Consider the following 50,748-nt stretch of genomic DNA (forward strand, 5'->3'; position numbering starts at 1 on the left):
GACTATTCGGTACGCTGTTGAGTTCTCAAGGAGCAGATGCTTCCGGCTCTTGCCCTTCGGCGTTCCCCGGAGCTTCTTTAAGTTACCTGGTGTTTCCCGCCGGTGTCAAATCGCTGTTTTGGCGATTTTTCTTTCGGCGTTTGCCTCATCCGTCTCGGCCTTTCGGCCCCGGCTGTGGCGACTCGGTTAAGTTACCGAGCTTTCCGGCTGGTGTCAAATCGCTGTTTCCTGCGATTCATTCCTTTGCCGGGGTGCCTCATCCGTTTCGGCCTTTCGGCCCCGGCTGTGGCGACTCGGTTAAGTTACCGAGACTTTCAGGTTTGTGTCAAATCGCTCCGGCGTTTACCGGTGACTGCCACTTTCTTAAGCGTACCGCACTGTCTGGGAGCCGCTTGCCTCGGGGGGTCTGTGCCCCCTCGGAGGATCCTGGGCCCGCGGACGTCGGGGCCGTTAAGCCCCGGTTGCTGCGGTGAGACGGAACTATACACGAGCGATCCGGGGGGTGGACGCGCCCCCACCTGACATGCATTCGCGGCCTGACGCAGGCCCGTTGTGCGACGCTCTCGCCCGGTCCGTCGGGGACCCGGACGAGGACAATCCATCCCCGGCTCGCGGGCCCCGCTCGGGTCGGGGCGTTTCCGTCGGCGACCGTGCGGTCGTCCCGAGACCCCGCGTACGGCGGCAGAGCGGCCCGGGTTGAACAAAGCGGACAGCAACGAGGAAGTTCGCAGCTGAGGAAGTACCCGGCTGCGGAGGGCCCGAGGCGGGCGGAGCACCGCGGAGTCGATTCGGATCACAGCGGCCGGCGTCGGTCGCCCGTCAGCTCCGTCCGGTCCGCGGCCCAGCGGGCCCAGGCCGCAAGTGCCTCGTAGAGGCGCGCGCCGCCTTCGATCGCGATGCGCTGCGATCTCTGCTGTGGCGTGTCGGTGGCCTCGGCCCGGTCCGCGGCATCCGCGTACGCCCGGTACCGGCCGGCAGCGGCGGCGAAGAAGTCGGCTTCGCGCATCAGATGGTCGTTGAGGTCCGCTGGCTCCATCAACCAGAAGAAGAAGGACCGGAGGAGGGACTGGAGCCGGGTGGTGTGRTCCACCTCGGACGAGTCCCGCAACCAGCGCCTGATCTCCGTCATGCCTGACTCGGTGATGCGGTAGGCCTTGCGGCCGCGCGGGCCCTCGCTGTCGATCTCGATCAGGCCGTCGCTGGCGAGGCGGCTCAGCTCGCCGTAGATCTGTGGGTGACCGGCGGGCCATACCGCCCCGAGCACCTGCTCGAACCGGCGGGTCAGGTCGTAGCCACTGGCCGGACCTTCGGCCAGCAGGCCCAACAACCCGTGACGCAGTGACACGCAGACACCTCCTGCCGCCGTCCTGTTACGTAGAGTAGCCGAAGTGGGACGGCCGGAACGCCGACGGCCGGGTGTGGGCCTCCTGGTTCGGAGACACCGCACCCGGCCGTCACGCCGTGCGAGGTGGCCGCGGTCGGTTCCGGCGACCAGCACCGGGACCGACGGCGGATCAGCCCGCCTTGTGCTTCTGGATCTCGTCGGTGAGCTGCGGGACGACGTTGAACAGGTCGCCGACGATGCCGTAGTCCGCGAACTCGAAGATCGGGGCCTCGGGGTCCTTGTTGACGGCCACGATGTTCTTCGAGGTCTGCATCCCGGCCCGGTGCTGGATCGCACCGGAGATGCCCACAGCGATGTAGAGCTGCGGCGACACGGTCTTGCCGGTCTGGCCGACCTGGTTCTGGTGCGGGTACCAGCCGGCGTCGGTCGCCGCACGCGACGCGCCGACAGCGGCGCCGAGCGTGTCTGCGAGCTTCTCGACCAGGGCGAAGTGCTCCGCCGCGCCGAGACCACGCCCACCGGAGACGACGACCTGGGCCTCGGTGAGGTCCGGGCGCCCGGACTTGGCCTCCACCACCCTGTCCACGATCTTCGCGCCCTTCGCGGCGTCGGAGATCGTGATGTCGACCGGGGTCTCCGCCGGCGTCGACGGAGCGGCCTCGGGCGCGGTGGAGTTCGGGCGGACGACGACGACCGGGGTGCCCTTGGTCACCTTCGAGCTGACGATCGTCGAACCGCCGAAGATGCCCTGGGTGGCCGTGAGGTCCGCGGTGAGCGCGGTGGCGTCCCAGATCAGGCCCGAGTCCGTCCGGGCCGCGGTGCGCGCCGCGATCTCGCGGGAGTCCGGCGTCGCCGCGGCGAGCACGGCGACCGGCGAGGTGTCGGCCACCAGCTTGGAGAGGACCTCGGCGGCGGGAGCGGCCACGTGGTCGGCGATGTCCTCGGACTCGACCAGGTAGACCTTGGCCGCGCCGTACTGGGCGAGGTAGTCCTTCGCCTTGGCGTAGGTGCCCGGGCCGCCCAGGAAGACCGCCGAGGGCTCGCCCAGAGTGCGGGCCAGGGTCAGCAGCTCGGCCGTGACCTTCTTCGGCTCACCGTCGGTGTGCTCGACGAGAACAAGTACTTCAGCCATCGAACAACCTTCCTAGATGAGCTTCTGGGCAGCGAGGTACGAAGCGACCTTCGCGCCGCCATCGCCCTCGTCCTTGACGATGGTGCCGCTCTGTCGCGGCGGGGCCGGCTGGGCCTCGAGGACGGTGGAGGCGGCGGCGGGCAGGCCGACCGACCCGGCGTCCAGGCCGGCGTCCGCGGCCGAGAGCTTCGTCAGCGGCTTCTTCTTCGCCGCCATGATGCCCTTGAACGAGGGGTAACGCGGCTGGTTGATCTTCTCAACCACGCCGACGACCGCGGGCAGGGACGCCTCGACAAGGGCGTACCCGTTGTCCGCGAGGCGCTCGACCGAGACCTTGCCGGCGCCCGGGTCGACCGTGACCTTGCGGGCCTGGGTGAGCTGCGGGAGACCGAGCCGCTCCGCGAGGAGTGCGCCCATGACGCCACCCCGGGCGTCGGAGGCCTCCGAGGAGGTGATCACGATGTCGGGCGAGAGGGTGGAGATCACCTTCGCGAGGGCGGCGGACGTGGAGAGCGCGTCGGAACCGTGCAGCGACTCATCGCTGAGGTGGACGGCCTTGTCCGCGCCCATCGAGAGCGCCTTGCGGATCGTCTCGACGGCCTTGTCCGGACCCATCGTGACGACCGTCACCTCGCCGCCGTGGGCTTCCTTGATCTTGAGGGCCTCTTCAACCCCGTACTCGTCCATCTCGTTCATGACGTTGTCGACGCTCTTGCGGTCGACCGTCTTGTCCGAGGCGTCGAGCTTCTTCTCCGCCCAGGTATCGGGAACCTGCTTGACGGTAACCACGATGTTCACGCCTTGGGGCCTCCGTAGCCAGCAATATCGATGTCGGTCCTCCCCGCATCGTCGCATCTGACGCGCCGACGTGCCCGATGATCGCGGCCGTGACGCAAGCCGCAATCGGGCTGCTCACCGGTGGCGAGGCCAACGCCAGGACGACATCCGCGGACATCTGCCGAACGGATGGTCAACTACCCGCGCCGCCCGGGGCGGACAGCACGCCGCCCGCCCCGGGACTTCCGTGAGTGCCGTGACGCGCTCCCTACCGCCTGACACCACTCTTCACCTGGGTTCGCCTGTCGGGCGCCTGGGCACGGAACTCACAAGGGTCCCGGGTCCCACCATGGCCGTGCATTGTGGCCTACTACTGCACACCCTCTTCTAAATGCGTGACCAATCGGCTACTTTCTGCCTCGCGGGGCAGTTGCGCACCTGGTAGGGCCGCTGCCGGCCACACGGACCGGACGGGGGACGCATGGTCAACGGGGGACGCATGGTCAACGGGGGACGCACGGTCACAGACGAGTTCCCGGGCGGCGTCCGCCCCCCGGGCCCACCGAGATCCCGATCGGCACCCGCACCGCTCCCGCCGCTCCCATCGATCGCGGTGACGCGGTCGGCGGGCTCGCCGGCATCGCCGCCCCCGACGCCGTCCGCGCCACCGGCGAGAGCCCAGGCCCGCGGCGTCACCCCCGGGCTCTTCGCCCGCCTGCTCGCCGAGGCAGGCGTCTCCGACACCCGCTTCGCCCGCCAGGTCAACAACCGCGCCAAGGTCCAGCGCCGCATCGAGCTCGGCCTCGCCAGAACCACGGTCGGCCACTGGCGGCGCGGGATGAAGCCTCGCGACCCGATGGTCGCGGAACTCGCCGCCGCCGAACTCTCCGCCCTGGTCGGCTACCCGGTGCCGCCGGCCGACCTCGGCTGGCGGGGCGAGTCCTACGAACGTGATGATCTCGGCCTTGCCGTCGCCGACGTCCCGGACGACACCCTGAGGACCCTGGCCGGACTGTCGGGACGGGACATGCGGCGACGTGACGTGCTTCATGACGGTGCGGCCTTCGCCGCGATCGCGTTCGCCGACCCCGTGCTGTCCAGCCTCACCGGCGTGATCCGCCGCATCGCCTCGGATGTCCCGGCGTCTCCGTCCGGCGGCACGATGATCCGGGACATGACGGCGACCTTCCGCCGGCTGGACGCCCGGTTCGGCAGCAGCGAGATCCGGCCCCAGGTCGTCGCCTTCCTGCATGACCGGACGCGGGCCGCGGTCGACGGTCCGGCGGACACCGACACCTTCAGCGCGCTCGCCGAGCTGGCCCAGTTCAGCGGCTGGCTCGCACAGGACACCAGCCGGCAGGCGCTGGCCCAGCGCTACTACATCCAGGCCCTGACGCTCGCCGAGCACGCCGACGACGTGATGATGGCCGGCCGGGTCCTGTCGGCCATGAGCGACCAGGCCGCGGCGCTGGGGCACCCCCGGCACAGCCTCGCGCTCGCCCGGGCGGCCATCGACCGCGCGGCCCGGCAGTCCGCACCCCCCGTTCAGGCGATGCTGCAGGACAGGCTGGCCTGGGCACTGGCCCGCAACGGTGACGAGTCGGGATGCCTGCGTGCGCTGGCGGAGCTGGAGCGGGTGATTACCCGCGAGCCGGGTGACGCGCCGTCCTGGGCCGGGCACTACAACCCCGGTGACGTGGCCGAGTGCCAGGGCCACTGCTTCATGCTGCTGGGCCGGGCGGTCATCGCCGAGCAGCGGCTGCTGGAGGCCCGCGACCTGCAGGGCCCGGCCCGGGCCCGTACCCGGGCCTACGCGGAGGCGGACCTCGCGCTGTCCTACCTGCGGCGGCCGCGGCCCGATCTGGACGCGGCGCTCGAGGCCGGGTACCGGGCGGTCGAGCTCGCCGGTTCGGTGTCGTCCACCCGGATCACGAACAAGCTGACCGAACTGGACGTGGCCATGGCCGGCTTCTCGAAGGTCGTCGCCGCGCGGGAGTGGCGCACACGGGCCACCGGCGTCGTGGCCCGCCCACGGGACCAGGCGGACCCCGCGGCCGTCTGACCCCGACCGCCGTGCACGCTTGTCCGGTGAGCCTCGCAAAGGACGCCGGCCGGCGGTTCGCCCGCCGCGCACCGAGATCTGGCAATGGCGTGCCCGGCAGCAGTGACCCGACCAGCCGCGGCGGGGACCCGACAGGCACGGACGGCCCGCGCGGCGGAGGTGACGCAGCCGGCGGGGGCGGCGGGGGGCCGCACGGCGGGGACGACCGGGCGGGTGGGAGAGGCCCGCGCGGCGGAGGTGACGGGTCAGGCGACCCAGGGGCCCCTGGAGGGGCCGGGCCCGTTCCGGCGCTGCCGCCCGTCGGGTCGTCCGGCCCGTTCGGGCGAGGGGCGGACCGCGCGTGGCCGACCCCCCCGGGCCGGACCCTGCTCGTGCTTGTCGCCTGGATCGCGACAGCCGGTCTCGCGCTTATCGCCGCCGGGCGGCTGGTCCACCTGGACGATGCGGTCGCCTGGCCGGCATCGGCGGCGAACGCCCTCACTCCGCTGCTCTACCTGCCGGTGTACGCGGCGCTGGCGATCGGGTTCGCGCTGCGACGCAGCCGGCTCATGATCCTGTGCGTTCTGGTCGCGGCGGCGCACCTGGTCTGGACGGCGCCCGAGGTGATTCCCGGCGACCCGGACGAGGCCGGGCAGGGCTCGGCCCGGCTGCGGGTGATGACCGCCAACCTGCTGTACCGCAACGCGGAGGCGGGACGTCTGGGCCAGCAGATCCGCCAGGCCAGCCCGGATGTGATCGTCCTGGTCGAGGTCTCACCGCTGACGCTGGCGAAGGTCCGGGAGTCGGGCGCGCTGGAGGGGTACCGCTACTCCGAGGCCCGGCCGGAGGAGGGCGCGTTCGGCGCGGCGGTCTTCTCCCGCTTCCCCCTCTCGGACGCCGCGGCACCCGAGGTCGCCGGATCCATGTCGCTGCGGGCGACGGTGCGGGTGGACGAGCGCAGGTCGTTTGTCATCTACGCGGTGCACACGATCTCACCCACGTCCGGCGACTATGCCCGCCGGTGGCGCGACCAGCTCGACCAGCTGCAGGAGGAGGTCCGGGCGGCCCGGCTGCCGGTGGTGCTCGCCGGGGACTTCAACGCCACCCGGGACCACCGGCCGATGCGCCGGCTGATCTCGGCGGGCGTTCGGGACGCCCATGACGTCGTCGGCGCCGGGTGGACGCCGACCTGGAACGCCGACATGGTCATGTTCCCGCCGGTACTGCGGATCGACCACGTGCTGGCCTCACCGGCGTTCGCAATCACCAGCTACCGGGTGGGCACCGAGTTCGGCAGTGACCACAAGCCCGTGACCGTCGATCTCGCCCTGCGCTGACCGCGGGGAACCGCGGCCCGGGAGCTCTGGCCCCGCCCGCGCGCGGCCAGCCGCTCGGGGCCGGCCGCCCGGGGACGGCTACCGCCCGACGAACTCGGCCTTGCCCGGTCCGCGCTCCACGAACGACTCCATGCCGCGGCGCCGGTCCTCGGTGCCGAACAGGCCGGTGAACAGGGCGCTCTCCAGCCGAAGCGCTTCGGAGATGGCGAGCTCGGAGCCGTCGTCGATCGCCTGCTTCGCCGCGGCGAGTGCCACCGCCGGACCGTTGACGAACGTCCCGGCCAGGCTGAGCGCCGCCGCGTACACCTCCCCCGCGGGCACCACCCTGTCTGCGAGGCCGATCGCCTCCGCCTCGGGCGCGCGCACCTGGCGGCCGGAGAAGACGAGCTCCTTCGCCCTGCTCGGGCCGACGAGCCGGGGCAGGCGCTGGGTGCCGCCGGCGCCGGGGATGACGCCGAGGGTGATCTCGGGCAGGCCGACCTTGGCGTTCTCGGCGAGCACCCGGAAGTCCGCGCACAGCGCGAGCTCCAGGCCGCCGCCGAGGGCGAAGCCGGTGACGGCCGCGACCACCGGCTTGGGGATCCGGGCGATGAGCTCGAAGGTCGAGGTCAGGTCGCGGACCCAGGCGGCGATGCCGGCGATGTCCAGGCCGGCCATCTCCTTGATGTCGGCGCCGGCGGCGAAGACCTTCTCCCCGCCGTAGATGACGAGGGCGCGGATGTCGGTCCGGCTGGTGGCCTCCAGCGCCGCGGCCCGCAGTTCGACGGTGAGTTCGGCGTTGAGGGCGTTCATGGGCGGGCGATCAAGCCTGATCGTCCCGACTCCGTCCGAGACCTCAAGCCGCACGACCGCCATCACAGACCTCCGCATCACCGCGAACGGGTGGGACACCCCCACCCACCAGGCAGTCCCTGGCGGGCCCTCGCCAACCCTAGACGAGCGCACGTGCACGTTCAGGAGTCCGACCCCGGGACCCGGGGCCTTCGACGCCGACCACCCGACCGGAAGTGATGCAGATCACCTGACGGGGCGCAAGAGTCGTTTCCGGGACCGCCGCGCGCCTGAGGGCTAGCGTCGAAGCCATGATCCGCCCCGGTTCGGCCCAGCCACTCGGCGTCCACTGGGACGGCGCCGGGGTCAACATCGCCGTCGCGGCCCCGCACGCCCAGGCCGTGGACTTCTGCCTCTTCGACGCCGCGGGCGGCGGGGGTGCGGCGCCAGGCGAGACGCGCTTCCGGCTCCCCGAACGGGACGGTGGTGTCTGGCACGGATACCTGCCCGGAGTCCGCCCGGGCCAGGTGTACGGGCTGCGAGCCCATGGCCTGTACGCCCCGGAGCGGGGCTACCGGTACAACCCGGCCAAGCTCCTGCTGGACCCCTACGCCCGTCAGGTCACCGGCGGGTTCGTACCCCATCCGGCCGTACACGGATACACCCACGGCGACCCCTACGGGTTGGGCCCCGACGACCGCGACTCGGCGCCGTACGTGCCCCGGGGAGTCGTCACCGGGCCGCCCGCGGGGCCCGATCCGACCCGGAACCGACCGGCGACGCCGTGGACCGACACCGTCGTGTACGAGGCGCACGTCCGCGGTCTCACCCGGCTGCATCCCGCGGTGCCCGAACCGCTGCGTGGGACCTACGCGGGCCTGGCCCACCCGGCGGTCGTCGAGCACCTGTGCCGTCTCGGGGTCACCGCCGTGGAGCTGCTGCCGGTCCACGCGCACATCTCGGAGACGACCCTGCTGGAGCAGGGGCTCACCAACTACTGGGGCTACAACACCCTGGGCTTCTTCGCCCCCCACCCGGGCTACGCGGCCACCGGCGACCCGATCGGGGAGTTCCGCGCGATGGTCAGCGCGCTGCACGACGCCGGGCTGGAGGTGCTGCTCGACGTCGTCTACAACCACACGGCCGAGGGCAGCGAACGCGGGCCGACGCTGAGCCTGCGCGGCCTGGACAACCTGGCGTACTACCGCGTCGAGCCGAACGACCCGCGGCGCTACCGGGATGTGACCGGCTGTGGGAACACGGTCGACGCGACGTCCCCGCACGCGGTGCGTCTCATCTGCGACTCGCTGCGCTACTGGGTGTCCGAGATGGGGGTGGACGGGTTCCGCTTCGACCTCGCCACGGCGCTGGCCCGCGCGCCGGAGGGGTACGACCCGGCGGCACCGCTGCTCACCGCGATCCACGCCGACCCGCACCTGAGCTCCGTGAAGCTGATCGCCGAGCCGTGGGATCTGGGTTGGGGCGGCTACCAGGTCGGCGGCTTCCCGGCACCGTGGGCGGAGTGGAACGGCCGGTTCCGCGACACTCTGCGGGACATCTTCAGCCGCCGGACAGGCAGCGTCGCCGACCTCGGCTACCGGATCACCGGCTCCTCCGACCTCTACCAGCACAGTGGCCGCCGGCCCTGGGCCTCGGTCAACTTCGTCACGGCGCACGACGGATTCCCGCTGGCCGACCTGGTCTCCTACCAGGAGAAGCACAACGAGGCCAACCTGGAGGGCAACCGGGACGGGGAATCGGAGAACCGGTCGTCGAACCACGGTGTGGAGGGCCCCACCGAGGATCCGGAGATCCTCACCGCGCGCCGGCGGTCCCGCCGGGCGCTGGTCGCCACGCTGCTGCTCTCGGCCGGTGTCCCGATGCTGGTCGCCGGCGACGAGCTGGGACGTTCGCAGGGCGGCAACAACAACGCCTACTGCCAGGACAACGCCGTCTCGTGGCTGGCCTGGCCCGCCACCCCGCCAGCGGACGCACCGGCGGCGGACGCACCGGCGGCGGACGCACCGGCGGCGGATCCGGCCGGGCCGGATCCGGCGCTGATCCCGCTGATCGGCGGGCTGAACCGGATGCGGCGGACGTTCCCGGTGCTGCGGCGGGAGCGGTTCCTCCGCGGCGGCGCGGCGACCATGGACGCGCTGCCCGACATCACCTGGTTTCGCGCCGACGGCACGGTGATGTCGCCGGCGGACTGGAACGCGCCGCAGGTGGCGACCCTCGTCGCCCACCTCGCCGGCACCGCGATCGAGTGGACGGACGCGGCGGGCGAGCCGATCCGCGGCGAAAGCCTGCTGATCGTCATCCATCCGGACAGCGCCGACCGGCCGGTCACTCTGCCCGGGCAGCCGTGGGCCGCAGACTACGAGCTGCTGCTCGACACTGCCGAGGACGACCTTGCCGGCTTCCCGGAGACGGTCACCGCTCCCCGGCGGAGGCTGTCCGCCGGGGAGACGCTGCCGGTCCGGGGCCGCGGGGTCGTCGTTCTGCGGGCGGTTCCCTGACCGGATCGGGTCAGGGGTTCGTGACCAGGCCGAGCTCGGCCGAGCTGGCTGTCAGCGGATGGCGCGGCAGGACGCRCACGGTGTAGCCGAACGGGCCGGTGCGCCCCAGGGGAATGGTGCCCTCGAAGCGGTGGCCGTGGCCGCCCTCGCCCTCCCCCACCTCGCTCAGCGAAAGCGTGGCGGACGTGAGGATGCGGTCGGTCTCGTCCACCCGGCCGTAGGAGGCGATCACGTCGACGTCGGCGAGGTCGAGCCCACCGAGGTCGACAGTCGCCCGGACGACCAGCGACTGGCCCACCTGGGGGGTGTCCCCAAGCCCCGCCGAGTCGACGTTGAGCACCCGCACACCGGGCCAGGCGGCCCGCACCCGGTGCTTCCAGGCGGCGAGGTCACGGGCTCCCGCGAGGTCGTCCTCGGTCGCCCGACGCGCCGACACCCCGGCCGGGACGTAGTAGCGCTCGACGTACTCGCGCACCATCCGGGTGGCCAGCACCTGCGGGCCCAGGGTCGACAGCGTGTGCCGGACCATCGCCGTCCACCGGGGCGGGTGCGCCGACGGCTGCGCCCGGTCGTAGAAGTGCGCCGTCACCGTGTTCTCGAGCAGGTCGTACAGGGCGGCGGACTCGATGTCGTCCCGCCGGTCGGGGTCCTCCACGCCATCGGCGGTCGGGATCGCCCAGCCGTTCTGGCCGTCGAACATCTCGTCCCACCAGCCGTCCCGGATGGACAGGTTGAGGCAGCCGTTGAGCGCCGCCTTCATCCCGGACGTGCCGCAGGCCTCCAGGGGGCGCAGCGGGTTGTTCAGCCAGACGTCACARCCGGCGTAGAGGAAACGGGCCATGCCGATGTCGTAGTCGGGCAGGAAGACGATCCGGTGCCGCACGGTCGGGTTGTCGGCGAACTGCACGATCTGCTGGACGAGCAGCTTGCCGCCGTCGTCGGCCGGGTGTGCCTTTCCCGCGATGACCATCTGTACCGGGCGGTCGGCGTGCAGCAGCAGGCGCTTGAGCCGCTCGGAGTCGCGCAGCATAAGCGTCAGCCGCTTGTAGGACGGCACCCGGCGGGCGAAACCGATGGTGAGGACGTCCGGGTCGAAGACCGACTCCACCCAGTCGAGCTCGCCGGGGGCGGCGCCGCGCTGCAGCCAGGAAGCGCGCACCCGGCGCCGGATCTCGGCGACGAGCTGCTCCCGCAGCTCGCGGCGGGTGGCCCAGATGGCTTCCTCGGGCACCCGGTCGAACTGGGCGAAACCGGCGTCGCCGCTGAGCAGCCCCGGCCCGGTCTGGCGGTCCGCGAGCTCGACGATGGACCGGGAGACCCAGGTCGGCGCGTGCACGCCGTTGGTCACCGAGCCGATCGGCACCTCGCTGTGGTCGAACCCGGGCCACAGCGCGGCGAACATCTCCCGGCTGACGATGCCGTGCAGGCCGCTCACGCCGTTGGAGCGCTGCGCGAGGCGCAGGCCCATGTGGGCCATGTTGAAGACGTTCGGGTCCGGCTCGTCGCCGAGTTCGAGCACCCGCTCGACCGGCACACCCGGCCAGCTGTTGTCGCCGCCGAAGTGCCGGGCCACCAGGTCCTTGGGGAACCGGTCGATGCCGGCGGGCACCGGGGTGTGCGTGGTGAAGAGCGTTCCGGCGCGGGCGGCCTCCAGCGCCTCGTCGAAGCTCAGCCCGGTCTCGGTGAGCTCGCGGATGCGCTCCAGGCCGAGGAAGCCGGCGTGCCCCTCGTTGGTGTGGTAGACCTCCGGCGCCGGGTTGCCGGTGACCGTCGCGTAGGCCCGCAGCGCCCGCACCCCGCCGATGCCGAGGAGCATCTCCTGGAGCAGGCGGTGGTCCGTCCCGCCGCCGTAGAGGCGGTCGGTGACGCTGCGCTCGGACGACTGGTTGTCCTCGACGTCGGAGTCGAGCAGCAGCAGCGGAACCCGTCCGACCTGCGCCTTCCAGATCTGCGCGTGCAGGGTACGGCCCTCGGGGAGGCCGACGGCGACCTTCACCGGGGAGCCGTCGGCGTCGGTGAGCTGGGTGAGCGGCAGGCCGTGCGGGTCGATCCCGGGGTAGCGCTCCTGCTGCCACCCGTCCCGCGACAGCGACTGGACGAAGTAGCCCGCCCGGTAGAGCAGACCGACGCCGACGATCGGGACACCCAGGTCGCTCGCGGTCTTCAGGTGGTCGCCGGCCAGGATGCCCAGACCGCCCGAGTACTGCGGAAGCACCTCGGTGATGCCGAACTCCGGCGAGAAGTAGGCGATGGCGCGCGGCGCGTCCCCGATCGCCTGCTTCTGGTACCAGCGGTCGGTGGTCAGGTACTCCTGAAGGTCGTCGGCCGCGTCGGAAAGACGGCGCAGGAACTTCCGGTCCGTCGAGAGCGCCACGAGGCGATCGTGGTCGACCTCGCCGAGCAGGCGGACCGGATCCCCCTTGCAGGCCCGCCACAGCTCCGGATCGACGGACTCGAACAGGTCGAGCGTCTCCGGGTGCCACGACCAGCGGAGGTTCAGAACCAGTTCGCCCAGAGCCGCGAGCTGCTCCGGGAGCTGGGCACGGACAGTGAATCTGCGCAGCGCTCTCACGAGACGGGAAGCCTAAACAGGGCGCATGAACTCGCGGCACCCGGGTTCGGCGCGTCGGTAAAGAAGGAGGAACAACTTCGCCGCAATCCGGCCCGAACGACTACTCGTCCGGAGCTGAGGCCACCTTCGCCGCCAGTGCGGCCATCACCGCGGGGTCGCGCAGCGTCGTGACGTCGCCGAGTTCGCGACCCTCGGCGACATCCCGCAGCAACCTTCGCATGATCTTGCCGGAGCGGGTCTTGGGCAGGTCGTCTGCCCAGATCACCCGGCGGGGCCGGGCCAGCTTGCCGATCCGGTGGGCCACGTGCTCGCGGAGCTGCTCGACCATGGCGTCGTCGCCGGCCTCGCCGGCACGCTCGCCGCGCAGGGTCACGAAGGCCACGATCGCCTGGCCGGTGTCCTCGTCCGCCTGCGCCACCACGGCCGCCTCGGCGACCGCCTCGTGCGAGACGATCGCCGACTCGACCTCCGCGGTCGACAGCCGGTGCCCCGACACGTTGATGACGTCGTCGATCCGGCCGATGATCCAGAAGTAGCCGTCCGCGTCGAGCCGCGCAGCGTCGCCGACCACGTAGGTCCGCGGGCCGAAGCGGGAGAAGTAGGTCTCGACGAAGCGCTCGTCGTCGCGGTACAGCGTGCGCAGCATCGACGGCCACGGGCTGGTGATCACCAGGATGCCGGTGCCCTCGGTCAGCGGCTCGCCGGCCTCCGACACCAGGGCCGGGGTGATCCCGGGCAGCGGCCTGGTCGCTGACCCGGGCTTGGTCGCGGTCACCCCGGGGATCGGCGAGATCATGATCGAACCGGTCTCCGTCTGCCACCAGGTGTCGACGATCGGGCAGCGCCCGCCACCGATCACCCGGTGGTACCACAGCCAGGCCTTCGGGTTGATCGGCTCGCCGACGGAGCCGAGCAGCCGCAGCGACGACAGGTCGTGCCGGCCCGGGTACTCGGCTCCCCACTTGATGCAGGCCCGGATCGCGGTCGGCGCGGTGTAGAAGATCGTCACCTGGTACTCGGCGATCAGCCGCCACCAGACGTCGTGGTCCGGATAGTCCGGAGCGCCCTCGTACATCACGCTGGTCACGCCGTTCGAGAGCGGCCCGTAGACGATGTAGGAGTGCCCGGTGATCCAGCCGACGTCGGCGGAGCACCAGTAGACGTCGGTCGCGGGATCGATGTCGAAGACCGCGCGGTGGGTGTAGGTCGCGCCGAGCAGGTAGCCGCCGGTGGTGTGCAGGATGCCCTTCGGCTTCGCCGTCGACCCCGAGCTGTACAGGATGAACAGCGGGTGCTCGGCGCTGACCGGCAGCGGCGGGCAGTGCGGATCCGCGGCGGCGAGCAGCTCGTGGTACCAGACGTCGCGCCCCGCGGTCATCGCCGTCTCGGCCCCGCCCACCGGGCCCGTGGAGCGGACGACCACGATGTGCTCCAGCTTCGGCAGGTCGCCGAGCTCGGCGTCCACGCCGGCCTTCACCGCCGCCGTGCGCCCCTTGCGGCGGGCCCCGTCGACGGTGATGAGCACCTTGGCGTCGGAGACCTCCATCCGCTCCCGCACCGCCGACGGAGCGAACCCGCCGAAGACCACGTTGTGCACCGCGCCGATCCGGGCGCAGGCCAGCATGGCGACCGCGACCTCGGGGATCATCGGCAGGAAGATCCCCACCACGTCGCCGGGGACCACGCCGAGCGCGCGCAGGCCGTTCGCCAGCTTCTGGGTGTCGGCGAGCAGCTCGGCGTAGGTGACACTGCGGCGCTCGCCCTCCTCACCGTGCCAGTGGTAGGCGACCCGCTCCCCCAACCCGGCCGCGACATGGCGGTCGAGGCAGTTGGCGGAGACGTTGAGCTCCCCGTCGTCGAACCAGCGGTAGAACGGCGGGTTCGTGTCGTCGAGGACACGGGTGAAGGGCTTGTCCCACACCAGCAGCTCGCGGGCCCGCGCCGCCCAGAAGGCCAGCGGGTCGGCCGCCGCGTCGGCGGTGGCGGTCTCGTCCGCCGCCGCCAGCTGGCGCGGGACGAAACCGGCCGGCGGCTCGAAGCGCTCGACGCCCAGCAGGCGCGTCAGCTCAGCCTCCAGCTCCCCGCCCTCGGCGCTGCCGTCGGCGGCACCACCTGTGTTCATGCCGGTCACGGTCACGCGTTCCTCCTGCGGCGGCGAAGGTTCCGAACGGCGGACGGTCCTGCAGCGCGGGTGACCCGAAGCGCATGGTCACCTACGGTTTCACCGGTGTATCACGAAGTACCGACGTCCCCCAGAACCCGCTGGTCCGCGGAGGGGACCGGACAGGGCGGAGCGGCGGCCTGGAACGCCCGCCCCGACCGTCGCCCCTACTGACGCCACCCTGACGACGCCACTCCGACGACGCCACTCCGACTCCGACCGACGACGACTCCGACCGACGACCTCTGGTCGCTCAGGTGCCGGTCGTGGTTGCCGTCGTGGTCGCCCAGGTGTGCAGGAGGTCCAGGAGCTCCTCGGCGGCGAGCAGGCCGGTGGCGGTGGTGACCGTCAGGTGGGGTGCGTGCCAGTCCTGGTCGTGCAGCTCCCCGTGGGCCGGGCGGACGGCGAGGTCCGCGGCGGCGAGCATCGGCACGTCCAGGACGGAGTCACCCGCGGCGAGCACCCGGCCGGCCCCGGCGCGGCGGGCCACCTCGGCCACCGCCGCCTGTTTGGTGAGCGCCGCCGGGACGAGGTACACCTTGCGGCCCTGCGCGGACAGCGACCAGCCCACCTCGGCCACCTCGGCGGCGACGGCGGACAGGTCGGGGATCGCCTCCCGGCTGTGGGCGACCAGGTAGACGAACAGGTCGTCGGCGGTGCGCACCAGCCTGGCCCAGCCGTCGGCGGCGAGCCGGGCGGCGAGTTCCTGCATCTGTGCCAGCGGTGCGCAGGCCCCGGCCAGCCGGGCGGCGACCTGCTCCGCCCACGCCGGGTCGGGTTCGCCGTCGACGAGGAGGTGCCCGCCGTTGGCGGCGACCGCGAACGCCGGACGCACCCTCAGGTCGATCCGCCGGTACTGGGCGAGGGTGCGGGTGGTGACGGGGACGAAGACCGCCGCCTGGTGCAGCCGGGCCAGCACGCCGAGGCCGCGGGTGGTCAGGTAGGCGGACGGGGCGCCGTCGATCAGCTCGACAACGGTGATCGCCGGTTCCGCCGCTCCCACCGGGAGGCGGAACGACGTCCGGGAGAAGATCAGGGTCTGGTCCAGGTCGCAGGCCAGCATGGCCAGCCCGCGCCCCGGCGGGACGGAGCCGCCGGGTGCCGGGGCCATCGCCGAGGTCACGGTGCGACCGGGCGCCAGCGCGCCGCGGGGGTGTGGAACACCGGCGCGCCCTCCGCCTCCGACCGCACCGGCCGGACCAGGCCGACGCAGGAGAACGGCAGACCTTCCATCTCCTCCACCGGCACCCCACGCGCCTCGGCGAGCGCGAGCACGTGCGCGAGCTCGTCGACCCGGTCGGGCGCCACCAGGATCCGCCAGGGCACCCGGCGCAGCAGCACCCGGGTCGCCTCCCCCACCCCGGGCTTGACCATGATCACATCGGGGATGTCGAACCGGGCGGCGATGCGCTCGACGGCGGCCCAGCCCTCCCAGGTCGGGGTGCGGTCGGCGGCCCACAGCCGGGGCCACTCGCGGTCGACCTCGTCGGCCACCTCGTCGAAGCGGCTGACGATCGTGTCGACGAAGTGCCGGGAGAGATCGTGACCGGTGAGCTCGCCGTAGAACTTGGCGCCGTGGAAGTCGTCCGGGCCGATGTGGTCGGCGTTCAGCACCGTGCGGCTCACCAGGCCGCTGACCGTGGAGTTCAGGCAGGCGCTGGGGATCAGGAAGTCGTCCCGGGTGCCGAAGAGCGACACGCAGCGCGCCGGGTCGGCGAGTACGGCGAGGGTGTCGTCGAGCCCGAGCCCGCGCACCGCCTCGGCGAGGACCCGGGTCATCACGCCCTTGCCCGTCCAGCCGTCGACGAACTGGACCGCCGCGGCCGGGTGCCGGTCGGTGATGTACCGCAGCGCGTTCAGGTCCACGCCCCGGTCCTTGATCACCGAAATGGCGTAGTGCGGGACGTCCAGGCCGTGCCGGAACAGGTACCAGCGCCGCATCAGGATGCCGATGGGCGTGCCCGCGCGGGCGATCGAGGCGAGTACCGGCGCCGGCTTGGTGTGCCGGACGAGCTCGGCGACGATCCCGGTCGCCAGTGCCACCCTGCGCGCCGAGCGTTCCAGCGCCTGCTGGTAGATCTCCAGGTAGGCGGCGTCCGGCTGGTACTCGATCGGCAGGTCCTCGGAGTAGTGCCGGCCGGACTGGAAGCCCTCCTCCCGATCCTCCGTCGGCCGTTCCAGATTCGCCGCACTCAGGTCGGTGAGCAGGAACGTGACGTCCTCGGGCAGGTACGACCCGGAGCCGATCAGCGGGCGTCCACCGACACCCGCGGGCGGGGAGATGGTCATGCCGCACGCTCCGGGACGTAGCAGGGCAGCGTCACGACGGTCACCGGCGCGCAGGCCGCCAGCTCGGCGAGCAGCCCGTCCAGGGCAGGCCCGCCGGGGACGGGGCCGCGGCCGTCCATACCCGAGTCGACGACGACCACGATGTCGTCGTAGCGGCCCGGCCCGACGTTGTAGACATGGCTGACCCGCCCCGGATCGTCCGGCGCGGGGAAGGTGAGCGACGACCGGATGGCGTAGCCGTCGACGTCCAGCGGGTGCACCGGCGACCGGGTCGTCGACTGGTAGACGACGTGCCGTTCCGTCAGCTCGGCGAGACCGTGCGCCAGACGCATCGGCACGTACATCAGCTCCTCGGTGCCCAGGACCAGGATGTCGCCACCGCGGGCCGCCCCGTCTCCGTGCGCGGACCGCAGGGCGGCCAGGACGTCCCGGGCGGCGGCGGGAAGTGCCTCGGTCAGGCGCTCGCGGACGGCCGGCGACCAGCCGTGCCGCGCCCCGTCCGGCAGCCCGGCCGGCCAGGACACCGCCACCCGGGTCACCGCTGCGGCTGGCGGGACCGCCACCACCGCGCCCTCCGGAGACGGGCCGCCAGCGGCCACCGGGTCGGGCGCGGGGGCGAGGGCGGCGTACGAACCGCGGATGGCGCTGGCACGCTCGGTGACGTCCTCCGGCACGGAGACCGTGGCCGCGACCAGTGAGACGACGTCCAGGCGCACGCCCAGCTCGGCGGCGAGGGCCGCGAACGCGGCCCGCGCGGCGGGGGGCCGGGCGTCGACGAGCGCGGCGACGGCGTAGTCCGTCCGGGGGGCGAACGCGTGCAGGATGCGGATGGTCCCCAGGGCCGTGCGCCCGGTCGACAGCTCGTCGTCGACGAGCACCAGCCGTCCCGACGCGGCGAGCACGTCGGGGTCCTCCGGCATGAGCCAGTGGTGGGTGGCGTGCGAATGCGACTCGACGAACTCCAGCAGCGGGGTCGTGCCCGGGACGGCCCGGCGGGTCGTGTGCAGGTAGTGGCTGTTCGGCAGGCCGTCGGCGACCGCGTGGCCCAGCGCCGTCGCGGTCTCGCAGTAGCCGATGACCACCGGCGCCGGCGCCGTTGTCGGCACCGGACCGGGCCTGCGGCCCGCCTCGGGCAGGGCACGGACCAGGTCGGCCAGCCGGGCGCCCGCGTCGAGCGCAACGGCCGGAGGCACCGGCAGGTGCTTGCCGAGGACCCGGCTGACCAGCAGGTGGGCCCGCCGCGGGTTACGGCGCAGGGCGAGCCCCACCAGCTCCCGCAGCTTCTCCCCGTGGTGCTCCTGCGGTGGCTCCTGCTCTCCGTCCTGGCGGACCTCGATCCGCAGCCCGAGCGCCTCCCACAGCCAGTCCGGACCGGACGGCCGGCTCGCGGGCGGGCCGGGCGGCGCCAGCTCTCCGGGCGCCAGCTCTCCGGGCGCCAGCTCTCCGGGCGCCAGCTCGCCGGGGACCAGCGCGGTCATCGGAGTGCGTCCTGGGTCGCGGCCAGCACGTCGACGAACGTGAGGCCCTCGCGCAGCACGCCGAACGCCTGTGCCCGCCGCTGCACCGCCTCGGCCCACAGCCGGTGCGGACGAAGCTCGTTCATCTTGTTCTCGTAGCTGCTCGCCCGTACCCCGCCCGTGTCACCGGCAAGGATCACCTCCGCATCCTCGTACTCCTCCTGGGTGACGACGTGCAGCGCGTGCACGGCCGGCACATGGGTGGGATGGATCACCGTCTTGCCGATGAGGCCGTTGGCCTTGTCGAGCACGACCTCCCGGATGAGCCGGTCGAAGTCGGCGGACACCAGCTCGGACCGGATGCGGGCTCCCTGCTCGCTGCCGTGGACCAGGTCGGCCTCCTCGAACGGCGTGACCCTCAGCGCGCTGACGAACAATCGCTCCGGCTGCGCGAAGTACTCCCACACCGGTCCTGTGACCACGTGGTCACCGCCACGGGCGCAGATGTTCACGATGTCGGCGATGCAGTCCCGGACCACCGCGATGTCGTAAATGGTGAGATCCCGGTCCCGACGCAGCCCGAAGAGACCGGAGAGGTCCGTCGCCCCCAGCCGTACGGCAAGGACGTTGTCGGTGTACTCGTCCATCAGCCGGCGTACGCCGCCCAGTTCGTCGACCCGCGTTTCACGAAAGATGACCGCCGGGCTTTCCAGCACCGGCATGGCCCACAGCGGGCGGCCCAGCACCTCCGATCCGCGCAGCACCGCGGCGAGGCCCGGGCCACCGTTCTCGATGCCGAACTTCGGCAGCACGAATCCGGCGATGAGGGCGCGCGCCGGGCTGCTCAGGCGGCCCAGCAGCGTCATTATCTGTTCCACGGCACGTACCCGGACGAACAACATCGGCGGGCCGACTCCACAGCGCGGGGGATCCGCACCGAGATCGTCCAGGGCAGCCACGACGTTCGACTCCGCGCCGATCACCTCGTGGTCGGCGATGGCGTCCTCCAGGCAGAGGACCATCGACGTCACACCTGCCGCCACCTGCCGCCGGACGTCCCTGGCCAGGCGTGGCCTGGTGCCGGGGGCGTACAGGGTGGCACCCAGCGCCGTGGCCACCAGCCGCCGGTCGTCGGTCGGGACGATCTCCCGGGGAGCACGGTGGAACAGCGCATCGGCGCCGGCGTCGTCCAGGAAACTGAAATGACGCAAGCGGCTCGCTCCTGTCAGGACGTTCCGGCGGCGGGGCGGTGCACGACGATCCACGGAATCGGGAACGGCCAGGCCGTCTCCCTCACCCAACCCGCAGAGCCGCGCGGGTCGCAGGGCGGTCAGCGCGGGACAGAGGGCCCGCCGCAGACGGTACCCCGCCTCTTCGGGGATCCGGGACGAAACACCGCACGACACCTGGGTGCACAACAGTTGTCGACAGGCAAACGGGCCGGCGCCCCTGTCGCTGGGGACGCCGGCCCGTGTCAGGAACTGGTCGGTTACGCTGCGAAGCGGTGTCAGGCCTTTCCGAACAGCCGCCTGTAGGTGGTGGAGGCCTTCGGGTTCTGGCCGCCGTTCTGAATGGTCGAGCAGACGTTCCCGGGCGCGGCGTCGTGGAAGTACGCCTCGTACGCCATCACGTCCTTGTACTCCATGAACGTGTCGTACATCTTCTGGATGTAGAAGGGGTTGTCACCCCCGCCGCCTCGGCTGCAGGAAGCCACACCCCACTCACCCACGCCGACCTTCTTGYCGTGCTGGCGGGCGAAGTCCAGGAGGTAGCACAGGCCGTTCGGGTTGTCGCACTGACGGTTCCACTCGGYCTCGTTGCGGGACGCCGGGTACCAGTCGTACGAGTCAATACCCACGTAGTCCACGTACTCGTCCCCGGGGTAGGCCGCCCACGGCGATCCGCCCTTCGGCACCGGCGAGGCGTGCGCGTTGAACGTCCAGTCGATCTTCACTTCCGGATCGGTCGACCGGATGGCCGTGGAGATCTTGCGGAAACAGTCCCGGAACTGCGTCCCGGCCGCGTCCGAATGCCAGTACATGAACGTCCCGTTGAACTCCCAGCCGATACGCACGATCGAGTCGGCGCGGCCGTTGTTCTTCAGGAAGGTGCCGAACTTCTTCCAGTGCTCGTCGTACTCGCCGCGGGCGCAGGCCGCGTTGTTGCCCTGGCCCTTCGGGTAGGTCGGCTGACTGATCACCAGCTTGCCCTGGAAGCCCTTGTACAGGTCCAGCGGCCAGCGCGGCTCGACCATCGCCGACCAGCCCTTGGTCCGCACGGTGAACACGTGCGCGACGTCGTTCGGCCGGCCGCGCCAGTTGCCGAACGACAGGACCTGCGACAGGACGTGCGAGGGGTAGACGCCCGACATCCACGGCAGGCCCGAGTGCACCCCACCGGTACCGCCGCCGGAACCGGCGGGGGCCGGCTGCGTGGCTGGGCTCGGCGCAGGTGCCGGAGCGCCGGTGGCCGCCGGCGCGGAGGTGGACGGCGCCGAGGAGGTCGGAGCGGAGACAACCCGGTCCCGGTCCTCCGGTGCCGCGCTCTCCGGGGCGCCCTCCGTGAGAGCGGCTTCCGGGGCCGCAGCCTCGGTGGCGACGACGTCGAGCGATCCGCTGGCTTCCAGCGAGCCCTGCCGCGCGGTGACCGTCACCCGGCCGGCGAACCCGGCGGGCACCTGGAAACCGAGGATGAACCGACCGTCCGCGCCGGCGCGGGCCGTTGCCGAACCACCGAGATCGGTGGTGGCCGCGGTCACGGTCACATCGCCGCCGGCGCTGAAACCACGGCCGCCGACAAGCACGATGTCGCCGTCGAACAACACGACCGTCAGGGTCGCCCGCCCGGTCGCGGCGGGGCCGGACGTCAGGCCGGCGACGGGAACCTGCTGACCGGCTCCCCCCGGGCCGGCAGGGCTCTGCGGGTCACCCGGACCAGCGCCGCCGGCCGGTGAACGGGACGGGGTCGGCGTCGCACCGGCCGCCATGGCACCCGCGGGAGACACCAGCTCCAGCGACAGCAGGATGGCGAACGCGGCGGCGAGGCCCAGCCGGGGCCCGCGACCGACCCGGCGGCCACGCCTGCGCCCGAACTGGCCGGACGTGCGCTGGCCGGACGTGCGGGAGGGAGGACAGACAGCGAAGCGCCGGCGGAGACCAGCGCGGGGTGGGCGGTCGACCCGAGGGGTCGGTCGGCCGCCGAGTGTCGAGGCCATGCTCGCGGGCCGCCTTTCGGTTGTGGCGCGGATCATCCGCGGACACACGACCGACACACGCGGGAGGACTCGTGGTGCCTCCCCGCGGCTCGTCCCCTCCGGGTCGCCACCACCGTGGTGTGACCCAGCGCGCCGCTGCGGTGCCAGAGCCGACGGCGTCCGACGGATTCTCCGGTTCGCCGGCCGGACCTCAGAAGAATCCGGCCAAACTGCACACGACTGAACGGACTCATCGTAAGGGACCAACCCGAACGGGGGCGGTACTACCGGGAAATATGCGGAGTGGTAACGGGAAAGTCGGCGATCAACTAGCACCCACACACTGCGCACTTAAGTAACGGATACACAACGAACCGCACTGTCCAGGCGATCCAGGCCACATCGGCTTCGCTACGGCGAATTTCTTCGCGGTTCTCCGCGAAGCGACATCGGCCAGGAGGCGGAGGCCTCCGCGCGATTCGGACGGGCCCTCAGCGAATGACGAGCTGGCTGTCCTCGGGGTGATCCACCCACAGGGCGGGCCCGTCTGGCGTCACCACCGGAAGAAGGCGCACCCCCCACGGCAGCTGCGCGCCCTCAAGGGTGACCTCCATGGTCCAGGACCCGGCGTACCCGGCAGGCTGCAGCTCGGTGAGCGGCTGGCCCTCGGCCGGCGTCGAGGGCGGTTCCTCGCCGGGCCGGGCCACCAGCACGAGCCGTGGGGTCGGCCCGGTGGACCGTACCTGGACCCGCAGCGTCCGGCGCCGCCAGCCCGCCTTCGACACCGTGTACGACACCGAGCTCAGCTCGGCCGGGTCCGGTGCCGGCATCGCGGCCGGCGGGGGCGTCTGATGCGCGCCGGAACCGGCGGCCATCATCAGCGCCGGCTCCGGCCCGTCGGCGTGGCCGACGCCGCCCCGGCCGTTCGGAGCGGTGCCCGGCGCTGCCGGCCCGGCATCCGGCCTCCCCGGCACCGTCGGATTCATCGGAGTCACGGGTGCCATTGCGTGCATGGGTGGAACGCCGTGCCAGAGCGCACCGTACGGCCCGGTGTGCTCCGTGGCGCCGTTCGGCGTCGCCGCCCCGGGAACCGGCAGCCCCGCGGCGAGCGGGTCCGGAATCGGGACTCCGGCCGTCAGCGGGCCGGGCACCGGCATCCCGACGGTGGGCGGACCCGCGTTCGCCATCATCTGCCCGGCCGCCAGCTGCCCGGCCGGCGGTGGACCGGCAACCGGCGGTGAGGCGGGCGGCGGGCCGGCGGGTGCATGCCCGCCAGCCGCCTGCCCGACGACTGCCTGCCCGACGACTGCCTGCTCGACGACCGGCCCGACGACTGCCCGGCCAGCCACCGGCAGGCCGGAGATCGGCGGACCGGTCGGCAGCCAGAATGCGCCGGTCGTGGGTGCGGCCACGGCGAGATCATCGGACGGCCCCGCCATCGCCGCGTGCGCCGCAGGCACCGCAGACGCCGGTGCCACGGACGCGGCGGGTGCCACGGGCACCGCGGGCGCCAGGGGCACCGGCGTCTCCACCAGCTGGACGGCGGAAGGCATCGGCATCACGTCGATCACCACCGGCTGCGTGCCCGGCGAGAGGGATGGAAGCGGAGAACGGCCGAGGGGGGTCGGGACGTCTCGCCCGGAGTGATCGGCTGCCCGCGGCGCCGGGGGCGGAACGGGGGCCGGCATCCGGTGACGCACCGATCGCCCGACCACACCGAGATCACCGGTGACCGTCACCGGGATGTAGATCAGTTCCCGCAGGCCCGAGCTGCCTGGGACGGCCGCGTCCCGCAGCTGGCCGTAGCGGCTGGCGCCGACCAGCCGCAGCGGCGGTACCAGCGCGGCGAGTGGCACCTCCGTCCCCTCCTGTCCCAGCAGGGCGAGCGGCCCGGATGTCGGATCTCCGGGAAGGCCGGGGTCGCCGCCCGGGCCGGGGGCGGTCACACCGGGACCGGCGAAGCCGAGACCGCCCGCGCCAGGCAGACCCGCCCCCGTCGCGGCGGTTCGGCCGGATGCGCCGGCGCCACCGGACACACCGATGCCGGCGCCGGCGAACGTGACCGGGCCGGCCACCGGAACGGGGACCGCGTAGACCCGCACCTCCGCCCCGGCCCGGGCGTTCCAGCGCAACGCGACCTGATCGCCCTCCGAGCCGGTCATCAGATCGGTGACCGGCCGGCGCCGGGAGGGCACGCCGTACTCGGCCTGCGCTCCCGCCGTCCGGGCGGCGTTGCCGTCGATGTCTGTGTACTCGACGAACGCCCGGTACTGGTAGCCCACCCCGGGCAGCACGTCCGGGTCGAGAAAGCTGCCGCCGGTGACACGGGCACGCCGGGGCGGAGCGGTCACCGCGGAGTCCGGGTCGACGGTCCGCTCGATGGTGACCGTGTCGGAGGGCCCGCCGGGCCGCCAGGTGAGCCGCACGCCGGTCGGCGTCGCCTCGGCGCGCAGGTCCGCGATGTCGCGGACGGCGATGACCGGCCGGGTGGTCACCGGTCGGGACCGCCGGTCGCCGGACAGCGCCGTCACCTCGTGCCGAACCGTCGCCCAGGCCGGCGCCCCGGCGTCGGCGAGCTCGGTGGCGCCGGTCGTGCCGAGCGCCCGCCGGTCGGCCCGGGCGGAGCCCGGCTGTTCGGTGATCCGTTCCACCCGGTAGGTGACCGGCCCGGCGGACGGGGACGGCCGCCACCGCAGGACGACCGCGTTGTCGACCACCGCGGCGGTGAGGTCGTCGGGTGGTGCGAGCGGCACCGCGGCGAGCGCGCGCAGCGCGTCCTGGCTGTCGACGGCGGTGGCGAGCACCGCGACGAGTGCGGCTTCCCGCTGGTGCGGGGGCAGCCCGCGAGCGGCCTCGACCCGGCGCCGGATCACCGCCTGCTCCGCGGTCAGCTCGCCGAGGACGTCCGCGGGAGTGCGGCCGTCCGGTCCGGGCACGTCCGCGGCCCGGGCGACAAGCCAGCGGGCGCGTTCGATGGCGGCGTCCGGCCGCAGGGTGGTGCGGTCCTCGAGAAGGGCGCGCCAGCCCGCCTCGGCGGCGCCGAGGGCGGCGCGGACCAGTGATTCCAGCTCCTCCGCGGACTCCCGGGCGGTGTTGCCCCCGGCCGGACCGGCCGCCGCGAGCGCCGCGCGGGCACGGGCCAGGCCCTCGCGGGCCTCCCGGGGCCGCCCGCCCTCGAGGGCCTGGCGGACCGCGGTCAGCGCGTCACCGGCGGCCCGGACCTGGCGCAGGCTGTGGCCGCACCGCCGGCAGGTCACTGCGGCCGCCTCGGTGAGCGCGGAGCACGCGGGGCAGGTGGTGTAGAGCCCCGTGTCGCAGTAGCGGCAGGTGGCCGACCCGCCGACCGGCTCGGGACGTCCGCAGCCCGAGCACAGCACGTAGTCGACGGCACCCCCGGTGCTCACCGCGGCGCCGAGATCGCGGGCGATGCCGAGGATGACCGTCTTCACCTGCTCGGCGCCGAGCCCGCGGCCGGCGGCCAGGGCCGCCCGGACCGCACCCTCGTAGGCGACCGCGGTCAGCTCACCGTCGAGCACCACGTGCTCCTCGACAACCGGGCGCAGCTCGTCCGCGACGTCCGCCAGCAGGCCGGCGGTGTACGCCGCGGGGTCGCCCTCGACGAGCCGGGAGCGCACCATCGCCAGCAGGTCGGCCGTCAGCGTCTTCTCCCGGTCGTGCGGTCGCCGGGCGTTGCCCGCGGCCACCGCCTCCCAGGCGGCCCGGATCCGGTCCAGCGGGGCGTCGGGCGGCAGGCCCAGGAAGTCCCACAGCGAGGCGGTGCCGACCTGGTCGCCGCCGCGCAGCACGCGCAGGTCCTCGAGGCGCTGCCGGATCTGGCTGCGGACCTCCGGCGCCAGCGCGGCGACGCCGGATCCCTCCCCGTCGGCGATGACGTGCTCGCGGGCGAGACGGGCGTCGAACTCGGCGCCGGTGACGCCCGCCGCGGCGGCGAGCCGGCGCAGGCCCGCCACGCGGGACGCCGGAATGCCACCAAAACGATCACGCAGCGTGACAAGATAGCCGTCGACCTTGGCGAGTCGCTCCGCGTCCCCGCTACGGCGGGCGTCGAGCACCAGCTGGCGCAGGTGCGCCCGGGTGTCGCCGTCGAGCAGCGGCGCCTCCCACTCGGCCCGGCGGCGGACGAGCTCCGTCGCCAGCGCCGCGTACTTCGCCGAGTTGCGCTCACGCTGCAGGAAGGCCATCACCCGGGCCAGCCGCGCGGCGACGTCCGAGTCGGTGTCCTCCCGGGCCGGGTCGAGGTCCGCGATCAGGAACGGGTCGGTGGTGTCCACCGGCGTCCGGGCGCGCAGCGGAGCCAGGACCCGTCGCCGGTAGCCGCTGCCGTCGAATGCCGCGCTCACCGCTCCACCCTCGTTCCGCCCCCGCCCGACTGCCGGGCACTCCGCTCCTCCGACGAGGGTACGGATCCCGTCCGGGCCCGCGGCCACCGTGGTGGTCATCCCGACCCGCCCGGGCTCCCGGAGGCGGTCAGTCCCGCTGTTTGAGCAGGTTGACCTTGGCCGACTCCTCGGTCTTCATGCTCTCGCTGCCGACACCCGCCTTGACCCGCAGCACCAGCGGTTCGGACGCGCCCACATGGGTCGCCGTCACCTGGATGGTCTGGTCCCGGCCCATCTCGAAGCTGACCTCGACCGGGGTGCCGCGGGGGTGCCCGGCCGGGATGCCGCTGATCGCTCCGGCCACGATCACCTTGTTGTCATCGATGCGGTTCGACTCGACGCCGGTGCCCTGCTCGAAGACGCGGATGTCGACCTCGGCCTGGTCGTCGGAGATCGTGTAGAACGTCCGCTTCACCTGGATCGGCAGGGCGTCGTTCTGGTGGGCGAGGAAGGCGGCGACGGCCGACCCACGGTCCTCCGCGAAGATCCCGAACCCGCGGGACGTGACGTCCGTCACCCGGGTGCGCACCAGGTCGACCACGGAGGAGGTCGTCAGCCCGGCGGCGGACGCGCTCGCGGCCGCGGCCGCCTCCAGGTCGCCGGCGGCGGCGGCGTCGAGCGGCTGGTCCGGGCGCAGCCGCCCGCTCGACACGAGCTCCGCGCGGACCTCGCGCTCCAGCGCCTTCTTCTGGCCGTAGACAGCCGCACCCTTGGCGACGGCGAGGTCCGGGTCGGCGAGCCGGCAGTTCAGGCCGAACGTCTCACCGAGCCGGCGGGCGACCGCCGGCAGCTTGCTCATCCCGCCGACGAGGAGACAGAGGTCGATGGTGTCGACGCCCTTCTCCTTCGCCCGCTGCAGGACCGAGGCGGTGAGGTCCACCGTGCGCTGCAGCAGCGGCGCGGTGATCTCCTCCAGGGTCGCGCGGGTCAGCGTGACGCTGCACCGCTTCCCGCCGTGCACCACCAGGACGTCGACGCTCTCCCGCCCCGACAGCGCGAGCTTGGCGTCCTCGGCGCCGGTGAGCAGCTCCTGCTCGTCGTAGACATCGTCCAGCGGGTCACCGGCGTCCGGCTGCTCCTGGACGAACTTCTGCGCCAGGTAGCGGACGATCTCGTTGTCCCAGTCGGCGCCGCCGAGCTCGTGGTCGCCGTCGGTGGCCACCACGGTGATGTCGTTCCCGTCGAGCCTGATCACCGTCGTGTCAAACGTGCCACCGCCGAGGTCGTACACCAGCACGGTGGCGGTGGACTGGCCGTCCTGCGCGAACCCGTAGGCGAACGCRGCGGCCGTCGGCTCGTTGATGATGTCGACGACGTTGAGGCCGGCGAGCTCGCCGGCGAGCTTGGTCGCCTTGCGCTCCTCGTCACCGAAGTACGCCGGGACGGTGATCACCACGTCGGTCACCGGCGTGCCGGTCGCCCGCTGGGCGTCCGCGGCGAGGGCCTTGAGGACCAGGCTCGAGACCGAGGCGGCGCTGTACTCGACGTCGTGGGCCACGAACCGCCAGTCCGAGGCGCCCATGTGCCGCTTCACCAGCCGCGCGACGTCGTCCGGGCGGATCCGGGCCTGGCGCTTGGCCTGCGTCCCGACCACGAAGGAGCCCGACCCGCCGCCGTCGGCCCCCGCGGCGCTCCCGCCCCCGGCGCCGGCTTCGCCCGCGGACGCGGCCGCGGCGCTCTCACTGGCGCTGTCGAACAGGACCACAGAGGGTGTCGTGGGCTGTGACTCGATGTTGCGGATCACGTCCGGGCGGCCGTACTCGTCGACCTGGGCGATACACGAGTAGGTGGTGCCCAGGTCAATGCCGAACACCTTGGTGCCTGCCACCGTCTGATCTTCCCTTCCGCTGACGACTGCTGCCACCGACGGCCCGCAGCCGGCGACGCCCCCACACCGCCGGCGGGAACTCGTCGCCGGCCTCGCCGCCGGCGGTGCTCCCGCCGGCATCTGCCTCATGATGATGACGGGGTCGCCGCAGGCCGCTGTAGCCGGCCGTCCCCCGGACGGCCATCCGGTGGTCATCGGGCGGGTCAGCGCGCCCGGTACACCTCGGTCTCCGCCGGGCGGATGACGGTCGACTCGCCCCGAACGAAGCCGGGCCGGACCGTCCGGGCGACCGTCCCCGCCAGCGCCGGATCGTCCGTGGCGACGCGCCGGACCCCGAGGAACCGGCCCGGGTCGAAGGACTCCCCGACCTCCGGGGTGAACGGACGGACGTCCGCCGCCAGGTCGAGGATCTGGAGCAGTTGCTTGCGCAGGATGCCTGCAACGCTCTGCGGGTCCTCGCCCCCGAGACTGCTCATCTGGTCGTAGAGCCGGACAAGCCCGCGCAGCAGCGGTGCCATCGCCTCGGTCAGTTCGCCCCCGCGCAGGCGGCTGTTCTCCGCGTGCAGGCGGTCGACGAGCTCGGCGTCATGCCGCCGCAGGCGGACGAGTTCGTCCACACTCTCGGCGAGCCGCTCCAGCACTAGCCGGTCGGCCGCGGCGGCGGCGGCAACGGCAGCAGCACTGTCCTCGGCGGCACCGTCGGCCCGGTCCGCGCTGGCGTCCGCGGCGTGCGTCGCGGCCGCGGAGCCGTCCGGACCGCGCACTCCCGGCAGCGCCGGGACGATGTCCGCCGTGTCCGGCATCTCGATCCCGCCGAACGCGGCCCCGGACGTCCGGGCATCAGACGTCCGGGCATCAGACGTCCCCACATCGAAGGCGCCGGAATCGAGGGTGTCGTCCGGGAGATCGACCGCGCCCGGCAGGCCCGGCCCGGTCAGGTCGCCCACCGGCCCCGGCGCCGGTGGACCGGCCACGGCGTGTTCCTCGGCTCTCCCAGGGGCGTCCCGGGCGTCACCTGCAGCGCCGTCGGCGTCGCTGCGGGAGTCAACGACCGGGTCGACGCGGCGCCGACCCGAAGGGCCGCCCCCGAGGATCTCGTAGTCGAGCAGATCGAACTCGTCCGCACGGGCGGTGTGGCCGCTGGCATGCTCCTCCTCGAGAGGCGCCTGCACCGTGGGCGGCGGACCGGCGTCGAAGGTCGGCGGGCTGTCACGCCGGAAGAAGTCGATCTTCTGGACGGGCAGCGGGGGGAGGCTCGGAGCGTTGGCCACACCGTCTGCGGAAGCCGGCCTGGCCGGGGCGGCCGGGGCTGCCGGGGCTGCCGGCGGCCCCGGTACCTCGACATCGGCGCGCGACGCGTCCAGGTAGGGGGCCGGATCAGCGTCCGGATCCGGGTAGTCGGCGCCGCCGTACTCCGCCCGGCCGTACGCCGGGCCGCCCGCGAACCCCGGGTCGGCCGGGTAGCCGCTGTCCGGGTACTCGGCGTCGGCGTTGACCGCGGTGGCGTCGTACTGGTCCGCCGCGCGGAAGTCCTCGGCCTGGTCCGCCGCGCGGAATTCCTCGGCCTGGTCCGCCGCGCGGAATTCCTCGGGCAGGTCGGCCCGGTGCCGGCTCTCGGCGCGGTCGAAGCGGGCAGCGCCGTCGTCATAGCCGCGGCTCTCGTAGCCGTCGGCGCGGTCGGCCCCGCCGGAACGGTCGTACCCGGGCGCGCGGTCGTATCCGTTGGCAGTCTGGTAGCCGTTGCCGTCCTGGTAGCTGTCGGCCGGGTCGTAGCCGGCCGGCGCGCGGTAGTCACCCCGCCCGGCGCGGTCGCCGGCGTAGCCGCCTGCGCCTTCGTAGCCTCCGGCGTCGCCCGGGCGGCTGCCGTCGCCGGAGCCGGTGTACTCCCTGGAGCGGGCGTACTCGCCCGAGCGGTAGTCGCCCTTGCCGGCGTAGTCGCCCTTGCCGGCGTAGCCGTCGGCACCCGGATAACCCTCAGCACCCCGATAACCCTCAGCGCCCGCATAGCCGTCGGCGGCGACGTAGCCACCGGCCTCACCGTAGCCGGCGGCCTCCGTCCCGTAGTCACCGTTGCCGGATCCGCCGTCGGTGCCGCCGTAGGCGCGGGTGCCGTCGTAACCGCCGCCCCCGGCATAACCGTCCGCCTCGCCGTAGCGGTCGGCCTCGACGTACCCGCCGGGCGCGGAGCGGTCCTCGGCGAGGCGATCGGCCCGCGGGTCCCCACGGCGGTCGCGGGCGCCGGGCATCTCGGGCATCTCGGGCCGGTCGAACTGGCCGGCCGTCTCGTACCCGCCGTCAGGCCCGGCCGGCAGCCGGTAGCCGGAATCCTGGTAGCCGCCACCGCGCGCCTCGGCTGGCGGGTACCCGGCGGCGGGGTACTCCTCGACCGGCGCCCCGTAGGGCGCGTCCGGGTACGCGGCGCGGAAGTCGGCCTCCGGGTCGCCGGCACCGCGGTCCGGCGGGCCGTACCCCGCACGTTCGTAGCTCTCGGGCGCGAACAGCGACTCCCGGCCGCCTGCGCCGGCGCGGCTGTCACCGCCGCGGCCGTCACCGCCGCGGCTGTCACCGGCGCGGCCGTCACCGCCGCCGCGAGATCCGTGGTCGCGCGGGCGGCGCGTGACCGGCACCGCGACGACGTAGCCCCGGGGACGCGGATGGCCGCCGGGGCCCGGATCCGTCCCGTCCTCCGTGTCGTACCAGGCGGGACCGCGGCCAGGCTGCTCCGCGTCACCGCGGCCAGGTCCGTCCGGCCCGGTGCCCGGCGGCTCGTCCACCTCGGGCACCGGGTCTGGCGCGAACCAGCGGTAGTTGGCCTCGTCCTGCTCCGCGCCCTGCTCGGCCGGGTCGGGAACCGCGCCCGAACGGCCCGCGCGAGAGGAACGGCGTGGCTGGAACATGGAGTAACGCCCTTCCCCTGCAGGCGACGGCACTGGATGGATCATCCCGGTGGGTCGGCCCGGCCCGGGTCACGGGAGCGGCCCGAGCCGGCACAGATCCGTTCTGTCGTTGCCTGTGCGCCCGGTCCAGAGCACAGCCTGCCCTCTTCGGGCGATCCGCTCAACTCCGGCCCGGTCCTGACCTTCCGGTCACTTCCGGCCAGCGGACCAGTTCAGTCCCCACCCGTAGGCGGTGTCCAGCTCCCGGTGGCCGCCCACGTACCGAACCTCGCGGCTGACGGTGAAGTCGTTGCCGGTGTTCGTGAGCAGGGCGATCGCGCACATCCGCGAACCACCGGCGCGCTCGTCGAGGCGCACCTCGATCGGCGCGCCCTGGGCCGGGGTCAGGGTCACCACGGCGTTCGCCTGGTCGAACGACGCGACGCCCTCGTAGATGAAGGCGAAAACCAGCAGCCGACGGATCTCCGCGACGCGGGACAGGTTGACGTGCAGGTTCTCGCCGCCCGCCGTCGCGCCGGTGCGGTCGTCGGCGTCGAGCTGGACGTAGGGCGGGTTGTCGAACGAGCCGAACGCGTTCCCCAGCGCCTGGACGACACCGGAGCGGCCGTCCGCCAGCTCGAACAGGCAGGCGAGGTCAAGGTCGATGCCGCCGCCCGCCGCGCTCAGCACGCGCTTGAGGAAGCCGCCCTTGCCCCCGCCGGAACCCGCGCTGTTCTGGTCCCAGTTGAGGTTGACGTGCAGGCGTCCGCCGCCGCCCTGCTTGCTCAGCGACACGCTCGGCGCGGACTTGGTCAGGGTCACCTTGCTCAGCGAAACCGGAGGCCCGGCCGCCGGCGCCGCGGGTCGTTTGTTGTAGTCGATTCCCATGATCCGCTCCTTTGCGGTTTGGCGGGTGTGGCGACAGCTGATGACAGTCAGCGACGGCAGACGTTGATTATCTCGAACGGTGGCCCCACGGAATCAGGACCCGGGAGAACGGGCCGGCGGGGCATGCGCGGAAGCACCGAACAGTCCGGATTCGTCCGTCAGGTCCGGGTTCCGATGACGGGCGCGTTCTCCTCGCCGTCACCGGCCGCGGCGGATACGCCAGGGCCGTCCCCGTCCCCGTCCCCGCTGTCGACGGCACTCGTGCCACCGCCTGCCGCCTTGCGCTGCATCGCGCGGTACCGGATCGACGACAGCAACGCCAACCCGATGAATCCGACACCGATCAGACCGGTGACGATCTCGTGCACCTCGGTCTCGATGGAGACGGCCAGGATGACGGCCAGCGCGCCGATCGCGTAGTGCGCTCCGTGCTCGAGATAGATGTACTCGCCCAGCGTTCCACGCCGGACCAGGTACACCGTGACCGATCGGATGTACATCGCACCGATACCGAGGCCGACCGCGATGATGAAGATGTTCTGTGAAATCGCGAAGGCACCGACAACGCCGTCGAACGAGAACGAGGCGTCGATCACCTCGAGGTAGAGGAACAGGAAGAACGCGGCACGACCGGTGGCGAGCACGACCTCGGGCGTACCGGTCCGGCGCTGCGGCGCCCCGCCCGCCGTGCTCTCGCCGGCCACGGCGCTGCCGGCGTCCGCCGCGCCCTCGTCGTCATCGTCGGCCTCGACTCCGACCCCGCGGGCCTCGAAGAACTCACCCAGCCCGCGTACGCCCAGGTAGGTGGCAAGACCGGCGACGCCGGCCGTCAGCACCTGCTGGGTGTGATCGCCGGAGAACGCCTCGGCGACGACGAGCAGCGCGACCAGCCCGGTCACGACGGGCAGCACGTCGAGCTGCCCGGCCTTGCGGAAGGGCTCCTCCAGCCGCTTCAGCCACTGGATGTCACGTTCCGGGTCGAACATGAAGTCCAGGAAGATCATGAAAAGGAAGATCCCGCCGAACGCGGCGATCGAGGGGTGCGCCTCGTGCAGCCGGGCCGCGTACTCGGCCTCGTCGTTCAGTGCGAGGTCGAAGACCTCCACCGGGTTCAGGTGCGCGGTCAGCGCCACGATGGCGATGGGGAACACCAGCCGCATGCCGAAGACGGCGATGATGATGCCGACGCTCAGAAAGATCCGCTGCCAGAACTCGCTCATCCGGCCGAGAATCGTCGCGTTGATCACAGCGTTGTCGAACGACAGGCTGATCTCCAGGACCGCCAGAATCGCGACGATCGCCGCGGCGTCGGCGCCGCCGATGACGCCTGCCGCGGCGATCCCGATCACTGTGATCGCGATGGACCAGCCGAAAATCCGAAGTGCGTGCACTGCTGGGGAACACCTCCCGGACCGGCTCGCGATGTTCCGACAGGCATTCGCGACGGGGACCGCGGTCCGTACCGGCCCCACCACTTACAGATCACCGCGCTGTCGCCGGACACTGGGTCCAGTTCACCGGGCTGTGCCGGCCGTGTGGTCGAGCGCATCGTATTAAGACGCGGCCCCGGGGACACGACCGAAATCTGACGGACATCGGCTCTGGCCTGCTCCGTCCGCCACGGCTATGGCGAGATCACACCCTGGTGGGCACCGGCGTACCCCGGCTGGACGGCACGACAGCACCGTCCACTCGACAGCACGGCCCGCACGATGGCACGAGCCGGACGGACCCGCGCAGCTCCGCGGATCCGCGGAGAGCGGGGCGGGCCCGCACGGACCGCGACCGGCCGCGCCCGGGACCGCCACCGCGACCGGCGGACCGGTCAGACGTTGACTCCGTAGTCACGGGCGATGCCCGCGAGCCCGGAGGCGTAGCCCTGGCCGACCGCGCGGAACTTCCACTCCGCGCCGTGCCGGTAGACCTCACCGAAGACCATGGCGGTCTCGGTCGAGGCGTCCTCGGTCAGGTCGTAGCGCGCGATCTCGGACTGGTTGGCCGCGTTCACCACCCGGATGAAGGCGTTGCGCACCTGGCCGAAGCTCTGCGAGCGGTTGTCCGCGTCGTAGATCGAGACCGGGAAGACGATCTTGTCGATCTCGGCCGGCAGGCCGACGAGACTGACGTTGAGCTTCTCGTCGTCACCCTCGCCCTCACCGGTCAGGTTGTCGCCCTGGTGCTCGATGGCGCCCTCCGGGCTCTTCAGGTTGTTGAAGAAGATGAAGTGCCCGTCCGAGACGACCTTGCCGTCGGCCCGACACGCGATGGCGCTGGCGTCCAGGTCGAAGTCGTCGCCGGTGGTCGTCCGCACGTCCCAGCCGAGACCGACGACGATGTTGGTGAGACCGGGCGCCTCCTTGGTCAGCGAAACGTTGCCGCCCTTGCTGAGGCTGACTCCCACTGCTCCTCCAGTTTCGATGTTTCGATGTTCAGGGTCGATGTTCAGGTCGGGTTCGGGGTTCGGATCATCGGCGGACCGGGCCCGTGTCGGCCCGCCGCCTGTCAGGCGCGCCGCACGCCAGGCTCGCCGGACACGTGCGTCAGGCTCCCCACGACACCCGGTCGCCGCCCGGCCGCCCCCACAGCCAGACCGGACCGGTCGTGCACAGGCCGCGCCACCCGGGCGAACGGGCGGCGGCAGCCTACTGCGTCACACTTCACGCCGAAGGCCCCACGCGGGCTCGGAGTGTCCGCCGCCCACCCACGCCGGCACGCGGAGTGCCCACGGACGTCACATGGCCGGCCCGCCGCGCCCGCGGCCGCGCACCGGCCGGGGCACGGCGAAGCCGAGCGGGTGGCCCCGGGCGAGGCGAACACGCGCGAGGGCGGCGGCCCCGGCGGCCGTACTGTCCCCTTGCCACAGCCCCGGCCACGCCTCCCCGTGCGGTGCATCGCCCGGCCCGGTGCGGTTGCGCTCCGGTGCGCCAGCCGATGAGTGTGGGTGTTCAGCAGTTCCTGTGCGACAGTTCCGTGCCCAGCGAGACGAACGGCAGCTCGACGAAGTTCCCTGATCGATGAGCGTGCCACCACCGAAGGTCCATCGATGTCCAGAAGGTCTGTCACGTCGCCGACACATCACCCGGCTGCGGAGTGACACCGCCAGCCCGATGGGCACACCGYCAGAAATGGGTGCCAGGGCGGATCGCGACGACCTCGGCGCGGCCCGCGCCAGACACCCACCAGTCACCCAACAAGATCAACACAAGCAATATCGACGGCGGAGGGTTAACGACCCCGGCAAGCCGGGAACATCGGTCAGGACCGTAACCATCCGGACAGCACGGCCAGACACACCGTGGAAACAACGCAGACCCATCCGGTGGTTGCATGCAGTTCACGTGGCGGTGTCATCGAACGCCATGTGCAGGGTCGACCATTGAGTCGTGGTTCGTCTGGATAAGGTCCCCATGATGATCGGACGTTCAGTAGGCCGGGTTGTCATCTCCGACGTGCGCCCGGTCGTCTCCTGTGGCCAGTGGCCGTCGCGGGCGGTAGAGGGCGAAACCCTCACCGTCAGCGCAACGGTCTTCCGTGAAGGTCATGACCTGATCGGAGCAAATGTCGTCTTTTCCGGGCCCGACGGTCAGGGTGCTCCGTTCACACGGATGATCATGACTGGTGCGGGCACGGACCGTTACGAGACCGATCTCGTCATGGGCCGTGAAGGCCTGTGGGGCTATCGCGTCGAGGCCTGGGCCGACCCCGTCGCCACCTGGCGCCACGGCATCGAGCTCAAGGTCGGTGCCGGCCAGTCCGTCGACGAGCTCGCCGTGGACTTCGAGGACGGTGCCCGGCTGCTCCTCCGCGCGCTGCCCGGCGTCCCGGAGTCGCGGCGGGCCGAGGTCGCCCGGGCGGTGGCCGCCCTGCGCGACGACAGCCGCACCGACCCGCACGAGCGCATCGCGCTGGCCTGCGCGCGGGAACTGGCCGTCCTGCTGGACGCCCACCCGCTGCGTGAGCTGGTCACCCGCTCGCCGCTGTACCGCGTCTGGGTCGACCGGAAGCGGGCGCTGTACGGCAGCTGGTACGAGCTCTTCCCCCGCTCGGAAGGGGCCAGCCTGGACCCGCCGCGCTCGGGGACGTTCCTGACTGCCGCCGAGCGGCTGCCCGCCGTCGCGGCGATGGGCTTCGACGTGGTCTACCTGCCACCGATCCACCCGATCGGCGAGGTGAACCGCAAGGGCCCCAACAACACACTCGTCACCGGCCCCGACGACCCCGGTTCGCCGTGGGCCATCGGCAGTGTGCACGGCGGCCATGACGCCGTGCACCCCGACCTGGGGACACTGGACGACTTCGACCTCTTCGTCGCGCGGGCCCGTTCCCTCGGCATGGAGGTGGCGCTCGACCTGGCGCTGCAGTGCGCTCCGGACCATCCCTGGGCCAAGCACCATCCGGAATGGTTCGTCGTCCGCAGCGACGGCTCCATCGCTTACGCGGAGAATCCGCCAAAGAAGTATCAGGATATTTACCCCCTGAACTTCGATGCGGATCCGATCGGGATTTACCACGAGATCCTGCGCGTGGTCCGCTTCTGGACCGCCCGCGGCGTGCGCATCTTCCGCGTCGACAATCCGCACACCAAGCCGGTCGAGTTCTGGGAGTGGCTCATCGGCCAGGTCAAGGCGACCGAGCCGGACGTCCTGTTCCTCGCGGAGGCGTTCACCCGACCCGCGATGATGCACAGCCTCGCCAGGGTCGGCTTCACCCAGTCGTACACCTACTTCACCTGGCGCAACGAACGCCCGGAGCTGGAGGAGTACGCGCGGGAGCTGGTCGACTCGGCCCACTACATGCGGCCGAACTTCTTCGTCAACACGCCGGACATTCTGCCGGAGTACCTCCAGCGCGGCGGGCCCGCCGCGTTCCGGATCCGCGCCGTGCTCGCGGCCATGCTCTCCCCCACCTGGGGGGTGTACGCGGGGTACGAGCTGTACGAGAACGACCCGGTGCGGGCCGGCAGCGAGGAGTACCTCGACTCGGAGAAGTACCAGTACCGGCCGCGGGACTGGGCCGGCGCCGAGCGGGCCGGCCGCTCGCTCGCGCCGTACCTCACCCGGCTGAACCAGATCCGGCGTGCCCACCCGGCCCTGCACTGGCTCCACAACCTGCGGATCCACCAGTCGGACGCGCCCGAGATCATGGTGTTCTCGAAGCGGCTCACCGCCGCGGCGTCGGCCGCGGCCGACGCCGCGGATCCGACCCTCACCCCGGCAGTGGCGGCCGCATCGGGCCGGGCCACCGCCGCCACGTCCATCCCCGACCACCTCGGCCCCGGTGACGACCTCGTGATCGTCGTCGTCAACCTTGACCCGCATACGGCCCGGGAGACCACGGTGCGACTGGACATGCCCTCCCTCGGGCTCGACTGGGGTGACGCCTTCGAGGCGCACGACGAGATCACGGGCGCCACCTACCAGTGGGGCCGGGACAACTACGTCCGCCTGGAGCCGAGCGAGCCCGCGCACGTCCTGACCGTGCGACGCTTGCCGTGAGCGCCGCGGAGCCCTTCACCGAAGAGGCCCTGCGCCTGCCGTCGGTTCCCGCCGCGGCGAGAACCGACGGGGCCGACCCGGGCCCGCCGGTGACCCCACACGACCCGCAGTGGTTCAAGCGGGCGGTGTTCTACGAGGTCCTGGTGCGCGGCTTCGCCGACTCCAACGGCGACGGCACCGGCGACCTGCGCGGGCTGGTCAGCAAACTGGACTACCTGGAATGGCTCGGCGTCGACTGCCTGTGGCTGCTGCCGATCTACTCCTCACCGCTGCGCGACGGCGGCTACGACATCGCCGACTACTTCCAGATCCTGCCGGAGTTCGGCGACCTGGGTGACTTCGTGAACCTCGTCGACGAGGCACACAAGCGCGGCATCCGGATCATCGCCGACCTGGTGATGAACCACACCTCGGACGAGCACCCCTGGTTCCAGGCCTCCCGCTCGGACCCGGACGGCCCCTACGGGGACTTCTACGTCTGGTCCGACACCGACGAGAAGTACCCGGACGCCCGGATCATCTTCGTCGACACGGAGAAGTCGAACTGGACCTGGGACCCGGTGCGCGGCCAGTACTACTGGCACCGCTTCTTCTCCCACCAACCCGACCTGAACTATGACAACCCGGACGTCCAGGAGGCGATGCTGGAGGTCCTGCGCTTCTGGCTCGACCTCGGCCTCGACGGCTTCCGGCTGGACGCCGTGCCCTACCTGTACGTGCGTGAGGGCACGAACGGGGAGAACCTGCCGGAGACCCACGAGTACCTGCGCCGGGTCCGCAAGGAGATCGACGCCAAGTACGCCGACCGGGTCATGCTCGCCGAGGCGAACCAGTGGCCGTCGGACGTCGTGCAGTACTTCGGCAACGACGACGAGTGCCACATGGCGTTCCACTTCCCGCTGATGCCGCGCATCTTCATGGCGGTGCGCCGGGAGTCGCGCTACCCGATCTCGGAGATCCTGGCGCAGACCCCGGAGATACCCCCGAACTGCCAGTGGGGCATCTTCCTGCGCAACCACGACGAGCTGACCCTGGAGATGGTCACCGACGAGGAGCGGGACTACATGTACGCCGAGTACGCGAAGGACCCGCGTATGAAGGCGAACATCGGGATCCGCCGCCGGCTCGCCCCGCTGCTGGACAACAGCCGCGACCAGATGGAGCTGTTCACCGCGCTCCTCCTCTCCCTGCCCGGCAGCCCGGTGCTGTACTACGGCGACGAGATCGGCATGGGCGACAACATCTACCTCGGCGACCGGGACGGTGTGCGAACCCCGATGCAGTGGTCCCCGGACCGCAACGCCGGGTTCTCGACCACCGATCCGGCCCGGCTGTACCTGCCGGTGATCATGGATCCGGTGTACGGCTACCAGGCGCTGAACGTCGAGGCCGAGCAGCGCATGTCGACCTCGTTCCTGTCCTGGACGAAGCGGATGATCGAGGTCCGCAAACGGCACCCCGTGTTCGGGCTGGGCACCTACGAGGAGCTCGGAGCATCGAACCCGTCGGTGTTCGCGTTCGTCCGCGAGTTCGGGGACGACCGGGTGCTGTGCGTTGCGAACCTCTCCCGGTTCGCGCAGCCCGTCGAGCTCGATCTGCGGCGGTTCACCGGGCTGGTGCCCGTCGAGCTGCTCGGCCGGGTCCATTTTCCGCCGGTCGGCGAGCTGCCGTATCTGCTGACTCTGCCTGGACACGGTCATTACTGGTTCGCGCTGACGAGTTCGGGGGAATTCACGACTTAGGCGGGCCGGCGGGCCGCGCCTTGATCTTCGTGTGGGCCGCCGTCACGATGAGGTCTGCCGGCCCACACGCTCACGCACGGATCGCGCGGCATGTCGGTCCCGCCCGAGCGGTGGCCGGAAGGCCGCGCCGACGACGACGCGGCAGCGACAGCGACGCGCAGGGAGGTCGAGCATGACGGACCACTCCGAGCTCACGGCCCTGCTCTCGGACTGGCTGCCCCGGCAGCGATGGTTCGCGGGCAAGGGCCGGGCCGGCGGGCAGCTGCGCGTCGAACAGGACATCCGGCTCACGCTGGACGCGCATGCGAAGGCCGTGCTGCGCCTGCTCGTGATCAAGGTCAGCTACGACGACGGCGGTCCCAGCGACTACTACCAGGTCCCGGTGGTGATCCGGGACGACTCCCCGTTCGGCCACGAGGGCTTCCTGATCGGCGAGTCGTCGTCGGGCATCGTCTACGACGGCCTGCGCGACGCCGACGGCAACGCCGCCCTGCTGACCTACCTGCGGCGCGGCGCGAGCCGCGAGGGCCTGACCGCGACCGCGGTGGAGACCCTGGAGGACCTGACCGCCCGCCCGGTCGGCGCGGAGCAGTCGAACACCTCGGTCGTCTACGGCGAGGCCTACATCCTGAAGGTGTTCCGCCGGCTGTGGCCCGGGATGAACCCGGACCTGGAGATCACCCAGGTGCTGGCCCGGGCCGGCAGCGGTCACGTGGCGCGCCCGGTCGCCTGGCTGAGCGGGCAGCTCTCCGGCGTCCCCACCACCTTCGCGTTCATGCAGGACTACCTGCGGACCGGCGCCGAGGGCTGGCTGTTGGCCCTGGCCAGCGTGCGCGATCTGTACGCCGAGGGTGATCTGCACGCCGACGAGGTCGGAGGCGACTTCGCCGCCGAGGCCGAGCGCCTCGGCGCCGCCACCGCCCAGGTCCACCGCGACCTGGCGGGCGCGCTGCCGACCCGGCCGGCCGACGCCGCCACCCTCGGCGCGGTCGCCGACTACCTGCACCAGCGGCTCGACGGCGCACTGGCCGCCGTGACCGAGCTGGCACCGTTCGAGACGGCGCTGCGGACCGCCTACGACGCCGTCCGCGGCATCGAGCATCCGGCGCCGTTCCAGCGCATCCACGGCGATCTGCACCTCGGGCAGGTACTTCGGGTCGAGTCCGGGTGGGTGCTGTTCGACTTCGAGGGCGAGCCGGCCCGGCCGGTGCCCGAGCGCACCGTGCTCGAGTCCCCGCTGCGGGACGTCGCCGGCATGCTCCGGTCGTTCGACTACGCCGCCCAGTCGATGCTGCTCGAGCGCCAGGACGAGCCGGCGCTGGCCTACCGTGCGCTGGAGTGGGCCGACCACAACCGGGACGCGTTCTGCCGCGGCTACGGCGCCCGCTCCGGCACCGACCCGCGCGACGAGGGTGCCCTGCTGAACGCCTTCGAACTGGACAAAGCCGTGTACGAGGTGCTGTACGAGGCACGCCACCGGCCCGGTTGGATCGGCATCCCGCTGCGCTCGGTGGAGCGGCTCACCGGCGATCCTGAACAGCAACGCGCCCAGCCGGCTGTGCGGGCGTCGGATGAGGGCGCGCAGTAGCCCGTCGGGCGGGGTGTCGCGACGGCGGGCACGGTGGTGACCGCGGCAGCGCCCGCGGCGCCCGGCGGGAGGGGTCATCGATGACGATGCCCTGACGACGAGAGAGGGACAGGTGGCCGTAGTGGACGATCCCCGCGACATCGGGCGGGCCGGGTCCGTGAACGGGCTCCCGGACGCGGTGCGCCTGACGAGATTCGCCGACACCGCGGTCGCGGACCGGCCCGGCACGGCCGACTCCGCCGACCCGGCACGGCCGGCCGACCCCGCCGGCACGCGCGCGCCGGCCGCCGCGGCGTCACCGGCCGGCGCGCCCCCGGCCGACCTGCCGCGGGAGGAACTGGACCGCCTTGTCGGCGGCGCGCACCACAACCCGCACGGCATCCTCGGGCCGCACCCCAGCGGAGCGTGGACGGTGCTGCGTGCGCTGCGCCCCGACGCGACGTCCGTCGACGTGCTCGTGGACGGCGAGCGTCACCCCATGGCCCGGCTGCACAGCGGCGGGGTCTTCGGCGTCGCACTGCCCGGCCGCACCTCCGACACCGGCGTCCCCGACTACCGGTTCGAGGTGACCTACCCGGACTCCACCCACCTCGTCGACGACCCGTACCGCCACGCGCCGACCCTCGGCGAGGTCGACCTGCACCTGATCGGTGAGGGCCGGCACGAGCAGCTCTGGACGGTCCTCGGCGCGCAGGTACGCCGTCTGCGCGCGCCCGGGAGCGACGTCGAGGTGTCCGGGGTCAGCTTCGCCGTCTGGGCGCCGAACGCCCGGGGTGTGCGCGTGATCGGCGACTTCGACTTCTGGGACGGCCGCGCGCTGCCGATGCGGGTGCTGGGGACGTCCGGCGTCTGGGAGCTGTTCGTGCCCGGGGTCGGCGTGGGCACCCGCTACAAGTACGAGATCCTCGGCGCCGACAGCGTCTGGCGGCAGAAGGCCGACCCGATGGCCTTCGCCACCGAACGCCCGCCGGCCACTGCCAGCGTGGTGCACGAGTCGGACCACACCTGGCAGGACGCGGCCTGGCTGCAGCGCCGGGCGAGCACCGCCTGGCACGCCTCGCCGGTCAGCATCTACGAGGTCCACCTCGGCTCGTGGCGGCGCGGCCTGAGCTACCGGGAACTCGCCGAGCAGCTCGTCGAGTACGTCGTGGAGAACGGCTTCACCCACGTCGAGTTCCTCCCGGTCGCCGAGCATCCGTTCGGCGGCTCCTGGGGCTACCAGGTCACCTCCTACTACGCCCCGACGTCCCGCTTCGGGAGTCCGGACGATCTACGCTTCCTCATCGACGCCCTGCATCTCGCGGGCATCGGCGTGATCGTCGACTGGGTGCCCGCCCACTTCCCGCGGGACACCTTCGCACTCGCCCGCTTCGACGGCACCCCGCTCTACGAACACCCCGACCCCCGCCGCGGCGAACAGCCGGACTGGGGCACCTACGTGTTCGACTTCGGCCGGCGCGAGGTGCGCAACTTCCTGGTCGCCAACGCGCTGTACTGGCTGGAGGAGTTCCACGTCGACGCGCTGCGGGTCGACGCGGTCGCCTCGATGCTCTATCTGGACTACTCCCGCCCCTCCGGCGAGTGGACGCCGAACCGGCACGGTGGCCGGGAGAACCTGGAGGCCGTCGAGTTCCTGCAGGAGGTCAACGCCACCGTCTACCGGGTGGTGCCCAGCGCCATGATGATCGCCGAGGAGTCCACGGCCTGGCCGGGGGTGACCCGCCCGACCCATCTCGGTGGCCTCGGCTTCGGGTTCAAGTGGAACATGGGCTGGATGCACGACACCCTCGACTACACGTCCCGGGCGCCGGTCTTCCGCACCTACCACCACCACCAGATGACGTTCTCGATGATGTACGCCTACTCCGAGAACTTCATCCTGCCGTTCAGCCACGACGAGGTCGTGCACGGCAAGGGCTCGCTGCTGCGCAGGATGCCGGGCGACCGGTGGGCGCAACTGGCCAACCTGCGGTGCCTGTACGGCTACATGTGGGCCCACCCGGGCAAGCAGCTGCTGTTCATGGGCTGCGAGTTCGGCCAGGACAACGAGTGGAACGAGGGCACCACCCTCGACTGGCACCTGCTGGACGACCCGGGGCACGCCGGGATCGCCCGTCTCGTCCAGGACCTCAACCACACCTACCGGGCGAATCCGACGCTGTGGGAGCGTGACACCGATCCCAGCGGCTTCTCCTGGATCGACGCGAACGACGCGGAGAGCAACGTCTTCGCGTTCGCCCGCTGGTCGGAACACGGCAACCAGGTTCTGGCCTGCGTGACGAACTTCGCCGGCGTCGGCCACGTCGACTACCGGCTCGGCTTCCCGTTCGCTGGCCGCTGGCGGGAGGTGCTCAACACCGACGCGGCCGAGTACGGCGGCGGCGGCATGGGCAACTTCGGCGCGGTGACCGCGGTACCGGAACCGTCGCACGGCCTGCCGGCCTCGGCGACGCTGGCGCTGCCGCCGCTCGGCACGCTCTGGTTCCGCTACGAGCCGGAGGAGCCGTCGGCGCTTCCCACCGGCCCCGACGACTGACAGACCACGCCTGTCAGATCAGCGCTCCTGGCGGCCGGCTCTGCCCCCGCTGCCCCCGCTGCCCCCGCTGCCCCCGCCCGCCAGTCGTGACGACTGGCGGGCGGCGGGGGCGGGGCCGTTTCGCGCGACCGCCGATCACACGGGGAAAGGTCGGCGGCTCAGAACAGGGCCGCGGCGAGCGCCCGCCGGGCCGGGGCGACCGCGGGCTCGTCGTCACCGAGCGCCTGGAAGAGCCCGACCAGGTGGGCGCGCACCTTCTCCCGGTCGTCCCCGGAGGTGCGGCGGATCAGCTCCACCAGCCGGCCGAAGGCCGTGGCCGGGTCGCCCTGGGCAACCGTCAGGTCGGCCACCGCCAGACCGGCCTCCACGTCGTACGGATCCGCGGCCAGCCGCTCGCGCAGCCAGGCCGTGTCGTAACCGCCGACCCGGCGCAGCAGCTCGACCCGGGCCAGCCCGATGGTCGCCTCCGGATCGGCGGGCGACTCGGCCAGCTGAGCCCGGAAGGCCTCGGCCGCCGAGTCCAGGTCGCCCTGGGCCATCGCCTCCTGGGCGGCGGCCAGGTGCGGCGGCGGCTCCGCCCCCGCCGCGGCGCCGCCGAGGTCGCCGACCGCGCTGAGCAGCTGGTCGAGCCAGCTGCGGACCTCGCGCTCAGGCACCGCGCCGGTGAACTCGCCGACGATCCGGCCGCCGACGACGGCTTTGACCGCCGGGATGCCCTGTACCTGCGCGGCCTGCGCGAGACCGGGATTGGCGTCCACGTCGATCTTGGCGAGGATCCACTGGCCGCCGTCGGCCACCGCCAGGCGCTCCAGCACCGGGCTGAGCTGCTTGCACGGCCCGCACCACTCCGCCCAGAAGTCGAGGACGACCGGCACTTCCATGGACCGGTCCACCACCTCGGTGGTGAACGTCGCCTCCGTCACATCGATGACGACGGGACCGGTGGCGACGCCCGGCTGGCCGCCGGAGCCGCCCGGCCCGCCCGCCGGGGGGGTGCCGGGACGCCCCGCCGGGGGCGGCGGTGCGGCGGGCTTGGGATCGAGGGGCACGGCGCCGGCCAGCCGCAGACCGCCAAGTGACTCGGGCATTCGGCCCGGCCCGCCCCTGCGCGGCGAGCCGGGGGGGACAGGTGACCTCCGCTGCATGGTCCCATCGTTACACCCGGCGGATGAACCTCGGGCGCCACCGGTCGACTTTTTCCCACGTGGCCCTCACCCAGCCGAGCGCACGGGCGCTCCGCCGGGTGACCGGCCACCCGGCAGAAGCGGCGCCCGAACGCCGACGGGACGGGCCGGGCAGCGGCCTMAGTCGCCCGAAAGGTGCCGTTCGATGCTGGCCACCTTGTCGTGCAGCGCGTCGGTGACACCGGGCCGAATGTCGGCCTTGAGCACCAGGCTGACCCGCCCGCCGCCGGCCGCGGCCGCCTCAGCCGCCCGCCGCACGACGTCCATGACCTCGGCCCACTCGCCCTCGACCAGGGTGAACATCGCGTTGGTCTCGTTGGGGAGCCCCGAGTCGCGCACGATCCGGACGGCCTCGGCGACCGCGGCCGCGACACCCTCGCCGGCCCCGATGGGAGTGACGCTGAAGGCAACAAGCATGCGACAGGCGTACCACGCGGGACGGCGCCGCCGATGYGGTCCCGATGTGGCCCGACCGGGCGACGCTCTCCCACCTGGGACACCACCTGCGCGACGATGACGTCACCAGATGTAAACGGGACGCGCGAATCAACCCGCCCGAGCCAAGCCCGGGACAACGCCCGCAGACGGTACGCCCTACCATGACCCGCCGTGGGGTGGATGCAGTTTTATGACGAGACAGACGAGGCATAGGTGGGGCTGACTACCCTCCTCGAGACGCTGACGGACCTGGTGGTGATCGTCGGTGCGGACGGGCGTGTCCGGGAGCTGAGCGCCGGTGCGCGCGCGTTCCTGGGAGAGCGCGTCGGTGCGGCACCGCAGCTGCACGAGCTCTCCGGCGTGGTCGAACCCACCTGCCGGGCGGAGCTCGCCAGCCCGGTGTCCCAGGCGCTGACCCGCGGCGGGGTGTGGCGGGGCACCGTCTGGCTGGTGGACGGCGCCGGCATCGTGGCGCCGTACGCGGTGACGGCCAGGCTGGACCCGGCTGGCGGCATCGTCATCGTCGCCCGCGACACCGTCGACGCCCGCGCGCGCGGCGCCGCCGAGGCCGAGTCGCGGTCGAAGGACGAGTTCGTCGCCCGGCTCGGCCACGAGCTGCGCACGCCACTCAACGCCATGCTGGGCTTCGCCCAGCTCATGGAGCTCGAGCCGCTGACGCCCGACCTGCACGAGGACGTCGAGCGCATCATCACCGGCGGTCGGCACATGCAGGCCCTGATCGACGATGTCCTGGATCTGGCGCGGCTGCGCGCCGGGCGGGGCGACATCAACAAGGGCCCGGTGAACGTCCTGGACATCGTCCAGGGCGTGGTGGAGCTGGTCGAGCCGCTGGCGGAGCGGCGCGGCATCCGGCGGATCATCCATCCCGCCCGGCCGCTGATCGCGGACGCGGACCGCCGCCGGCTGTGGCAGGTGCTGCTCAACCTGATCGGCAACGCGCTGAAGTACGGCCGCGAGGGCGGGAACGTCCGGGTCGGCATCGTCCCGGTGACGGGCTCGCGCCTGCGCATCGAGGTGGAGGACGACGGCGTCGGGCTGTCGCCGGCCTCGCTGTCCCGGCTGTTCCGCCCGTTCGAGCGCCTCGGGGCGGAGGACACCGGGGTCGAGGGCAGCGGCCTCGGCCTGGCCCTCTCGCACGCGCTGGTGACGGCGATGGGCGGCGTGCTGACCGTGGCCAGCCGGCCCGGGGTGGGCAGCGTGTTCGCGGTGGTCCTCGACGCGGTGGACGTTCGTTACGACCACAGTGAGGACGACGCGGGCGAACTGGCCGGCGAGGGGCAGCTCGAGCCGGGCGGCCTGCGGGTGGTCCACGTCAGCGGTGATCCGGGGCTGCGCGAGCTCGTCACCGACACCCTGGCGAGCGCGCTGGGGGCGGACACGATCAGCGTGCCGCGCGGGGCTCTGGCGGTCGAGGCCATCCGGCGGGCCCGCCCGTCGCTGGTGCTGCTCGACCGGGACATGCCGGACGTCGCCGCGGTCGACCTGCTCCCCCGCCTCGCCGCGGACCCGGTGGCCGGCATGGTGCCGGCGTTCGTCCTGACCTCGGATGCCGACCCGGACGAGTGGACCCGCCTGCGCCGCGCGGGCGCCGCCCACGTGCTCGGCATGCCCCTGGACGTCACGACGCTGGTCGCCGCCACCTCCCAGCTCACCGCCTCCTGAGCCGGACGGTCTCCAGTGCCGTGACCGGCACTGGAGCAGCGCCCCCGCGGCTGGTCCTGCTTGCGCCCTGAAAGGGGCTGTAGGGCCCGCTGAGGGGCGGATGTCAGCTGCCGACGGTCCGGGACCGAGGCAGCTCGCGCAGCAGCGTGTCGGCGGCCGTGTAGGGATCAAGCCGACCCTCGGTCACCGCCTCGGCCAGGCGGGCCAGGCGTCCGCCCTCATCGAGGGCCCCGAGGCGGGCGCGTAGCCCGGCCAGGGCGATCTGGGAGATCTCCTCGCCGGCCCGCCGCAGCCGGCGGCGGGCCAGCTCTCCGCTCTCCTCCAGCCAGCTGTGGTGGCGACCGATCGCCGCCACCAGCTCGGGCAGGCCCTGCCCGGTGACCGCCTCCAGCCGCAGCACCTCGGGCCGCCAGCCGTCAGGCGAGCCGGTCGCGGTGCCTGCCCGGGAGTCCGACCCGGACATCCGGATGGCCGCCGCGAGATCGCGGCAGGTGTGGTCGGCCCCGGGCCGGTCCGCCTTGTTGACGACCAGCAGGTCGGCGATCTCCATGATCCCGGCCTTGGCCGCCTGGATGCCGTCGCCCATTCCCGGCGCGATCAGCACCAGCGTGGTGTCGGCGAGCGAGGCGATGTCCACCTCCGCCTGGCCGACCCCGACGGTCTCGACCAGCACGACGTCGAAGCCGGCGGCGTCGAGCACGCGCAGCGCCTGCGGCGTGGCCCAGGACAGCCCCCCGAGGCTGCCTCGGGTCGCCAGCGACCGGACGAAGACGCCGGGATCGGTGGCGTGCTCGACCATCCGCACCCGGTCGCCGAGCAGCGCCCCGCCGGTGAACGGCGAGCTGGGGTCGATCGCGAGCACCCCGACCCGCAGGCCCTGCGCCCGGTACGCGCCGACCAGCGCGGACGTCGACGTCGACTTGCCCACCCCGGGCGCGCCGGTCAGCCCGACGACCCGGGCACGGCCGGTGTGCGGGGCGAGCAGCGCGCTGACCTCCCGAAGAGCGGCGGACTCGTGCTCGACGAGCGAGATCAGCCGGGCCACCGCGCGGCGGTCACCCGCCAGCGCGGCGGCGGTGAGCTCCGCCGGGCCGGGGCGGGCGGGCCGCGGGCGGGAGTCGCCCTCCCGCGCCGCTGGCCTCACCCCGGCGGAGCCGGTGCTCACGCCGGGACGCGCAGCACCAGGGCGTCGCCCTGGCCGCCACCGCCGCACAGCGCGGCCGCGCCGACACCGCCGCCGCGGCGCTGCAGCTCCAGCGCCAGCGCCAGCGCGATGCGGGCCCCGGACATGCCGACCGGGTGCCCCACCGCGATCGCGCCGCCGTTGACGTTGGTGATGTCGGCGCTGATCCCCAGCTCGCGGATCGACTGGATGCCGACCGCGGCGAACGCCTCGTTGATCTCGACGAGATCGAGGTCGGCCGGGGTGAGCTTCTCCTTGGCCAGGGCGGCCTTGATGGCCTCGGCCGGCTGCGACTGCAGGGAGTTGTCCGGGCCGGCGACGTAGCCGGCGTGGCCGATCTCGGCCAGGATCGGCAGGCCCAGCTCCTCGGCCTTGGCCCGGCTGGTGACGATCACCGCAGCGGCACCGTCGGAGATCTGGGAGGCGTTGCCGGCGGTGATCGTCCCGCCGTCGCGGAAGGCGGCGCGCAGCTTCGCGAGGCCCTCCGCGGTGGTGTCGCCGCGAACGCCCTCGTCGGCGCTGACGATGATCGGCTCACCGCGGCGCTGCGGCACCTCGACCGGCACGATCTCGTTCTCGAACAGCCCGTTCTTCGCCGCGGCGGCGGCGCGCTGGTGCGACAGGGCGCTGAACTCGTCCTGCTCGGCGCGCGTGATGCCGTAGCGGGCGTTGTAGCCGTCGGTGACGGTGCCCATCGAGACCTGGTCGAACCCGCAGGTCAGCGCGTCGGCCGCGATGGAGTCGGTGACGGTGGTGTCGCCGTACTTCACGCCCGGGCGCAGCGCCGGGATCAGGTGCGGCGCGCGGGTCATCGACTCCATGCCGCCGGCGACGACGATGTCGAACTCACCCTGGTTGATGTAGGCGTCGGCGAGCGCGATGGCGTTCAGGCCGGACAGGCAGACCTTGTTGAGCGTCATGGCCGGCACGGTCAGCGGCACGCCGGCCTTCGCGGCGGCGTGCCGGGCGGCCGCCTGGCCGGCGCCGGCCTGGATCACCTGACCCATGATCACGTACTGGACCGCCTCGGGGGACAGCCCGGCCCGCTTCAGCGCGCCCGCGATGGCGATGCCGCCGAGCTCGACCGCGGTGAAGTCCTTGAGGGCGCCGGAGAGCTTGCCGACGGGGGTGCGGGCACCGGCCACGATGACAGAACCAGGCATGGACGCCTCCTCGGGATCACGGGTACCGGTTCACGCGGTACCGGCCCGCCACGGTTTCCCCGTGGTGCGCGGACCGTGTCGGGCTCGCACCACGGCCTGCCGGGTGGGGGGAAACAGAAAACTCTCCCATCCACAATAACGTGATCTTGGTTCCGGCGCCGGGGTCGCAGGCCGTCAGAAGGGTGCCTGGCGGCACCGATGTGACGAACATCCCCCGACAGGGCCCGGACCGGCTCCGCGGCCGGGGCCAGCGGGCCGGCCGCGGCCGCGTCGGTCAGGAGGCCTCGGAGTCGGGAGACCGCGGGGTCAGGAGAGGGTGCCGCAGGCCGCGATGAACGGGGAGTTGRCACTCGTGACGGTCAGCTGGCCGGGAACCGGGGCTCCGGTGGGGACCACCCCGTCCGGCGTGATCTGGACGGCCGTCGTGACGATCTGGAACTCGGCGCCGTCCGACGACGTCCCCGAGATGATCCGCAGCCCGTTCTCGTCGCAGCGGAAGCCGGAGCCGGTGGTGCCCGTCGCCCCGGCCGCGAGGCGCAGGCCGGGCGCAGGCGTCGCCTGTGCGAGGTCACCGCGGGCGGCGTAGCGCAGCAGGGCGTACTCGGTGACGCTGTCGCGACTCGCCGTGCGCACCAGGATGTCGGCGAACCCGTCGACGTTGGCGTCCACGACCGCGTAGGAGGCGGGGAGCTGCAGACCGGGCAGGTCGACGGAGTCGGAGCCCCCGCGGGAGAACGCCACCTCCACCTTGGTGCCATTGATCCGGACCTGGTCCGGGGCGCCGTCGCCGTCCAGGTCGTTCACGCCGGCGGGGCGGGTGGCCGGGGTCGGCAGGTCCAGCGAGCCGGAACCGCCCGGCCCGGTCGTCGTGCTCGCGCTCGGGGTGGACGTCCCGGCGCTGGTCGGGGGGGTCGTCGTGGCCGTGGCCGGGGGGGCTGTCGTGGTCCGGGGCGTGGTGCCGCCCGAGCCCTGGCCGCCGCTGCCCGTGCCACCGCGGCCCGGTGACGAGGAGGCCACAGGCCGACTCGACTCGGGGATCACCGAGGACACCAGCGGCGGTGCCGCCGGCTCGACCGTCTGCTCCGAGGAGGACGAGTGCGGCCGGACCGCGACGAAGGCCAGGACGATCAGCGCCGCCATCGCGACGCCGCCGGTAGCCATCAGCGGCACCCGCCACCAGGCACGATGCTCCACTCCGGCCCGGATGCGGTGCAGCGCGTCCGGGGACGCGCGCACCGGCTCCACCGCCGCCCGCAGGAGCCGGGTCAGCTCCTCCGGTTCGAGCCCGCCATTCACCGCAGGCCCTCCAGCTTGCCGCTCAGGGCCGTCAGCCCACGCGAGGTGTAGGCCTTGACCGACCCGACACTGCATCCCATGACCGCGGCGGCATCGGCCTCCGACATGTCCGCGTAGTAGCGGAGCACGACCGCCTCTCGTTGACGTCTGGGCAGCTCGCGCAGCGCCTGCACCACCGCGGCCCGCTCGACCAGAGAGTAGGCCCCCTCCTCCGCACTCGCGGCGTCGGGCATCGGCTTGGGAGCGTGCTTCAGAGCAACCAGTCGACGACGGAGGGTCGATCGTGCGAGATTGACCACCGTCTGACGGAGGTAGGCGAGGGCCTTGTCCCGGTCCTGAAGCCGGCCCCAGGCTCCGTGCACCCGGATGTAGGCGTCCTGCACGACCTCCTCACACAGACCGACGTCATCCAGCAGCAGCGCGGCGAGACGGACGAGGGACCGGTAGTGCTCGGAGTAAAGGGCCGTCAGAGCGGCATCGGCGTCGCGCGCGACTGCGCTACGGGCGGCGTCGCTCCGCGCAGGCACGGGTCGCCACCCTTCCACGACTGTCATGGGCGCGGTCACAACAGGTCTGACGCGCGCCGAGGCTCCAAGGTTGTCCCAGAAGTTCTATCGCGTCGCGCGGCACGCCGACACCCCTCAGTTCAGCCGGCCCGCCGACCTGCGGGTCCGCAGGGCCGGCCGGCGGCGGACCGTCACTCGTCCCCCGATCACAGCCGGAGGTAGCTCGAAGATGAAGCAGCTGGTTGATTCGATCATGGCCGGTTCGCCGCGGTCGGTGGAGCGGCGGGCGGAGTTCGCCGCGTTGCCGGTTCCGGAGTCGTACCGGGGTGTGGTGGTGCGTCGCGACGA

The 50,748-nt window shown here is 72.5% G+C and carries 31 protein-coding genes; 8 read left to right on the top strand and 23 right to left on the bottom strand.

Annotation, left to right across the window (positions count from 1 at the left end):
• Positions 1 to 793: 793 nt before the first annotated feature.
• The 3 genes from CC117_RS28885 to CC117_RS28895 all read right to left on the bottom strand — a co-directional run bounded on the left by CC117_RS28885 (position 794) and on the right by CC117_RS28895 (position 3,275).
• On the bottom strand, positions 794 to 1,345 hold the full coding sequence (locus CC117_RS28885; RefSeq protein ID WP_071089942.1) for a PadR family transcriptional regulator: 552 nt from the start codon (positions 1,343 to 1,345) through the stop codon (positions 794 to 796).
• A gap of 169 nt (positions 1,346 to 1,514) precedes the next feature.
• Complete coding sequence (locus CC117_RS28890; protein WP_071089945.1) at positions 1,515 to 2,477, bottom strand: electron transfer flavoprotein subunit alpha/FixB family protein; 963 nt, start codon at positions 2,475 to 2,477, stop codon at positions 1,515 to 1,517.
• Positions 2,478 to 2,489: 12 nt separating this feature from the next.
• On the bottom strand, positions 2,490 to 3,275 hold the full coding sequence (locus CC117_RS28895; RefSeq protein WP_018638717.1) for an electron transfer flavoprotein subunit beta/FixA family protein: 786 nt from the start codon (positions 3,273 to 3,275) through the stop codon (positions 2,490 to 2,492).
• Positions 3,276 to 3,753: 478 nt separating this feature from the next.
• Between CC117_RS28895 and CC117_RS28900 the strand changes: the two genes are divergently transcribed.
• Together CC117_RS28900 and CC117_RS28905 are read left to right on the top strand one after the other, a co-directional pair.
• Positions 3,754 to 5,316 carry a transcriptional regulator gene (locus CC117_RS28900; RefSeq protein WP_084132979.1) on the top strand — a complete coding sequence of 521 codons (1,563 nt, stop codon included), beginning with the start codon at positions 3,754 to 3,756 and terminating at the stop codon, positions 5,314 to 5,316.
• Positions 5,317 to 5,687: 371 nt separating this feature from the next.
• Positions 5,688 to 6,632, top strand: a complete 945-nt coding sequence (locus tag CC117_RS28905) for an endonuclease/exonuclease/phosphatase family protein (RefSeq protein ID WP_071089948.1) — start codon at positions 5,688 to 5,690, stop codon at positions 6,630 to 6,632.
• Between the two features lie 78 nt (positions 6,633 to 6,710).
• On the opposite strand, the gene CC117_RS28910 is transcribed toward CC117_RS28905, so the two are convergent.
• Positions 6,711 to 7,487 carry an enoyl-CoA hydratase/isomerase family protein gene (locus tag CC117_RS28910; protein WP_071089951.1) on the bottom strand — a complete coding sequence of 259 codons (777 nt, stop codon included), beginning with the start codon at positions 7,485 to 7,487 and terminating at the stop codon, positions 6,711 to 6,713.
• 227 nt (positions 7,488 to 7,714) lie between these two features.
• Here CC117_RS28910 and glgX point away from each other — a divergent pair, with 227 nt between their 5' ends.
• The gene (gene glgX / locus CC117_RS28915; protein ID WP_071089954.1) at positions 7,715 to 9,922 is read left to right on the top strand and encodes a glycogen debranching protein GlgX; all 2,208 of its coding nucleotides are present in this window, start codon (positions 7,715 to 7,717) and stop codon (positions 9,920 to 9,922) included.
• Between the two features lie 10 nt (positions 9,923 to 9,932).
• Here the strand turns inward: glgX and glgP are convergent, their stop codons facing one another.
• The 13 genes from glgP to CC117_RS28980 form a co-directional block, all read right to left on the bottom strand.
• On the bottom strand, positions 9,933 to 12,494 hold the full coding sequence (gene glgP / locus CC117_RS28920) for an alpha-glucan family phosphorylase (RefSeq protein ID WP_071089957.1): 2,562 nt from the start codon (positions 12,492 to 12,494) through the stop codon (positions 9,933 to 9,935).
• Positions 12,495 to 12,594: 100 nt separating this feature from the next.
• Complete coding sequence (acs, locus tag CC117_RS28925; RefSeq protein WP_071090015.1) at positions 12,595 to 14,616, bottom strand: acetate--CoA ligase; 2,022 nt, start codon at positions 14,614 to 14,616, stop codon at positions 12,595 to 12,597.
• 292 nt (positions 14,617 to 14,908) lie between these two features.
• Complete coding sequence (locus CC117_RS28930; RefSeq protein ID WP_084132980.1) at positions 14,909 to 15,766, bottom strand: HAD family hydrolase; 858 nt, start codon at positions 15,764 to 15,766, stop codon at positions 14,909 to 14,911.
• 8 nt (positions 15,767 to 15,774) lie between these two features.
• Positions 15,775 to 16,944, bottom strand: a complete 1,170-nt coding sequence (locus tag CC117_RS28935) for a cysteine protease StiP family protein (RefSeq protein WP_071089960.1) — start codon at positions 16,942 to 16,944, stop codon at positions 15,775 to 15,777.
• Positions 16,941 to 18,422: a phosphoribosyltransferase family protein gene (locus CC117_RS28940; RefSeq protein ID WP_071089963.1), complete on the bottom strand. Its 1,482-nt coding sequence runs from the start codon at positions 18,420 to 18,422 to the stop codon at positions 16,941 to 16,943. The genes CC117_RS28935 and CC117_RS28940 overlap by 4 nt, the downstream gene beginning before the upstream one ends.
• On the bottom strand, positions 18,419 to 19,612 hold the full coding sequence (locus CC117_RS28945; RefSeq protein WP_071089966.1) for an HpcH/HpaI aldolase/citrate lyase family protein: 1,194 nt from the start codon (positions 19,610 to 19,612) through the stop codon (positions 18,419 to 18,421). Before CC117_RS28945 ends, CC117_RS28940 begins: the two co-directional genes overlap by 4 nt.
• Positions 19,613 to 19,908: 296 nt before the next feature.
• On the bottom strand, positions 19,909 to 21,615 hold the full coding sequence (locus CC117_RS28950) for a glycosyl hydrolase (protein ID WP_071089969.1): 1,707 nt from the start codon (positions 21,613 to 21,615) through the stop codon (positions 19,909 to 19,911).
• 470 nt (positions 21,616 to 22,085) lie between these two features.
• A complete protein-coding gene (locus CC117_RS28955) occupies positions 22,086 to 25,955 on the bottom strand; it encodes a zinc ribbon domain-containing protein (protein ID WP_071090021.1) in 3,870 nt (1,289 codons plus the stop codon).
• Between the two features lie 127 nt (positions 25,956 to 26,082).
• On the bottom strand, positions 26,083 to 27,822 hold the full coding sequence (locus CC117_RS28960) for an Hsp70 family protein (RefSeq protein ID WP_071089972.1): 1,740 nt from the start codon (positions 27,820 to 27,822) through the stop codon (positions 26,083 to 26,085).
• Positions 27,823 to 28,025: 203 nt separating this feature from the next.
• Positions 28,026 to 30,719 (bottom strand): hypothetical protein, encoded by a 2,694-nt coding sequence (locus CC117_RS39470; protein WP_241830525.1) that lies wholly within the window; start codon positions 30,717 to 30,719, stop codon positions 28,026 to 28,028.
• A 189-nt stretch (positions 30,720 to 30,908) separates the two neighbouring features.
• The gene (locus CC117_RS28970) at positions 30,909 to 31,586 is read right to left on the bottom strand and encodes a TerD family protein (RefSeq protein ID WP_071089975.1); all 678 of its coding nucleotides are present in this window, start codon (positions 31,584 to 31,586) and stop codon (positions 30,909 to 30,911) included.
• Between the two features lie 158 nt (positions 31,587 to 31,744).
• On the bottom strand, positions 31,745 to 32,977 hold the full coding sequence (locus CC117_RS28975) for a DUF475 domain-containing protein (RefSeq protein ID WP_071089978.1): 1,233 nt from the start codon (positions 32,975 to 32,977) through the stop codon (positions 31,745 to 31,747).
• Positions 32,978 to 33,411: 434 nt separating this feature from the next.
• Entirely contained in the window at positions 33,412 to 33,987 is a 576-nt protein-coding gene (locus tag CC117_RS28980; protein WP_071089981.1) for a TerD family protein, read from the bottom strand.
• A 1,006-nt stretch (positions 33,988 to 34,993) separates the two neighbouring features.
• Between CC117_RS28980 and CC117_RS28985 the strand changes: the two genes are divergently transcribed.
• From CC117_RS28985 to glgB, 4 genes are all read left to right on the top strand, one after another.
• On the top strand, positions 34,994 to 37,081 hold the full coding sequence (locus CC117_RS28985; protein WP_071089984.1) for an alpha-1,4-glucan--maltose-1-phosphate maltosyltransferase: 2,088 nt from the start codon (positions 34,994 to 34,996) through the stop codon (positions 37,079 to 37,081).
• Positions 37,078 to 38,823, top strand: coding sequence for a maltose alpha-D-glucosyltransferase (gene treS / locus CC117_RS28990; protein ID WP_071089987.1), 1,746 nt, complete (start codon positions 37,078 to 37,080; stop codon positions 38,821 to 38,823). The genes CC117_RS28985 and treS overlap by 4 nt, the downstream gene beginning before the upstream one ends.
• Before the next feature lie 172 nt (positions 38,824 to 38,995).
• On the top strand, positions 38,996 to 40,411 hold the full coding sequence (locus CC117_RS28995) for a maltokinase N-terminal cap-like domain-containing protein (RefSeq protein ID WP_071089990.1): 1,416 nt from the start codon (positions 38,996 to 38,998) through the stop codon (positions 40,409 to 40,411).
• Between the two features lie 121 nt (positions 40,412 to 40,532).
• Positions 40,533 to 42,947, top strand: coding sequence for a 1,4-alpha-glucan branching protein GlgB (gene glgB, locus CC117_RS29000; protein ID WP_071089993.1), 2,415 nt, complete (start codon positions 40,533 to 40,535; stop codon positions 42,945 to 42,947).
• A 158-nt stretch (positions 42,948 to 43,105) separates the two neighbouring features.
• Here the strand turns inward: glgB and CC117_RS29005 are convergent, their stop codons facing one another.
• A complete protein-coding gene (locus CC117_RS29005) occupies positions 43,106 to 44,035 on the bottom strand; it encodes a tetratricopeptide repeat protein (RefSeq protein WP_071089996.1) in 930 nt (309 codons plus the stop codon).
• 123 nt (positions 44,036 to 44,158) lie between these two features.
• The gene (locus CC117_RS29010; protein WP_084132977.1) at positions 44,159 to 44,548 is read right to left on the bottom strand and encodes a thiamine-binding protein; all 390 of its coding nucleotides are present in this window, start codon (positions 44,546 to 44,548) and stop codon (positions 44,159 to 44,161) included.
• A 234-nt stretch (positions 44,549 to 44,782) separates the two neighbouring features.
• Between CC117_RS29010 and CC117_RS29015 the strand changes: the two genes are divergently transcribed.
• The gene (locus CC117_RS29015) at positions 44,783 to 46,252 is read left to right on the top strand and encodes an ATP-binding response regulator (RefSeq protein WP_071089999.1); all 1,470 of its coding nucleotides are present in this window, start codon (positions 44,783 to 44,785) and stop codon (positions 46,250 to 46,252) included.
• Positions 46,253 to 46,355: 103 nt separating this feature from the next.
• On the opposite strand, the gene meaB is transcribed toward CC117_RS29015, so the two are convergent.
• From meaB to CC117_RS29035, 4 genes are all read right to left on the bottom strand, one after another.
• Entirely contained in the window at positions 46,356 to 47,417 is a 1,062-nt protein-coding gene (meaB, locus tag CC117_RS29020; protein ID WP_071090002.1) for a methylmalonyl Co-A mutase-associated GTPase MeaB, read from the bottom strand.
• Positions 47,414 to 48,598 (bottom strand): acetyl-CoA C-acetyltransferase, encoded by a 1,185-nt coding sequence (locus tag CC117_RS29025; protein ID WP_071090005.1) that lies wholly within the window; start codon positions 48,596 to 48,598, stop codon positions 47,414 to 47,416. The genes meaB and CC117_RS29025 overlap by 4 nt, the downstream gene beginning before the upstream one ends.
• A gap of 306 nt (positions 48,599 to 48,904) precedes the next feature.
• A complete protein-coding gene (locus CC117_RS29030; RefSeq protein WP_071090008.1) occupies positions 48,905 to 49,894 on the bottom strand; it encodes an FG-GAP repeat domain-containing protein in 990 nt (329 codons plus the stop codon).
• Entirely contained in the window at positions 49,891 to 50,448 is a 558-nt protein-coding gene (locus CC117_RS29035; protein WP_051102613.1) for a SigE family RNA polymerase sigma factor, read from the bottom strand. The genes CC117_RS29030 and CC117_RS29035 overlap by 4 nt, the downstream gene beginning before the upstream one ends.
• Positions 50,449 to 50,748: the final 300 nt, after the last annotated feature.

Origin of the sequence: Parafrankia colletiae (assembly GCF_001854655.1) — a bacterium.
Taxonomy (GTDB): Bacteria; Actinomycetota; Actinomycetes; order Frankiales; family Frankiaceae; genus Parafrankia; species Parafrankia colletiae.

What these genes read in the sequence shown, in the direction of transcription:
- CC117_RS28890 (WP_071089945.1), bottom strand. Translation starts at nt 2,477, where the DNA reads ATGGCTGAAGTACTTGTTCTCGTCGAGCACACCGACGGTGAGCCGAAG.
- CC117_RS28900 (WP_084132979.1), top strand. Translation starts at nt 3,754, where the DNA reads ATGGTCAACGGGGGACGCACGGTCACAGACGAGTTCCCGGGCGGCGTC.
- CC117_RS28910 (WP_071089951.1), bottom strand. Translation starts at nt 7,487, where the DNA reads ATGGCGGTCGTGCGGCTTGAGGTCTCGGACGGAGTCGGGACGATCAGG.
- glgX (WP_071089954.1), top strand. Translation starts at nt 7,715, where the DNA reads ATGATCCGCCCCGGTTCGGCCCAGCCACTCGGCGTCCACTGGGACGGC.
- acs (WP_071090015.1), bottom strand. Translation starts at nt 14,616, where the DNA reads ATGAACACAGGTGGTGCCGCCGACGGCAGCGCCGAGGGCGGGGAGCTG.
- CC117_RS28930 (WP_084132980.1), bottom strand. Translation starts at nt 15,766, where the DNA reads ATGGCCCCGGCACCCGGCGGCTCCGTCCCGCCGGGGCGCGGGCTGGCC.
- CC117_RS28935 (WP_071089960.1), bottom strand. Translation starts at nt 16,944, where the DNA reads ATGACCATCTCCCCGCCCGCGGGTGTCGGTGGACGCCCGCTGATCGGC.
- CC117_RS28940 (WP_071089963.1), bottom strand. Translation starts at nt 18,422, where the DNA reads ATGACCGCGCTGGTCCCCGGCGAGCTGGCGCCCGGAGAGCTGGCGCCC.
- CC117_RS39470 (WP_241830525.1), bottom strand. Translation starts at nt 30,719, where the DNA reads ATGTTCCAGCCACGCCGTTCCTCTCGCGCGGGCCGTTCGGGCGCGGTT.
- CC117_RS28970 (WP_071089975.1), bottom strand. Translation starts at nt 31,586, where the DNA reads ATGGGAATCGACTACAACAAACGACCCGCGGCGCCGGCGGCCGGGCCT.
- CC117_RS28985 (WP_071089984.1), top strand. Translation starts at nt 34,994, where the DNA reads ATGATGATCGGACGTTCAGTAGGCCGGGTTGTCATCTCCGACGTGCGC.
- CC117_RS28995 (WP_071089990.1), top strand. Translation starts at nt 38,996, where the DNA reads ATGACGGACCACTCCGAGCTCACGGCCCTGCTCTCGGACTGGCTGCCC.
- CC117_RS29005 (WP_071089996.1), bottom strand. Translation starts at nt 44,035, where the DNA reads ATGCCCGAGTCACTTGGCGGTCTGCGGCTGGCCGGCGCCGTGCCCCTC.
- CC117_RS29025 (WP_071090005.1), bottom strand. Translation starts at nt 48,598, where the DNA reads ATGCCTGGTTCTGTCATCGTGGCCGGTGCCCGCACCCCCGTCGGCAAG.
- CC117_RS29035 (WP_051102613.1), bottom strand. Translation starts at nt 50,448, where the DNA reads ATGACAGTCGTGGAAGGGTGGCGACCCGTGCCTGCGCGGAGCGACGCC.